This window comes from Microbacterium sp. Root166 (assembly GCF_001427145.1).
Classification (GTDB): domain Bacteria; phylum Actinomycetota; class Actinomycetes; order Actinomycetales; family Microbacteriaceae; genus Microbacterium.
On the sequence record NZ_LMGL01000002.1, the window covers coordinates 794,102 to 838,616 of the forward strand.

Annotated in this window: 34 protein-coding genes and 3 rRNA genes (1 of these 37 only partly in view); 16 read left to right on the plus strand and 21 right to left on the minus strand. The window is 69.2% G+C overall.

Annotated elements, in window-relative coordinates:
- The 3 genes in view from ASD56_RS11595 to ASD56_RS11605 are tightly spaced (at most 5 nt apart) and all read left to right on the plus strand, a layout consistent with a single transcriptional unit that may run on beyond the window.
- Nucleotides 1-89, plus strand: the 3' end of a protein-coding gene (locus tag ASD56_RS11595; protein WP_055965730.1) for a lycopene cyclase domain-containing protein. Its footprint begins 262 nt before the window's first position; 89 of the gene's 351 nt are visible here — the last part of the coding sequence; its start codon lies off the left edge, out of view; the stop codon is at nt 87-89.
- Nucleotides 86-391, plus strand: a complete 306-nt coding sequence (locus ASD56_RS11600; RefSeq protein ID WP_055965732.1) for a lycopene cyclase domain-containing protein — start codon at nt 86-88, stop codon at nt 389-391. The genes ASD56_RS11595 and ASD56_RS11600 overlap by 4 nt, the downstream gene beginning before the upstream one ends.
- A 5-nt stretch (nt 392-396) precedes the next feature.
- On the plus strand, nt 397-1,272 hold the full coding sequence (locus ASD56_RS11605) for a prenyltransferase (protein ID WP_055965950.1): 876 nt from the start codon (nt 397-399) through the stop codon (nt 1,270-1,272).
- Nucleotides 1,273-1,321: 49 nt separating this feature from the next.
- Here the strand turns inward: ASD56_RS11605 and ASD56_RS11610 are convergent, their stop codons facing one another.
- Both ASD56_RS11610 and ASD56_RS11615 read right to left on the minus strand, forming a co-directional pair.
- Nucleotides 1,322-4,225, minus strand: a complete 2,904-nt coding sequence (locus tag ASD56_RS11610) for a UPF0182 family membrane protein (RefSeq protein WP_055965734.1) — start codon at nt 4,223-4,225, stop codon at nt 1,322-1,324.
- 78 nt (nt 4,226-4,303) lie between these two features.
- A complete protein-coding gene (locus tag ASD56_RS11615; protein WP_055965736.1) occupies nt 4,304-5,428 on the minus strand; it encodes a YlbL family protein in 1,125 nt (374 codons plus the stop codon).
- A 126-nt stretch (nt 5,429-5,554) separates the two neighbouring features.
- Between ASD56_RS11615 and ASD56_RS11620 the strand changes: the two genes are divergently transcribed.
- Nucleotides 5,555-6,961: a zinc-dependent metalloprotease gene (locus tag ASD56_RS11620; RefSeq protein WP_055965738.1), complete on the plus strand. Its 1,407-nt coding sequence runs from the start codon at nt 5,555-5,557 to the stop codon at nt 6,959-6,961.
- A 776-nt stretch (nt 6,962-7,737) separates the two neighbouring features.
- On the opposite strand, the gene ASD56_RS11625 is transcribed toward ASD56_RS11620, so the two are convergent.
- A complete protein-coding gene (locus tag ASD56_RS11625) occupies nt 7,738-9,504 on the minus strand; it encodes an ATP-dependent helicase (RefSeq protein WP_055965739.1) in 1,767 nt (588 codons plus the stop codon).
- Nucleotides 9,501-10,415 (minus strand): NAD(+) diphosphatase, encoded by a 915-nt coding sequence (gene nudC / locus ASD56_RS11630; protein ID WP_055965741.1) that lies wholly within the window; start codon nt 10,413-10,415, stop codon nt 9,501-9,503. Before nudC ends, ASD56_RS11625 begins: the two co-directional genes overlap by 4 nt.
- Before the next feature lie 98 nt (nt 10,416-10,513).
- Between nudC and ASD56_RS11635 the strand changes: the two genes are divergently transcribed.
- On the plus strand, nt 10,514-11,770 hold the full coding sequence (locus ASD56_RS11635) for a phosphotransferase (RefSeq protein WP_055965743.1): 1,257 nt from the start codon (nt 10,514-10,516) through the stop codon (nt 11,768-11,770).
- Nucleotides 11,771-11,801: 31 nt separating this feature from the next.
- On the opposite strand, the gene ASD56_RS11640 is transcribed toward ASD56_RS11635, so the two are convergent.
- Nucleotides 11,802-15,119 carry an ATP-dependent DNA helicase gene (locus ASD56_RS11640; protein WP_055965745.1) on the minus strand — a complete coding sequence of 1,106 codons (3,318 nt, stop codon included), beginning with the start codon at nt 15,117-15,119 and terminating at the stop codon, nt 11,802-11,804.
- Nucleotides 15,116-18,226, minus strand: coding sequence for an ATP-dependent helicase (locus ASD56_RS11645; RefSeq protein ID WP_055965746.1), 3,111 nt, complete (start codon nt 18,224-18,226; stop codon nt 15,116-15,118). The genes ASD56_RS11640 and ASD56_RS11645 overlap by 4 nt, the downstream gene beginning before the upstream one ends.
- A 138-nt stretch (nt 18,227-18,364) precedes the next feature.
- On the opposite strand from ASD56_RS11645, the gene ASD56_RS11650 reads away from it, so the two are divergent.
- Nucleotides 18,365-18,589: a DUF3107 domain-containing protein gene (locus ASD56_RS11650; RefSeq protein WP_055965748.1), complete on the plus strand. Its 225-nt coding sequence runs from the start codon at nt 18,365-18,367 to the stop codon at nt 18,587-18,589.
- Between the two features lie 7 nt (nt 18,590-18,596).
- A complete protein-coding gene (locus tag ASD56_RS11655; RefSeq protein WP_055965750.1) occupies nt 18,597-18,887 on the plus strand; it encodes a hypothetical protein in 291 nt (96 codons plus the stop codon).
- Nucleotides 18,888-18,909: 22 nt separating this feature from the next.
- Here ASD56_RS11655 and ASD56_RS11660 read toward each other — a convergent pair whose 3' ends face one another.
- Nucleotides 18,910-19,623, minus strand: coding sequence for a ferritin-like fold-containing protein (locus ASD56_RS11660; protein WP_055965752.1), 714 nt, complete (start codon nt 19,621-19,623; stop codon nt 18,910-18,912).
- Nucleotides 19,624-19,825: 202 nt separating this feature from the next.
- Here ASD56_RS11660 and ASD56_RS11665 point away from each other — a divergent pair, with 202 nt between their 5' ends.
- On the plus strand, nt 19,826-21,325 hold the full coding sequence (locus ASD56_RS11665) for a DEAD/DEAH box helicase (RefSeq protein ID WP_055965754.1): 1,500 nt from the start codon (nt 19,826-19,828) through the stop codon (nt 21,323-21,325).
- A 35-nt stretch (nt 21,326-21,360) separates the two neighbouring features.
- Here the strand turns inward: ASD56_RS11665 and ASD56_RS11670 are convergent, their stop codons facing one another.
- Nucleotides 21,361-22,281: a DUF817 domain-containing protein gene (locus ASD56_RS11670; RefSeq protein WP_055965756.1), complete on the minus strand. Its 921-nt coding sequence runs from the start codon at nt 22,279-22,281 to the stop codon at nt 21,361-21,363.
- A 127-nt stretch (nt 22,282-22,408) separates the two neighbouring features.
- Between ASD56_RS11670 and ASD56_RS11675 the strand changes: the two genes are divergently transcribed.
- Nucleotides 22,409-22,837: an SHOCT domain-containing protein gene (locus tag ASD56_RS11675; RefSeq protein WP_082541424.1), complete on the plus strand. Its 429-nt coding sequence runs from the start codon at nt 22,409-22,411 to the stop codon at nt 22,835-22,837.
- A gap of 36 nt (nt 22,838-22,873) precedes the next feature.
- Here ASD56_RS11675 and ASD56_RS11680 read toward each other — a convergent pair whose 3' ends face one another.
- Complete coding sequence (locus tag ASD56_RS11680) at nt 22,874-23,737, minus strand: PHP domain-containing protein (RefSeq protein WP_055965759.1); 864 nt, start codon at nt 23,735-23,737, stop codon at nt 22,874-22,876.
- 75 nt (nt 23,738-23,812) lie between these two features.
- On the opposite strand from ASD56_RS11680, the gene ASD56_RS11685 reads away from it, so the two are divergent.
- From ASD56_RS11685 to ASD56_RS11695, 3 genes are read left to right on the plus strand one after another with little or no spacing between them, the layout of a single operon-like run.
- Nucleotides 23,813-24,835 carry an endonuclease/exonuclease/phosphatase family protein gene (locus ASD56_RS11685; protein ID WP_055965761.1) on the plus strand — a complete coding sequence of 341 codons (1,023 nt, stop codon included), beginning with the start codon at nt 23,813-23,815 and terminating at the stop codon, nt 24,833-24,835.
- Nucleotides 24,836-24,874: 39 nt separating this feature from the next.
- Entirely contained in the window at nt 24,875-26,299 is a 1,425-nt protein-coding gene (locus ASD56_RS11690; protein ID WP_055965762.1) for an aminopeptidase P family protein, read from the plus strand.
- 2 nt (nt 26,300-26,301) lie between these two features.
- A complete protein-coding gene (locus tag ASD56_RS11695) occupies nt 26,302-28,101 on the plus strand; it encodes a gamma-glutamyltransferase family protein (RefSeq protein ID WP_055965765.1) in 1,800 nt (599 codons plus the stop codon).
- Between the two features lie 7 nt (nt 28,102-28,108).
- On the opposite strand, the gene ASD56_RS11700 is transcribed toward ASD56_RS11695, so the two are convergent.
- From ASD56_RS11700 to ASD56_RS11720, 5 genes are read right to left on the minus strand one after another with little or no spacing between them, the layout of a single operon-like run.
- Entirely contained in the window at nt 28,109-28,780 is a 672-nt protein-coding gene (locus ASD56_RS11700) for an alpha/beta hydrolase family protein (protein ID WP_055965954.1), read from the minus strand.
- A 32-nt stretch (nt 28,781-28,812) separates the two neighbouring features.
- Nucleotides 28,813-29,640, minus strand: a complete 828-nt coding sequence (locus tag ASD56_RS11705; protein ID WP_055965767.1) for an ABC transporter permease — start codon at nt 29,638-29,640, stop codon at nt 28,813-28,815.
- Nucleotides 29,627-30,412: an ABC transporter permease gene (locus ASD56_RS11710; RefSeq protein ID WP_082541425.1), complete on the minus strand. Its 786-nt coding sequence runs from the start codon at nt 30,410-30,412 to the stop codon at nt 29,627-29,629. Before ASD56_RS11710 ends, ASD56_RS11705 begins: the two co-directional genes overlap by 14 nt.
- Nucleotides 30,409-31,389 (minus strand): ABC transporter ATP-binding protein, encoded by a 981-nt coding sequence (locus tag ASD56_RS11715; RefSeq protein WP_235565668.1) that lies wholly within the window; start codon nt 31,387-31,389, stop codon nt 30,409-30,411. The genes ASD56_RS11710 and ASD56_RS11715 overlap by 4 nt, the downstream gene beginning before the upstream one ends.
- A complete protein-coding gene (locus tag ASD56_RS11720) occupies nt 31,386-32,018 on the minus strand; it encodes a general stress protein (RefSeq protein WP_055965770.1) in 633 nt (210 codons plus the stop codon). Before ASD56_RS11720 ends, ASD56_RS11715 begins: the two co-directional genes overlap by 4 nt.
- A gap of 40 nt (nt 32,019-32,058) precedes the next feature.
- Between ASD56_RS11720 and ASD56_RS11725 the strand changes: the two genes are divergently transcribed.
- Genes ASD56_RS11725 through ASD56_RS11735 form a run of 3 tightly spaced genes read left to right on the plus strand, consistent with a single transcriptional unit; the run spans nt 32,059 to nt 35,035 of the window.
- The gene (locus ASD56_RS11725) at nt 32,059-33,357 is read left to right on the plus strand and encodes a magnesium transporter MgtE N-terminal domain-containing protein (protein ID WP_055965772.1); all 1,299 of its coding nucleotides are present in this window, start codon (nt 32,059-32,061) and stop codon (nt 33,355-33,357) included.
- Complete coding sequence (locus tag ASD56_RS11730; RefSeq protein WP_055965774.1) at nt 33,357-33,884, plus strand: DUF1003 domain-containing protein; 528 nt, start codon at nt 33,357-33,359, stop codon at nt 33,882-33,884. The genes ASD56_RS11725 and ASD56_RS11730 overlap by 1 nt, the downstream gene beginning before the upstream one ends.
- Nucleotides 33,881-35,035 carry an Mrp/NBP35 family ATP-binding protein gene (locus tag ASD56_RS11735; RefSeq protein ID WP_055965776.1) on the plus strand — a complete coding sequence of 385 codons (1,155 nt, stop codon included), beginning with the start codon at nt 33,881-33,883 and terminating at the stop codon, nt 35,033-35,035. The genes ASD56_RS11730 and ASD56_RS11735 overlap by 4 nt, the downstream gene beginning before the upstream one ends.
- Nucleotides 35,036-35,058: 23 nt before the next feature.
- Here ASD56_RS11735 and ASD56_RS11740 read toward each other — a convergent pair whose 3' ends face one another.
- Nucleotides 35,059-35,448 carry a hypothetical protein gene (locus ASD56_RS11740; protein WP_055965778.1) on the minus strand — a complete coding sequence of 130 codons (390 nt, stop codon included), beginning with the start codon at nt 35,446-35,448 and terminating at the stop codon, nt 35,059-35,061.
- 69 nt (nt 35,449-35,517) lie between these two features.
- On the opposite strand from ASD56_RS11740, the gene ASD56_RS11745 reads away from it, so the two are divergent.
- A complete protein-coding gene (locus ASD56_RS11745) occupies nt 35,518-36,153 on the plus strand; it encodes an O-methyltransferase (protein ID WP_055965780.1) in 636 nt (211 codons plus the stop codon).
- Between the two features lie 72 nt (nt 36,154-36,225).
- Here the strand turns inward: ASD56_RS11745 and ASD56_RS16035 are convergent, their stop codons facing one another.
- The 6 genes from ASD56_RS16035 to ASD56_RS11770 all read right to left on the minus strand — a co-directional run bounded on the left by ASD56_RS16035 (nt 36,226) and on the right by ASD56_RS11770 (nt 44,247).
- Entirely contained in the window at nt 36,226-36,399 is a 174-nt protein-coding gene (locus ASD56_RS16035; protein WP_067875042.1) for a DUF3117 domain-containing protein, read from the minus strand.
- 91 nt (nt 36,400-36,490) lie between these two features.
- Entirely contained in the window at nt 36,491-37,714 is a 1,224-nt protein-coding gene (locus tag ASD56_RS11750) for a hypothetical protein (protein ID WP_055965782.1), read from the minus strand.
- Nucleotides 37,696-38,772 (minus strand): succinyl-diaminopimelate desuccinylase, encoded by a 1,077-nt coding sequence (gene dapE, locus ASD56_RS11755; protein WP_055965785.1) that lies wholly within the window; start codon nt 38,770-38,772, stop codon nt 37,696-37,698. Before dapE ends, ASD56_RS11750 begins: the two co-directional genes overlap by 19 nt.
- A 191-nt stretch (nt 38,773-38,963) precedes the next feature.
- Nucleotides 38,964-39,080: ribosomal RNA gene (rrf, locus tag ASD56_RS11760) — 5S ribosomal RNA — on the minus strand.
- A gap of 100 nt (nt 39,081-39,180) precedes the next feature.
- Nucleotides 39,181-42,285, minus strand: a 23S ribosomal RNA gene (locus ASD56_RS11765).
- Nucleotides 42,286-42,724: 439 nt separating this feature from the next.
- A 16S ribosomal RNA gene (locus ASD56_RS11770) occupies nt 42,725-44,247 on the minus strand.
- Together the 16S, 23S and 5S rRNA genes form the textbook arrangement of a ribosomal RNA operon.
- Nucleotides 44,248-44,515 lie beyond the last annotated feature (268 nt).

The window sequence follows — 44,515 nt, forward strand, 5'->3', positions numbered from 1 at the left end:
ACCTCGGCCTCGTGGTGCACGCCGGCGCGCTGCGTGTGCTCGGCCGGTCGACCGCACCGGATCCTCACGAGACCCGCGAGGCGGCATGACCTACGCGCTCCTCGTCCTGCCGTTCGCCGCGCTCACGCTCGCCGTCGTCCTGGTCACCGTCCGCAGGCCTCGCTTCGGCCGGCGCATGGCCGCGTCCGGCATCGCCGCCGCTGTGCTGGTGGTGCTCACCGCCGTGTTCGACAACCTGATGATCGCAGCGGGACTGTTCACCTATCCCGAGGAGCACCTGAGCGGCGTCCGGATCGGGCTGGCTCCGGTCGAGGACTTCTCGTACGCCGTGTGCGCGGCGTTCCTCGTGCCGGCCGTGTCCGCCCTGCTCACACCGGAGCGCCGGTCGTGACCTCGATGAGCACGTCGGGCGTGCTGCGCGAGCTGTTCGTGGCGTCCCGGCCGGTGAGCTGGATCAACACCGCGTACCCGTTCGCCGCGGCCTACCTGCTCACCACCCGGCAGATCGACCTGACGCTCATCGTGGGCACCCTGTTCTTCCTCATCCCCTACAACCTCGCCATGTACGGGATCAACGACGTCTTCGACTACGAGTCCGACCTCCGCAATCCTCGCAAAGGCGGGGCGCATGGGGCCGTCCTGGACCGCCGCATGCATCCGGTCACGCTGTGGGCGGCGGGGCTCTCCTGTGCCCCGTTCGTGGTGTACCTCGTCGTCGCCGGATCTCCGGCCTCGTGGCTGGTCCTCGCCGCGAGTCTGTTCTTCGTCGTCTTCTACAGCGCGCCGCCGCTCCGGCTGAAGGAGCGGCCGTTCGCCGACTCCGTCACGAGCAGCATCCATTTCTTCTCCCCCGCCGTGTACGGGCTCGTGCTCGCCGGTGCGGCGTGGACCTGGCAGCTCGTGGCCGTGATCGTCGCGTTCGGGCTGTGGGGGGTCGCCTCGCATGCCTTCGGCGCGGTGCAGGACGTCGAGGCCGACCGCGAGGCCGGGATCTCGTCGATCGCCACGGCGCGCGGGGCGCGGTGGACGGTCCGTTTCGCCCTGGCCTGCTACGCGGCGTCCGGTCTGGTCATGCTGTTCACCGCCTGGCCGGGCCCGCTCGCGGCGCTGGTCGCGCTGCCCTACCTCATCGCCGTCTGGCCGTTCCGCAACATCACGGACGAGACCGCGACCGACGCCACCCGCGGCTGGAGCCGTTTCCTGTGGCTCAACCAGCTCGCAGGCTTCCTGGTGACGCTCCTGCTGATCTGGTTCTGGTTCCTCACCGGCTGAGAACGACGAAAGGCCGGTTCCTCACGGAACCGGCCTTTCATCGTGTGTCCTACTCCTGCGCGCCCAGTTCGATGAGCTTCTCGACCGCAGCGGTCAGGCGCTCGTCGGCTTCGGCGAACGCCGTCAGGTCACCGGCCTGGAGCGCGGCATCCCGATCCAGCATGGCCTGCTGCGCATCCGCGAGGGCGGCCTGGTACTCGGTCGACGGCACCTCGGGCTCTACGGGGGCCTCGGGGTCAGCCGGATCCGCGGGATCGGCCGGATCCGTCGGCTCGACGTCATCATCGCCGGCCGCCGCGCCTGAGTCACCTCCGAACAGCGCGTCGAGCGCCTCGTTCAGGGTGTCCTCGAAGGCGACTTCGTTTCCGAACGCCACCAGCACCTTCTGCAGCTGAGGCAGCTGCGTACCGCTCGAGGCCTGCACGAACACCGGCTGGACGTAGAGCAGTCCGCCGCCCACCGGGAGCGTGAGCAGGTTGCCGTTGATCACCTCTGACTGGCCCTGCTTGAGCAGGTTGATCTGCGAGGAGATGACCGGGTCGGAGTTGAACGTGTTCTGCACCTGACCCGGACCCGGAATGGTCGTGTCGGCGTCCACCACCAGCATCCGGAGCTTGCCGTAGTCCTCGCTCTTGACACCCGCCTCATTGCCCGCGTTCGAGTCGACGGCCATGTAGCCCATCAGCACGTTCCGCGACGCGGTGCCTTCGGCGGCCGGGATGAAGCTCGTGAACATCGAGTACGTCGGCTCGTCCTGACCGGGCATCTGCATCGTCAGGTAGTACGGCGGCTGCAGCACGGTGTCCTGCTGCGGATCGTTCGGCGTCTGCCACGCGTTGTCCCGCTGGTAGAACGACTGCGCGTCGTCGACGTGATAGACGCCGAGTGCGTAGCGCTGCACCTTGAACAGGTCGGTCGGGTAGCGGACGTGGCTCATGAGCTCGCCCGACATCTCGCTGATCGGCTTGACCGTCGAGGGGTACACGTTCTGCCAGGCCTGCAGCACCGGGTCCTCGTCGTCCCACGCGTAGAGCGTGACCGATCCGTCGTACGCGTCGACGGTGGCCTTCACCGAGTTGCGGATGTAGTTGATGTCGTCCAGCGCGAAGCGGGGCGCCGTCGTGTTCGAGTCCGAGATCGCCTGCTGCAGGCTCACCGTGGTCGAGTACGGGTAGTTGGCGCTGAGCGTGTAGCCGTCGATGATCCAGACGATGCGTCCGTCCACCACGCTCGGATACGGGTCGCTGTCGAGCGTCAGGTACGGGGCGGCCTTCTGCACGCGCACCGCCGGGTCGCGGTCGTACAGGATCTGCGACTCCTCGTTGACGTTGTCGGAGAACAGGATCTGCTCCGACTGGAACCGCAGCGCGTAGATCAGCCGGTTGAACACGCTGCCGACGCTCGGACCGCCGTCGCCGCTGAACGTCGTCTTGGTCTCGCTCGCGCCGTCGGCGCCGGAGGGATAGTCGAGCTCGACCGGATTGGTGTCCTCAGGCGCGCCGACGATGGAGTAGGTGGGCGAGTACTCGCCGAAGTAGATGCGCGGCTCGAAGTCCTCGCGATCGGACAGGAAGCCGGCGGCCGGGATGCCCCTCTCGAGGAACACCGGGTCGCCATCGGTCGTGCGGTCGTTGCCCTTGGCGGCGACCATCCCGTAGCCGTGCGTGTAGACGAGGGTCGTGTTCTGCCACGACGCGGCCGCGCCGAGCTGGCCCATGTCCAGCTCGCGCACGGACACGACCGTGTCCTGCGACGTCCCGTCGATCTCGTACCGGTCGACGTCCAGCGGATCGGCGAACTGGTAGTAGCCGCGGAACTGCTCGAGCTGGCGGACCGTCGGGCTGATCACGGCGGGGTCCATGATGCGGATCTGGGCCGTCGTGGCGGCGTCCTCGCGCAGCGCGCCGGCCGTGGCATCCGTCGTCGCCTGGAAATCGCTCTTCTCGAGCCCGTCGATCCCGTAGGCGTCCTGCGTCATGTCGATGCCGCGCTGGTAGTACTCGCGCTCGAACTCGAGCTGGTTGGGCTGCACCTGGAAGGTGTTGACCACCCACGGGTAGCCGACGCCGAGCACGATGGCCGAGACGACCAGCAGCGCCGTCGCGATGAGCGGGTAGCGCCAGCGACCGATGATGGCGGTGACGAAGAAGAGGATCGCGACGAGCACGGCGACGATCGCGAGGATGGCCTGACCGGGGATGATCGCGTTGACGCCGGTGTAGCCGGGGCCGGTGATCCGGTCGCCGGGCTCGACGAGCGTCTTGTAGCGATCGAGCCACAGACTGACGGCCTGGACGAGCAGGTACAGGCCGGCGATGATCGCGAGCTGGATGCGGGCAGCCTTCGAGATGCGAAGCTCGCGCTGGCCGATGCGGACCGAGCCGTAGAGGTACGAGACCAGGGCTGTCACGAGGAGGCAGATGAGCAGCACGGCGGAGACGAAGCCCACGAGCGCGCTGTAGAACGGCAGCGCGAACAGGTAGAAGCCGGTGTCCAGCCCGAACTGCGGGTCGGTGGTCGTCGTGGCGACGCCATTCAGCCAAAGCCACGTGGTCTCCCACTGCGCCGAGGCCGCGAAGCCGGCGAAGAAGCCGAAGAAGACCGGGATGCCCCACATCGCGAGGCGACGCAGCGGCTCGACGACCTCCTGATAGCGGTCCAGCTGCGAACTCAGCCGGGCATAAACCGGCCGCAGCCGGTAGGCCAGCTGGATCGCGAGCCAGACCGGCACGGCCATGCCGAGGAAGCCGACGACGAACATCACGACGCGGGCGCCCCACTGCGTGAGCAGCACCGAGTCGAAGCCGAGCTGGTCGTACCAGAGGAAGTCGGCGTAGAGGTTCGCGAACACGAAGAAGGCCACCACGAGGGCGGCGATGATCGCGAGGGAGATCGCGATGACGCGACGTGAGCGGGAGGGTGTGGCCGGGGTCGGCACGGAGGTCGTGGTCACCCTCCCATCCTAGGCGGGCGGGTCTGGGCGGCCGCCGAGTCCGCGCTGGGCGAAATCCGCGAATGCCGAAGCGGCGTCTCAGCCCGCCGAGCAGGTGGGGAGAGCGTCCAGGTCGCCGTCCTCCCGCACCGCGTCCAGCACGGCGAGCGCGTCGTCCAGCGTCTCGACCGAGAACACCCGCAGGCCGTCGGGCACGTGGCCCACGACCTCGTCGCAGTTCGCCTCGGGCGCCAGGAACCATTCGGCCCCGGCATCCTTCGCCCCCCACAGCTTCTGACGGATGCCGCCGATCGGGCCGACATCGCCGGATCCCGTGATCGTGCCGGTGCCGGCGAACTGCTCCCCGCCGTTCAGCTCGCCCGGCGTCAGGGTGTCGATGATCCCGAGGGCGAACATCATGCCCGCGCTCGGACCACCCACGTTGTTGAGCTGGATGGTCACGTCGAAAGGGAAGTCGTACTCGGCCATCAGGTTGACGCCCAGGAGCAGCATCTTCTCGCCGTCGACCTCGGTCTCCTTGGGGGTGACCGACACCGTCTGCTCTTCGCCGTCGCGCTCGATGAGCATCTCGACGGGCTCGCCGTCGCTGTCGGCGACGATCTCGCGCAGCTCCTCGACGTCGTCGATCGGCTCGCCGTCGGCCGCGATGACGATGTCGCCGTCCTCGAGCAGTCCCTCCGCCGCGGATCCCTCGATGATCGAGTGCACCGCGATGCGGGCGCCGACGTCCTCGCCGAGCTCGGTGAGGGCTGCCGCGGTCGCCTCCTGCTGCGAGTCGACCATGAGCGCCGCGCTCTGGGTGTTGCGCTCCTCGTCGCTCTGGCCGTCGGGGAAGACCGTGTCGATCGGCACCACGGCCCGGCTCGGGTCGAACCACGCCGTCGCGAGCTCGAACCACGAAGGCGTCCGCTCGCGGTTGCCGACGACCTGGACGGTCAGCAGGTCGAGCGCACCCTCGGTCGGGAAGGTCTCCGCACCTTCGACGGAGATCAGCGGCACCTCCACGCCGTCGGCAGAGGCCGCAGAGCCCAGGGTGTTGTAGACGGGCCCCGGACGCTGGATGACGTACGACGTCGGCAGGAAGGTGATCACCAGCAGAACGACCAGCGCGACGGCAAGGGCCCATACGCCGACGACCGCCCCACGCGACATGCGCCGTCTCGGCGCGGGCGTGATGGTGACGTTCTCGTCGAACAGGGCCACGGGGACCTCTCTCTGCCTGGTCGTTCGCGACCGGCGTAAGGCGTTCGGGACTCTGCCGGGGAGTGCGATGGATGCTGCGACTAGCGTAGAACGCGGCGCCCATGAACCGGCTGAAAGGCGACTGAAGTGGCAGACGACGACCGCAGTCCCGAAGAAGAGTTCCAAGAGATGATCCGCCAGCTGTTCGGCGGAGGCTCCGGCGAGCTCGATCCCGAGCAGCTCTCCGCCCTGTCGGGGATGAACATCGACCCGGCCATGATGCAGACCGTCATGCAGCACCTGCAGGGCGCGTTCTCCGGCGCCGCATCGGGTGACCAGGGCATCTCATGGGAGCTGGCGCAGCGGCAGGCGCTGCACATCGCGAACCAGGACGGGCTGGGGGTCACCTCCGGTCAGCGCACCGACCTCGACCAGGCGTTCGCGCTGGCGACCCTGTGGCTGAGCGAGGCGACGACGATCTCCGAGCTGGCCGAGCCGCCGCAGACGCTGACCCGCGGCGGGTGGGTCGACGCGACGCTTCCCGTCTGGCAGCAGCTGGCCGAGCCGGTCGCCACCAGCATCGCCGACGCGCTCACCGCACAGCTGAGCGAGCAGGCGCCCGATGACATGCAGAGCCTGGTGCAGGGCGCCGGCCGGCTCATGCGCACGGTCGGCGGATCGCTGTTCGCCTCGCAGCTCGGACAGGTGGTCGGCAACCTCTCCAAGGAGGTCGTCAGCGGCGGCGATGTCGGCATCCCGCTCATGCCCGATGGCCGTGCCGCGATCCTCCCTCAGAACTTCGCCGACTTCGGACAGGGCCTGGAGGTCCCCGAGGACCAGCTCGCGCTGTACGTCGCGACCCGTGAGCTCGCGCATGCGCGCCTCTTCCGCCATGCCCGGTGGCTGCGCCTGCACGTGATCTCGCAGATCACCGACTTCGCGCGCGGCGTCCACGTCGACACGTCGGCGCTCGAGGACCTCGCCTCGCGGTTCGATCCGTCGCGACCCGACGAGCTGCGAGAGGCGCTCGAGAGCGGTGCGCTGCTTCCCGAGCGCTCCGAGGCCCAGAACCTCGCTCTGGCACGACTCGAGAACCTCCTGGCCACGATCGAGGGCTGGGTCGAGGTCGTCACCGAGCAGGCCACGTCGCGCCTGCCCGCGGCCGACCGCATCGCCGAGACCGTGCGCCGCCGCCGTGCGGCCGGCGGGCCGGCGGAGCGGGCTCTCGGGTCCCTCGTCGGTCTCGAGCTGCGGCCTCGCCGCATGCGCGAGGCCGCGGCGATGTGGCGTGCGGTGACGGATGCCGTGGGCCCCGCGGTCCGCGACACGCTGTGGGACTACCCCGACCTCATGCCGGGCGCGGACGACATCGACGATCCCTCGGCACTGGTGGCCCGGCTCGAAGCGCGAGCGCGCGGCGAGGCCCCCGCCCCCGACGAGTTCGACGACGCGCTCGCGGCGTTCCTGGCGGAAGATCCCGCCGCTCCCGCGGATGACGCCTCGGACGACACTCCCGACGACACCGCCTCGCCCAAGGACAGCCCGCCGGTCTAGCGCCGCTCCTCCCCAGGACCGATCCGGGCCCGCGCCCTCGCGGTCAGCCTGTGGAATCGCGCCGCGCTGCCTCGGCGGAGATCATGATCGGAGGATGCTGCGCATCGATCCCGCTCATCCTCCGCTGTGGCGCACGCCGACGACTCTGCAGTTCGGGATGCCGCCGGTCGCGGTCGTGGAGGATCCCACCTCGTGGCAGCAGCGCCTGGTGCGAGACCTCGAGCGCGGCCTGCCCGACGACGCGGTGATCTCCCTCGCCTGCGCCCTGGGGGCGACGGCCCGCGAGGCCGCGGATTTCGTCGAACGCATCGCGCCGGCCATCGCCGCCGACGCACCCCACTCCGGTCGCGTGATCGTGCAGGCCGCGGGAGAGGTCCCGCGCATGCAGCTCGACGCGGTCGCGGCGGGATTCGGGGCGACCGGCGACCTGGTCGACGTCGCGCACCCGTTCGACCCTCCGGGGGCAGGGGCGATCGATGCGGCGGGCCGGGCCGCGGTGATCGTGGTGGTCGCCCACCACGTGGTGGCTCCGGCCTTCGCGGCCGCGCTGATGTCGGACGACCTCCCGCACCTTCCGGTCGTGCTCACCGGCTCGACCGCTCACGTCGGACCGTACGTCGTCCCGGGAACGACGCCGTGCCTGGCGTGCCTCGCGGCCGCCGAGCGTGAGCGCGATCCGGCGTGGCCGGCGATGGCGGCGCAGCTGCTCGGCAGACCGGTCGAGACGGCCGAGACCGCGACGCTGTGGGAGGCGGGCATCGCGGGCGCCCGCCTGATCAGAGAGTCCGAGCGGGACCTTGACCGGCCCTGGACCCGGTCCCTGACCCTGCACTCGGGGTCGCTCCGCCGGAGCGCGCGGAGGCACCGGCCGCACGCAGAGTGCCGCTGCCGATCTCTCGGAGGAACCGTGACGGCTGTCGCTCCCGCACGCCCCGAGCCCACGACACCGACAATGTTCGCGCGGCTCGCGTGATGGCGACGTAGGCGAGCCGCCGCTCCTCGTCGACCTGCTCGAACGTCGTCGCGTACGAGATCGGCAGGAGTCCTTCGGCCAGGCCGGCGAGGTGCACGTGGTCCCACTCGAGGCCCTTGGCGGCGTGGATGGTCGCGAGCGTCACGGTGCGCAGCGCCGGCTCGTCGTGGGTCTTGGCGCGGGCGGAGAGCTCATCGGTGAACTGGCGCAGCGTCGTCCCCTCGGGCGCCTCCTCGGCGAGCCGGAGCAGAGCGGCCCGCAGCTCCCATGCATCCCGGAGCGCGCCGCCGGCGCTCGGGGGCTCGTCGGTCAGGCCGAGCGAGCGCAGCACATCGCGCACCGTGTCGACGAAGCCGGTCTGCAGCGGCGCCACCGAGGCGCCGCGCAGGGCCATGATCCCCTGGCGCACCTCGGGCATGTCGAAGAACCGGCGTCCGCCGAGCACAGTCGTGGCGATGCCGGCGTCCGAGAGCGCCCGGACGACCTCGGCCGACTGCGCGTGAGCGCGGTACAGGACCGCGATGCGGCGGGGGTCGATGCCGCGGGCGATCTGGGCCGCGACTCGTGCGGCGATCCCCCGCGCCTCGGCCTCGTCGTCGGGGTAGGCCTGCACGGTCGGCGGGTCGGCCTCGGCGGGCGCGGGGCGACCGGCGATCAGATGCAGGGCGCCGGGGCGATCGCGCATGAGCTCGTTGGCCACGCCCAGGATCGCGGCATCCGATCGGTAGTTCGTCTCCAGGCGGATGACCTTCGCATCCTCGTGGCGGCTGCCGAACTCGAGCAGATGGCGCGCATCGGCGCCGGCGAACGTGTAGATGGTCTGGCTGGCATCGCCGACGACGCACAGGTCCTTGCGGTCACCGAGCCAGACCTCGAGCAGCCGGTGCTGCAGGGGCGAGACGTCCTGGAACTCGTCGACGGTGAAGTGCCGGTACTGCTCGCGCACGGCCCGCGCCACGTGGGCTTCGGCCTCGAGCATCCCGGCGCACGCGAGGAGGACGTCCTCGAAGTCGAGCTGGCGCCGCTCGTCCTTCAGCTTCTCGTACGACCGCTGCAGGTCGACGACGCGCTCGACGTTGAGGCGTCCGATCCCCCGCGGCCGCGCGGCGGCGTACGCGTCGATCCCGAGCATCGAGACCTTGCGCCACTCGATCTCGCTCGCGACGTCGCGCAGCGTCGCGGTGTCGGGGCTGATCCCGATCGCATCGGCCGCGTGCGCGAGAAGTCGCACCTTGTTGTCGACGATGCCCGGCGCGGTGTCCCCCGCGAGCGTCGGCCAGAAGTAATTGAGCTGCGCGAGCGCCGCCGCGTGGAACGTGCGCGCGGCGACACCCTCCACCCCGAGCGCGCGCAGCCGGCCGCGCATCTCGCCGGCGGCCTTGGCCGTGAAGGTCACCGCCATGACGCGACCGGGCGAATACGCGCCGGTGTCGACGCCGTGGGCGATGCGATGCGTGATGACGCGCGTCTTGCCGGTGCCGGCGCCCGCGAGCACCGCCACCGGACCGCGGAGGGCGCGGACCGCCTCGAGCTGGTGCTCGTCGAGCCCCGACAGGGCGCTGCCGCTCATGCCGCCCCCGCGTGCCAGTCGCTGATCAGGCGATGAGCGATCGAGGCGCGCCCGGGGAGCACGACATCGCCGTCCCCCGCCAGGGCCGCGCCGATCTCGGCTCGGGTGAACCACCGGACCGCCACGATCTCTTCACCGTCGGGCCGTGCGGCTTCGTCGTCGACGGCGGTCGCGAGGAAGCCGACCATCAGCGATCGCGGGTAGGGCCACGCCTGCGACCCGCGGTACTGCACGGAGGCGACCCGGATGCCGGACTCCTCCCAGATCTCGCGACGCACCGTGGCCTCGAGGGACTCCCCCGCCTCGGCGAAACCGGCGAAGCACGAGAACCGGTTCGCGCCCCACATCGCGTTCGAGCCCAGCAGCAGCAGATCGGGGTCGCGGGCGCTGCGGATCGCGACGATCACGGCCGGATCGGTGCGGGGAAAGTGCTGCCTCCCGCACGCCGGGCAGCGGCGCGACCAGCCGGCGTCGGCGAGCATCAGCAGGCTGCCGCACGCCGGGCAGAAGCGTCCGTCCACGAGCCATCGCCCGAGGCTCAGCGCCGTCACGAAGGCGGTCGCATCGTGCTCGCCGAGCCCGCCGCCGATGACCCGCAGCGACCCCCAGCCCGCCGGCGCGTCGAAGGCTCGGTCGTCCGCCTCCGAGAAGGCGGCCAGCAGCAGCGCCACGCCGTCGGGACCGCGGCCGAGGAAGGCCCACTCGCCACCGTCGGGCACCGCCGAAGGAGCGACCCAGTGCAGCGTGTCGGGTGCCGAGAGCGGCGCCGTGTCGCCCACGACGACGAGCACGCGCGCGGCCGGGTCGGCGCGGATGTGGTCCAGCAGCCCGGGTTCCGCGCGCTCGTCCGCAGCGCGATCGATGCCGGCCCCCGCGAGCGGGGCGAGCCGCGAGCTTTCGGGCGCCGTCATCGAGGATCTCCGCTTTGTTCGACCGGCAGTGCCGTCCTGCTCGAGGAGCCAGGGCGTGGCGCCGGGATGGACGAGCGTGGCCGACCTACCCTGGGCTCATGGCACGCTCACCCCTCACTCTAGCCGCGTCCGTGACGTCGGCTCTTCCCCGGGTCGGCGTCGTCGGAGTCGGCGCGCTCACCGAAGGCACCAGCGGCAGGTACGACTCGGCAGTGGCCGAGCTCGACGACGGCCGCCGAGTCGTCGTGCGGGTGCCGGCCGACTCTGCCGTCGACTCCGAACTGGCCGCGCAGGTGCGTGCGCTCCGCGCTCTCACGCCGGGCGTGCGGGGTCTCCTGCCGTTCCGCGCCCCCGAGCTCCTCGGCGAGACCGGACTGGGCGACTCCCGTGCCGTGGTCGTCGACTTCCTGCCGGGATACCGAGTGGATGCCGCGCATCTGCCTCCCGGCAGGGGCGCCGCCACCTCCGTGGGGGCCGCCCTGGCCGCGCTGCACGCGCTGCCGCTGTCGATCGTGCGCACGGAAGGGCTGCCTGTCCGCACGCCCGCGCAGGTGCGCAGCGACACCTCAAGACTGCTCGACCGTGCCGTCGCCACCCGCCGCCTGCCCGTCGGTCTCGCCGATCGCTGGCACCGGGCCCTCGACGCGGACGAGCTGTGGCGCTTCGAATCCGCCGTCGTCCTCGGCGGCGCCGGCGCGGCCTCGTTCCTCTTCGAGGACGTCGACGGCGTTCCCGAGGTGACAGGGCTGCTGGAGTGGCACGGCCTGTCGGTCGGAGACCCCGCGATCGACCTGCAGTGGCTCGCCGCTGCCCCGAACGCCGCGGACGACGTCTACGCCGCGTACGTCGCGCACAGCGGCCGGGCACCGGACTCCCGTGCCCGGGAGCGTTCGCGGCTCTACGCCGAACTCGAGTTCGCCTCCTGGCTGGTGCACGGCCACGAGAACGGGCGCCCGGACGTCGTCGACGACGCCGTTCAGCTACTCGAGACGCTGGCGACGGGCGTCGCGGATGATGAGATCGTGACGGATGCCGCGCTCGGCGTCGATGACGCGATCGCGCTCCTGGACCGCATGCCCGAGGCATCCGTGACCGTCGACACGTCGATGCAGACGGACGCCTACGATCCCGAGGAGCTGTCCTCCTGGGTGCTCGGCGCTGCCGACGGCATGGACGCCGCCGACGCCGAACCCGAGCACACCGGCGAGATCGATCTGGGCCCGGAGGCCGGCCAGGTGGCCTGGGGCGCCGACGACGTCTCGACGTCGCCCATCGACGTGATCACGGACGACACGGCGGTCGCCGAGGCCGAGGCGTCTTCCGAGGCGGCGCTACGGCGCTGGCGCGAGTCCTGACCCGCGGCGCAGCCGCCGGGGCGACCCGGCCTCAGCCGCGCAGCACCAGGTCTGCCGCGACGTAGTAGAGGGCCACGTCGATCTGATCCATGGGCACGCCGTGCTTGGCGTGGTACGCCCGGCGGTAGAGCTCGAGCTGCACCATCCGCTCCTGCTGCTCCTCGGGAGTGCGCGGGGCGGCACCGGTCTTCCAGTCGACGATCTCGATGCGGCCGCCGCGGTCTTCGCGCCGGTAGACCGCGTCGAGCTTGCAGATCACGACGTGCGGACTTCCGTCGAGCCCCGTCACCGTGAAGTCGATCTCGGACTCCACCTCGAGCGGCTTGAGCGACGCCCACTCGGACGCGAGGAACTTCGCCCGCAGCGCCTCGAGGGCGGCGGCATCCTCGAGGGAGGATTTCGTGCCCGGCTCCTCGTCGTCGGACTCCCACAGCGCATCGTCGAGAGAACCGCCCAGTCCGGGACGACCGGAGCGCTGCTCGACCCAGGCGTGGAAGAGCGTGCCGAGCCGCGTCTGCCGGAAGGGGCGCTCGGGCAGGGGCCTCGCGATGGCCGCGACCGCGGCGTCATAGTCGACCAGGAACTCCTTGTACCGCGACGCCGCGATGCGCGTCGGGGCGACGAGCGTCCGCTGCCGACGTCGGGCCTCGCGCTCCGCGAGAAGGAGCGCCACATCGTCGTCGGGGTCCGCGCGGGGCGCCGCGAGTGCGGCCTCGACGGCGGCGGCCGCCTGCTGCACGGCGTCGCGGCGTGCGCCGAGCGGATCGATCGGCCACTGCAGCAGCCGTCGCTCGCCCAGGTAGGGGTCCTCCCCCGCGTCGTCGACCGGCAGGTCGTGACCGAGCGCCTCGGCGATCTCGGCGAAGAACGCGCTGCGGTCCCGCGGCTTCTTCGTGCCCGACCAGCTCGACCCGGTGAGCAGCAGGTGGTCGCGCGCCCGTGTGACCGCGACGTAGGCGAGGCGGCGATCTTCCTCGAGCTGCCGTTCGCGGTTGGCCGCGACGAAGTCGTCCATCGCCGCCTTGAGGTCCTGCTGCGTCTGCGCCGACTGCCAGGCCAGTGTCGGCAGCCATGTCGCGTCGCCCCGGAACGAGTAGGGCAGCACGCCGAACCCGAGCCAGCCCTTGGTGTCGCGGGGGGCGCTGGGCAGCTCGTCCTTGACGAGGCGCACGACCGCGACGGCATCCCATTCCAGCCCCTTCGAGCCGTGGATCGTGAGGAGCTGCACGACGTCGTCCTCGGGCGGCTCGGTGCGCGGCGCGAACTCGTCGAGCTGCTCCGCGTGGTCGAGCCATGCGAGCAGGCTCGACAGCGATCCGGACTCGTCGGCGGCGAGGAAGGCGTGCAGCTCGTCGACGAACGCACGCAGCTGCGCCGACGCGATCCGCGCCGGGCCGCGCACCTCATTGGCCGCGAGCTCGACATCGAGGCGCAGCTCGATCTCGATCAGACGCACGAGCTCGGGGATCGGCATCCCCACCGCCTGCCGAAGCCCTGCGAACACTGCGCCGGCGTCGCGCAGCCGCTCGCGGGCCTCGGGCGTGAACCGGGCCAGCCAGCCGTGGTCGCCCGGATGCCGCAGCACGAAGTCGAGGGCGTCCACGAGCGATCCGTCGTCGTCACCCGCGCTACCCCTGATGCGCTGCACCACCTCAGGCGCCAAGGGCTGCAAGGCCACGTCGTGGCGGGCGATCCGGCGCGCGAGCGCCGCCAGCTCACGCAGGTCCGGCAGCCCGACTGCCCAGCGCGGCCCCGCGAGCAGCCGGATGAGCGCCGATCCCGCGCTCGGGTCGCTGATGACCCGCAGCGCGCTGACGACGTCGACGACCTCGGGCGTGGACAGCAGGCCGCCGAGTCCGAGGATGCGGTGCGGAACACCCCGGCGGCCGAGGGCATCGCCGAAGCGCACCATGTGCTTCTTGCTGCGGAAGAGAATCGCTCCGGTCGTCTTCAGGCCCGCCCGTGCTCGGTCGCCCCGCACCTGCATGAACCACGCGGCGACGCGGTCCGCCTCGGCGTCCAGATCGACGTCGAACGCCATCTCGACGGCGCCCGCGGGAGCGGCGGGCCGGGCTCGGAGCTCGCCGACCGGGACCGCAGCCGAGGCGGCGAGCGGCGCCAGCACCGCGTTGGCCGCCGTCAGCACGGAGGCGCTGTTGCGCCAGCTCGTCAGCAGGGTGAAGTGACGGCACGAGCCGCCGTCCGCGAACGCGAGGGGGAACCCGCCGAGGTTTCCGGCGCTGGCACCGCGCCAGCCGTAGATGGCCTGATGCGGGTCGCCGACGGCCATGACCCCGGTGCCGGCGAACAGCGCGGCGAGCAGGTCGGTCTGCACGACGGAGGTGTCCTGGTACTCGTCCAGCAGCACGACCCGGTAGCGCTCGCGCAGCTCGTCGGCGACCGCATCCGAGCTCGCGATCACCTCGAGCGCTCCCGCCACCTGGTCGGAGAAGTCGATGACGCCGATGCGGCGCTTCTCCGCCGCGTACTCGCGGGCGAGGTCGGCGAGCATCGCGAGCGCCCCGACCTTCTCGTCGGCGCCCAGCACGTCGGCGTAGACCACCGTGCGCGCATTCGTCGACGGCAGAGCGAGCACCGTCCGGAACCGGTCGGGAAAGGCGGCGAGCTCGTCCAGGTCGACGAGGTTGTCGACGCCGTCCCGGGCGATCCGCAGCGCGGCGTCGATGATCGAGCGCACGGCTTCGCCGCGGCTCTCCAGCCGGGGGTCGTCGGATGCGAAGACCACGCGGCGCATCAGCAGCCACGCGGCGGACTCCGAGAGGACGACGGCCTCGGCATCCCGTCCGATCCGGACGGCGTGCTCGCGGACGATCTGGTCGGCGAAGCTGTTGTAGGTCGCGACGGTCGGCCGGTGCAGTAAGGCGTCGTCGTCGGGCTCCTGCGTCTCCGCTCCGACGGCCGCAGCGAGGGCGTCCATCGCCTCGTGCCGCGCGAGCGTCGCACGGACGCCCTCGTCGCCCGCGCGCTCCAGCTCGCCGAACACCGCGAGACGTCCCGCTTCGTGCAGCTCGGACAGGAACGGGAGCAGCCCGCGGGCCTCGAACTCCGCCAGACGCGCGAGGCGGCGCTGGATGCGCTCGGCGAGCTCTCCGGCCGCCTTGCGGGTGAACGTGAGGCCGAGCACCTCGTCGCGACGGACGATCCGGTTCGCGACGAGCCAGACCACGCGCGACGCCATCGTCTCGGTCTTGCCGCTGCCCGCGCCGGCCACGACGAGAGCCGGCTCGCGGGGGGCCTCGATGACGGCCGCTTGCTCGGGAGTCGGCGGGAACTGGCCGAGCGCTGCGGCGATGGCCTCCGCCGACAGCGTCGCGGTCAATGCGGTCATGATGCGCTCACCGCCCCGATCGTGTGGATGCGGCACAGGCCGTAGGAGTGGTCGTCCCGGCAGTGCTCCTCGTACGGCGCAGAGAAGGAGGCGCCGCGCATGACGGCGACGGCCGAGCCGATGCGCGCCACGAACACGCTGCGCCGCTCGTCGTCGAACGGCTGCTGCCACGGTGTCACGAAGTCCTTGCGGGCCGCGGTGGGCCGCAGCACGAGCAGCTTCGCACCGCCCGGCGCATGCCCGGCGGCCGCGGGGATCGCCCCGGCCTCGAAGGCGAGCTGGTACGCGCCGAGCTGAGGGTTGTCGCTGACCGCCGTGTCGGTCTGCGGCTCGCGCTTGCCGGTCTTCAGGTCGATGATCACGACCTCGCCCTCGCGGGTGAGCTCCACGCGGTCGATGTAGCCCGACAGAACCGCGCCGTGCTCGAGGTGCTCCTCGCCGTCCAGCGGGATCGCGACCTCGAAGTGGGGCTCGACGCCGATCACGGATCCGCCGGAGCTCTCGAACTGCCGGAGATAGAGGTGCAGCCGGCGGACGAGGTCGCGCGCGCGGGTCTGCTCGGCCCGCTCACGCCAGGCCGCCTCGAAGCTCAGCTCGCCCCACCGCGACTGCACCTGCGCCCAGAGGCTTTCCTCCGACGAGTCCGTCGCGTGCTCGAGCGCGGCGTGCAGGATGGTGCCGAGCCCCGCGGTGGTGCTGCCCGGATCGCCGCCGAGGTCGCCGATCACCCAGTTCAGCTCGCACTCCTCGAGCGCGTGCAGGCGGGACGGCGAGACCCGCACGTCCTCGACCTCGAGGTCGCGCAGCGGACCGATCGACGACGGTGGCAGCACGCCGTACCACTCGTTCGGGGCCGCACCGGCCACCCCGGCGTCGGCGAGGAGCGCCAGCTGCCCGGCCGACCGCAGCGCGCTCGCGCGGCCCGCGCCGGCGGTGAGGGTCCGGCGATGCTGCGCCACCAGGCCGCGCAGCGACAGCGGGTGGTCCACGGTGTAGCGCTCGGGGTCGGGGAAGAACTCGAAGAACACGCTCGGCCCGGTGTCGTCGTCGTCGACGGCCGTGACGATCACCCGCTCCGTCGCCCGCGAGACTGCGCGTGCCAGCAGGCGGAGCTCGTCGTGCATGGCCGATCGGCGCCGGTCGATCGGCGCCGGGGCGCCGTCGTGCCCGCGGGCGGCCGCGTCGGCGAGCCGCCAGGTGTCGAGGAGGCTGCCGCGCAGTCGGGTGTTGGGCCACACCCCGTCCTGGACCCCGGCGATGATCACGGTGTCGAACTCGAGCCCGAGGGCGCCCGCCGGAGTCAGGAGCTGCACGGTGTCGCCCTGCACCGGGGCGGCCAGGCGGTCCTCGGCGACTCCGGTGTCGAGGATGCCGCGGATGAACACGCGGGGGTCCGCGTCGAGCGAGCGCTCCACGAACCGCTTCGCGACCTGGAACAGGGCGACGAGCGCGTCCAGGTCGCGTCCTGCCTGTTCCGCCAGCGGGCCGTTGCCCCTGGCCAGCTCGGTCCAGGCGCGCTGCAGACCGCTGCGGTCCCACGCCGTCCAGAGCAGCTCGTGCGCGGTCGCACCTCGGTCGAGCTCGGCGCGCAGGAGCGCCAGGGTACGGCCGAGCGCCGCCGCCCGCCGGGCTTCGCGCGTGTCGACGAGATCGAGCTCGAGCGGCTGGAGCATCCCCGACACCAGCAGGTCGCGACCCGACCGCTCCCCTCCCGCGGCGAGCTCGATGTGGCGCAGCGCCGACCGCAGCCGCCGCAGCTCGATGGGGTCGAGGCGGCCGTAGGTGCCCACGAGCGCCGCAGAGACCTCGTCGAAGGTCCAGTCGTCGCGGGCGGCGAGCTCGATGAGCCGCAGCAGGTCGCTCACCGGGCGGAGCGCCCCGAGCGCGCGCCCGGGACCGCTCGAGCGCGCGGGCACTTCGCGCGCCGACAGCTCGGCCTCGAGCGCCCCGACCTGCCGGGTGTCGTGGGCGATCACGGCACAGCGCCCCCAGGCCACGCCGTCGTGCACATGGCGCTCCCGCAGGATGCGCGCGATGGCGTCGTACTCCTCGGCCGGCGAGCGCAAAAGCAGGGCGCGCGCCGAGGCGTCGACCTCGGCGCCGGTGCCGCCGCCGCGGTGCGCGACCACGCCGACCGCGCCGATCCGCTGCGTGACCCGCCGCACGAGCTCGCCCTGCCAGGGCGTCCCCCGGTGCCGCTGGCCGAGCACGGACACCGAGCCCAGCGCGCCGGCGAGACGGGCGAAGTTCTCGGGGGTCGCGCCGCGGAACGTGCCGGAGCCGACGTCGGGATCGCCGAAGGCGAGCACCCGGATGCCGCGGCCCCGCGCCGCCTCCAGCAGCTCCACGCCGCCCAGGGTGAGCTCCTGCGCGTCATCGACGAGGATCACCTGCAGCCGGTCGATGGCCTCGATGCCCTCCTCGGCGCCCCGGAGGATCCCCACCGCCTCGCGCACGAGACCTGCGGCATCGCGGTGGGCGCCGCGCATCCCCGCCCGGACGTCGAGGTACTCGGAGAAGAACGACGCGAGCGACACCCAGGCGGGGCGATCGTCGCGCTCGCCCAGGGCGCGCAGCTGCGCGGGCTCGATGCCGAGCGTCGTGCACTCGGCGAGGAAGGTGCGCACCTCGGTGCGGAAGCCCGCAGTGCCGCGGATGCCGGCACCCAGCCAGTCCGGCCAGCGCGAAGGACCCGTCGCCTCGTCCTCGGCATCCCCTTCGAGCAGGTCGTGGATGAGCTGGTCCTCGTCGCCGCCGGTGAGCAGCTGCGGCGGATCGGCGGATGCCGCGACGGCGGCGGCGCGCACCAGCTGGAACGCGAACGACGCGACCGAGCGGGCGAGCGGGCCCGAGGTCGCCCGGTCGACGGCGAGGGCGAGGCGATCGCGCAGCGCGGTCGCCGTCTGGCGGGACGGGGTGAGCACGAGCACGGCGTCGGGATCTACGCCCGACTCGACCAGCGCCGCGACGCGCGCGACGAGCGCCGTGGTCTTGCCGGTTCCCGGGGCACCGACGACGACGCCGGAGGCCTCGGGCGGCAGCTGCACCACCGACCGCTGCTGAGGATCGAGCGCGGTCGCCGACCGGGATTCCACGCTCAACGCCATGCCTTCGACGCTACCGTCCGGCGCCGACAACCCCGTTCGCCGACAGCGTGCGGCGCGCGACCTGGCCGCCGCCGAGGGTGTCGTAGAGTTGCCATGCGCCCGGGAACCGGCGCGCGAAAGTGCGAGAGAGGCAGTCACGTGGAGATCCGCATCGGCATCGCGAACACCGGACGAGAGCTCAATTTCGAGACGAACGAGTCGTCGGCCGACGTGAAGCAGACGATCGCCGGCGCGCTCGACACCGGCGCCACCCACATCACGCTCGCCGACAACAAGGGGAACAACTACATCGTCCCCACGGCCAGCCTCGCCTACATCGAGCTCGGCACCGAAGAGTCGCGCCGCGTCGGCTTCGTCGCCTGACCCGCCCATGCAGATCATCCTTGCCCTGGTCGTGGGCGCCGCCATCGGACTCGGCCTGCATTTCCTCGTCGAGGGGCGCCCCACGCGCGGCGTCGTCGTCGCGCCGGTGACCGGCGCTCTCGCCGCCGGTCTGGCGTGGACGATCATGACGTGGGCCGGCATCGGCACCGACAGCATCTGGCTGTGGCTGTCGATGCTCGTCGCGCCTGTGATCCTGGTCTACCCGGTGCTCGTCGCGCTCGCCCGTACCCGCGTCGCCCGCGACGCCGCAGAGCGCGCTCGCCTGAAGATCGGCTGAACCGGTCGGCTGAGCCGGACCCTCAGGCCGCGAGGCCCATCGCGTCCATGCGACGCGAGTGCGCGGCCATGAGCTCGGTGAAGACCGGCTCGACCTTCGCCTCGTCGGCCACGCGCAGCGTCGCCGGGCGCAGAGCCGCCCGCGCGATGAGCAGCGTGTCGCCGACCAGGCGGCGACCCCACAGCGCGAGCAGGGACTTCCACTCCGGGTCGCTCGCGATGGTGCGCCCGATGATGTCGACGATCGCCTCGCGGTCGTCGTCGGCCTGCAGGATCACGGCCACCCGCCGCCCGGTCTCGCCGTAGCTCGCGGAGAGGGCGAGGTAGAAGTCGTCGAGCATGCCCGCGGTGATGTGCACCGAGAGCATCGTCTCCTGGGGCCGGACGCCGTGCGTCGCGCGGCGGAACGCGTCCAGCGGCTCGCGGAACGGGAGCATCAGGGCGGTGGGATCGTCGCCGCGCTCGCGGATGAGGGCGACGAGCTCCTCGTGCTTGGTGAGCGCCGCTCCTGCCGCGCGCGAGAGCGACTCCTTGTCGGAGAGCTCGGGGTTCAGCGCGATGAGCTCGCTCAGCGTTTCGAAGTAGCCCAGCTGGAGATACGCGGCCTGGCCGAGGTACGTCGTCAGATCGGGAGCGAGCTCCTCGAAGTCCACGCGCGTGGCGTCGCCGAGATCCTCCCGGGAACGCAGCTGTAGCTTGCGGCCGGTGTCACGGCGTTCCCAGAACCACTTCACCACGGGGTACAGCCTACGGGTCGGCGCGGGGCTCGCCGGTGCTCAGGCTCCTCCGGTATCGTGGATGCGTCCCCGGCGTCGGATCGGGGCTCCCGCGCCTGAGGCTGAGAGAGGGCGTGGACCGCACTTCCGCCCGCGCGACGACGTTTCATCCCGCGCCAGGGCACGGACCAGGCAGCATCTCACTGCCGGACAGGCTCATATCGTGACGACCTTCGCCGAACTCGGCGTCGACCAGGACATCGTCGATGTCCTCGCCTCCAAGGGGATCGTGGATTCCTTCCCCATCCAGGAGCAGACCATCCCCCTCGGCCTCCCGGGCCAGGACATCATCGGCCAGGCCAAGACCGGCACGGGCAAGACCTTCGGCTTCGGCATCCCGGTCGTGCAGCGTCTCGGCCCCAACCCCGAGCCCGGCGTGAAGGCGCTGATCGTCGTGCCCACCCGCGAACTGTGCGTGCAGGTGTACGAAGACATCGACATGCTCACCCAGGGTCGCGCCACCAACGTCGTGGCCATCTACGGCGGCAAGGCGTACGAGGGCCAGATCGAGCAGCTGAAGGCCGGCGCGCAGATCGTGGTCGGCACCCCCGGCCGCCTCATCGACCTCAACAACCAGCGCCTGCTCGACCTGTCGAACGCCACCGAGGTGGTACTCGACGAGGCCGACAAGATGCTCGACCTCGGCTTCCTCGCCGACATCGAGAAGATCTTCCAGAAGGTCTCGCCGGTGCGCCACACCCAGCTGTTCTCGGCCACCATGCCCGGCCCGATCGTCGCGCTCGCGCGCCGGTTCATGACGAACCCGATCCACATCCGCGCGACCGACCCCGACGAGGGCCTCACACAGGCCAACATCAAGCACCTCGTGTACCGCGCCCACTCGCTCGACAAGGACGAGATCATCGCCCGCATCCTGCAGGCCGAGGGCCGCGGCAAGTCCGTGATCTTCACGCGCACCAAGCGCGCCGCCCAGAAGCTCTCCGACGAGCTGAGCGATCGCGGGTTCAACGCGGCCTCGGTGCACGGCGACATGAGCCAGGAGGCGCGCGAGCGCTCGATGGCCGGATTCAAGGCGGGCAAGCGCGACGTGCTCATCGCGACCGACGTCGCAGCCCGCGGCATCGACGTGGACGACGTCACGCACGTCATCAACCACACCATCCCCGACGACGAGAAGACCTACCTGCACCGCGCCGGCCGCACCGGCCGCGCCGGCAAGACCGGCATCGCGGTGACGTTCGTGGACTGGGACGACCTGCACAAGTGGGCGCTCATCAACCGCGCGCTCGAGTTCGGCCAGCCCGAGCCCGTCGAGACGTACTCGTCGAGCCCGCACCTGTTCACCGACCTCGACATCCCCGCCGGCACGAAGGGCCGCATCGCGACGGCTCCGCGCACGCAGACCGTCAAGACGCAGGATGCCGAGCCCTCGCGCAACGGCAGCTCCGGCTCGCGCAACGGCACCTCCGGCACGCGCACCCGCACTCGCCGCCGCGGCGAGAGCACGGGCGACGGCCAGGCCGCCGCTCCCGAGGTGCCCGTGGTGCCCGCAGACCACGGCTCGCGGGACGCGGCCGACGGCGGCGGTACGCACGACGGCGGGGGCAAGGAGCACCACGACGGCAACGCGGCACCGCGCCGTCGTCGCCGTCGCCGCGGCGGCTCACGCGGAGCCTCGGGCTCGGCGCCCGTCGGCGCCTGAGCCGCACCACCAGCAGCAACGCGATCTCCCCGGACTCAGCCGTCCGGGGAGATCGTGCTTTCGTGGGCAGGATCGCGCTCCGCGCCCCTCTGCCCGTCGCGCTCTCGGGCGGTGGGCGGGCGCGGCGGATAGACGAGCGTCACCAGCACCACGGAGATGATCATCAGCAGGAACCACGACACCAGCTTGGTGATCGAGACCGGCTGCCAGCCCTCGAGCTGATCCGGGTACGCCCACGCGCCCGCCCACGTCGCGATGTTCTCCGCGAGGTAGATGAAGAAGGCGACCCCGGCGAAAGCGGCAAGCAGCGGGATCCGCAGCACCGCCCGCCACACCCGTGCGTAGAGCACGGTGCGCCACCACAGCAGCGCGACGGCGGCCAGGAGCACCCACCGGGCGTCCCACCACCAGTGGTGGGTGAAGAAGTTCGCGTAGATGCCCACCGCGACGACGGCGGTGAGCCACCGGCGGGGGTAACGCACGAACCCGAGGTCGAACAGCCGGTACACGCGCACCATGTACGACCCCACCGCGGCGTACATGAACCCGCTGAACAGCGGCACTCCGCCGATGCGCAGCACGCCGTCGGCCGCGTACATCCACGAGCCGACGTCGGTCTTGAACAGCTCCATGGCCGTGCCGGTGAGGTGGAACAGGACGATCACCCAGAGCTCGCGGCCCGTCTCGAGGCGCGTCGCGATCATCGTCACCTGGATGGCGACGGCTGCGATCGTGAGGAAGTCGTTCGGGGCCAGCGCGGCATCGTCGGGGTACCACAGGCGCACTGCCACGATCACGACGAGCAGAGAGGCGCCGAACAGGCACGCCCACGCCTGCTTGAGCAGGAAGACCCCGACCTCGACGAGCCGGGCGCGAGCTCCTGTCGACGGGGCGTCGGCGAGGAAGCGGTGCGCGGCAGCGTCGATGCGCCGTTCGAGGCCGGTCGGCTGCCGCATCCCCCGACGCTAGCCGACGCGCCGCGTCTTCTCGCGCAATCGCGTGAACCGGGACACGTCCAGGCGCTACCCTGAGCGAGCGCCGCACGAACGCGGCGCGACCTCGCATTTCAGAAAGGCACACATCGTGCGATTCATCGAAGCCGTGAACACGGACTACGAATACCAGGGCTTCTGGGGCTCCATCGGAGACATCATCTGGTGGTTCCTCCTGGTCTTCGTGTTCTTCGCGTACCTCTTCGCCCTCTTCGCCGTCATCGGCGACCTGTTCCGCGACCACAAGCTCAACGGCTTCTGGAAGGCGATCTGGATCATCTTCCTGATCTTCGTGCCGTTCCTGACGCTGCTGGTCTACCTGATCGCCCGCGGCAACGGCATGGCCGAGCGCGGCGCTGCTCAGGCCAAGGAGCTGCAGGCCGCTCAGGAGGCCTACATCAAGCAGGTCGCCGTGGGCACCAGCCCGGCCGACGAGATCGCCAAGGCGAAGGCCCTGCTCGACGCAGGCACCATCACCCAGGCCGAGTACGACGCCATCAAGACCAAGGCGCTCGGCTGAGTCTCCGACCGAACGACGGTCGCGCCCTCGTCCCCCTCACGGGTGGACGGGGGCGCTTCCCGTTGCGCGCTCGAAGATGCGCGCCACCATCTCGTCGTCGGTGGTGTTCTCGCCGGGCTGGTTAGGCTTGCCGAGGCCGTGGTAGTCGCTCGAGCCGGTCACGATCAGGTCGCGCTCGGCGCTGAGCCGGCGCAGGACGCGGGTGGCTTCGGGCATGTTCTCGCGGTGCCCCAGCTCGAACCCGGCGAGGCCGGCCTGCAGCATCCGCTCCATCAGCGGCTCCGGAAGCAGCCCGGCGCGGCCGGCGGGATGCGCGATCACCGGGACTCCCCCGGCGCCGACGACGAGCTCCACGGCGGTGACGGGGTCGGGTGCGTACAGCGCGACGTAGTAGTCGCCGCCCGGGCTCAGGATGCTCGAGAACGCCTCTGCGCGATCCCGCACGAGTCCTCTCGCGACGAGCGCGTCGGCAATGTGCGGGCGCCCCACGGTCGCGTCCTGCCCGGTCTGGGCGACGATGTCCTCCCACGCCAGGTCGTAGTCGCGCGAGATGCGGTCGGCCATGACGCGCGCGCGATCCAGCCGCGATGACCGGATGCGATCGGTCATGGCGCGCAGATCGGGGTCGTCGGGGTCGATGAGGTACGCCAGCACGTGGACGCTGCGCCAGTCGTGACGGGCGGACAGCTCCATGCCGGGCACGAAGGTCATGCCGAGCGAGGTGGCAGCCTCGGCCGCCTCGGCCCAGCCCGAGGTGGTGTCGTGGTCGGTCAGCGCGGCGGTCCGCAGCCCGTTCCGGTGCGCGGCCGCCATCACCTGCGCAGGCGACTCGGTGCCGTCGGAGTGCACGGAATGGAGATGCAGATCGCTCGGTCCGTCGAAGCGACGCTCTCCCCTCATCCTCCGAGCGTAGCGTCCGCGACATGCGGGGCCGTGCTGACGGATCTCCCAGACTGCTCGCATAGAGTCGCCGTCGTGCTTCGCCTGACGGGGATCCTCCTGACCGTGCTGTGTGCGATCGCCGCCGCCGTCCTCACCTGGCCCGCGTTCTTCCGCCTCGAGCGGGTCTACCCGATCGCTCAGCTGGTGTCCTTCCGCGGGGTCCTCGCAGCCGCTTTCGCGATCGCCGTCGTCGTCGGACTGCTGCTGGCCCTGATCCGCCCGATCCGGGCGCTCGCGCTGTCGCTGGCGGCCGTCGCCGCCGTCGCCGCCATTGCGAACGGCGCGATCCTGGTGGGCCGCGGGGGCCTCGGAACCGACGCCCTGCCCGCGAAGACCGAGTCGGCCGTGCGCGTGATGACGTGGAACACAGCCGGGCCCGCCACGCCGCCGGAGACGATCGCCAAGATCGCGGTGGCGATGGATGCCGACATCGTGGCCCTCCCCGAGACGACCATCGAGACCGGCGAGCGCGTGGCGATAGCGATGCGCGATCTCGGGCACCGGATGTGGGCCCATCACGCGGAGGATCCATCCACGGAATGGGACGCCGGGTCCACCACTCTCCTGATCTCCCCCGACCTCGGCGATTACGCCGTCATCGAGTCCTCGATCGACGGGACGAGCAACACGTCGACGGTGCCGAGCGCAGTCGCGATGCCGACCGACGGCGACGGCCCGATCGTCGTCGCGGCGCATGCCGTGGCACCTCGGCAGAGCTACATGCAGGAGTGGCGGGACGACCTCAGGTGGCTCGCGGACCAGTGCGCGACGGCGAACGTCATCATGGCGGGCGACTTCAACGCCACGGTCGATCACATGGACGGCCTGGGCGCGGGCGGGGGCACCCTCGGCCTGTGCCGGGACGCCGCCATCGAGAGCGGCAACGGCGCCATCGGCACGTGGTCCGTGGCCTACCCTCCCGTTCTCGGAACTCCCATCGACCACGTCATGGCCACGTCGGGATGGAAGGCGACCGGCTCGCTGGTGCTGCGCTCCCTGGACGACTCGGGGTCCGATCACCGCCCGCTGATCGTGCAGCTGGAGCCTGTGGACTGACCCGGGCATCCGACGCCTCGTGCGTGTCAGACTGGGTGCATGAGCACCACAGGCGACAGCGACACGATCGCGCAGACCGACGCCGAGAAGCCCGTCACGACGAGCACGAACCGTCGTCAGCCCTACGGGCAGGGATTCCTCGACACCATCTCCGAGGGCTGGGCCGAGCGCGCTGAGACCGCGCCCCCGGCGCGTCCCCAGGCCGCCTTCGCGGCTGCGCGCCGCGCCGCCGTGTCGGCGACGTTCCCGGGCCGCCGCCTCCTCATCCCCGCCGGTGAGCTCAAGCAGCGCAGCAACGACACCGACTACCCGTTCCGGGCCCACTCCGCGTTCTCTTACCTGACCGGGTGGGCCAGCGACGCCGAGCCGGGATCCGTGCTCGTGTTCGAGCCGTCGGGCACCGCCGGTCACGATGTGACGCTGTACTTCCGTGAGCGCGCCGACCGGACCACGGCGGAGTTCTACTCGGATGCCTCGATCGGCGAGTTCTGGATCGGACCGCGTCCCGCGCTCGCCGGCGTGGCCGCCGACCTGGGCATCGCCACCGCCCACATCGATGCGCTCGAGCTTCGCGCGGACGACGCCGTGGTCGACGAGGACGAGGATCTCACCCGCTTCGTGTCCGAGCTGCGCCTGGTCAAGGACGAGTACGAGATCGCTCAGATGCAGCTGGCCGTCGACGTGACCGCCCGCGGGTTCGACGACATCGTCGCCAACCTTCCCGGAATCATGGCGCACCCGCGCGGCGAGCGCATCGTCGAAGGCGTGTTCCACAAGCGGGCCCGCAGCGACGGCAATGCGGTCGGCTACGACACCATCGCGGCGTCCGGCCCGCACGCCTGTTACCTGCACTGGACGCGCAACGACGGCGCCGTGGTCCCCGGCGATTTGATCCTCATCGACGCCGGCGCGGAGGTCGACAGCCTCTACACCGCCGACATCACGCGCACCCTCCCCGTCAGCGGCCGGTTCACCGAGATCCAGCGCAAGGTCTACGAAGCGGTCCGCGAGGCCGCGGACGCCGCGTTCGCCGCCGCGCAGCCGGGTGTGAAGTTCCGCCAGGTGCATGAAGCCGCGATGCGGGTGATCGCGGCCCGCGTCGCCGAGTGGGGACTGCTTCCCGTGTCGGCCGAGGAGGCGCTCGACGCCGACAGCGGCGGCCACCACCGCCGCTACATGGTGCACGGCACCAGCCACCACCTCGGCATCGACGTGCACGACTGCGCGCAGGCGCGTCGCGACATGTACTACGACGGGCTGCTCGAGGCGGGCATGGTGTTCACCATCGAGCCCGGCCTCTACTTCCAGATCGACGACCTCACCGTGCCCGAGGAGTACCGCGGCATCGGCGTGCGCATCGAGGACGACATCCTGATGACCGCCGACGGTCCCGTGAACCTCTCGGCGGGGATCCCCCGCACGGCCGACGAGGTCGAGGCCTGGATCGCGCGGCAGTCCGCCTGACCGTGGGCTACACCCCGCCCCCGGCCTTCACGACCCGCCCGACGCTGTCGGGCACGTTCGGCATGTCGGCATCCACTCACTGGCTCGCGACGGCGACGGCGCAGGCCGTGCTGGAACGGGGCGGGAACGCGTTCGATGCGTCGGTGGCCGCGGCGTTCGTCCTCCACGTCGTCGAGCCCCACCTGAACGGGCCGGGCGGCGACCTCGTGGGCATTTTCCAGACAGCGGATGCCGCAGCCCCGACGGTGCTGATGGGTCAGGGTCCCGCACCGGAAGGCGCGACGATCGAGCACTTCCGCGAGGAGGGGCTCGACCTCGTCCCCGGGGCCGGCGGCCTGGCGGCGGCCGTGCCCGGGGCGGTGGACGCGTGGCTGCTCCTGCTGCGCGACCACGGCACGTGGGAGGTCGGCGACGTGCTGGCCTACGCGATCGACTACGCCCGGTCGGGGCATCCGCTCGTCGCCCAGGCCGCGGCGACGATCGCACGCGTCGCCGACCTGTTCGAGTCGGACTGGACGAGCTCGCGCGACCTGTGGATGCCGGAGGGCCGGCTGCCGGTCGCGGGCGAGATCGTGCGGAATCCTGCGTACGCGGCCGTGCTCGACGGGCTCGTGCACGCGTCGTGCTCGGTGCGCGACGACGGGCCCGTGGGCAGAGCCGCACGGATCGACGCCGCACGGCGGGAGTGGCGGACCGGACAGGTGGCGCACGAGGCGGCGGACTTCCTTTCGCGGCCGCATCGCCACGCGACCGGCGGCTCGCACGCCGGGGTGATCACCGCCGAGGACTTCGCCGCGTTCGAAGCCGGGTACGAGCCGGCCGTCACGCGGGATTTCCGTGGCCACTCGATCTCGAAGGCCGGCGCCTGGACACAGGGACCGGCGCTGCTGCAGACGCTAGCGCTGCTGGAGCCGCTGGACGGTGACCTCCTCGATCCGTCCCAGGAGGTCGGCGCCCACACGATCCTCGAGGCGCAGAAGCTCGCGCTCGCCGACCGCGATGCCTGGTTCGGTGACGACGACGTCGACCTGGACGCCCTCCTGGACGCCGACTACCTCGCCCAGCGGCGGACCCTGATCGGCGACGAGGCGTCACGGGAGTTCCGTCCGGGTGCGATCCGGGGCCGGACGCCCTTCATCCCGCCGCTGCGCACCGACGCCGGGCCGGCCTCCGCTGCCAGCGGCGAGCCGACCGTCGACCGGTCCGGCCAGACGCGCGGCGACACCTGCCACCTCGACGTCATCGACCGCTGGGGCAACATCGTCTCGGCGACACCGTCCGGGGGCTGGCTGCAGTCCTCGCCGACGATCCCCGCCCTCGGGTTCTGCCTCGGCACGCGCCTGCAGATGACGTGGCTCGAGCCGGGGCATCCGTCGTCGCTGACGCCGGGCCGGAGGCCCCGTACCACGCTCACCCCGACGCTGGTCTCGCGCGACGGTGTGCCCGAGTTCGCGATCGGCTCCCCCGGCGGCGACCAGCAGGATCAATGGCAGCTGCTGGCGCTGCTGCGCATGATCGTGGGCGGCTACAGCCCGCAGGAGGCCATCGACGCCCCCGCCCTGCACACCACGGCGATGCCCGAGTCGTTCTGGCCGCGCACGTGGACGCCGGCCGGCGCCGTCGTCGAGAACCGGCTCGGCGATGCGCTCATCGACGGCCTGGCGGCGCGCGGGCACGCGGTCACCCGGGCCGGCGACTGGTCGCTGGGCAGAGTGTCCGCCGTCGGACGCCGGGGCGATGACGGCGTCCTCTGGGCGGCCGCCAACGCCCGGGGCATGCAGGGCTACGCCGCCGGGCGCTGACCGGCCGCTAGGACCTGCGTCGCATCCATGCGGCCACGAGCGGTGCCAGTTCGGCGCCGATCTCGTCGGCAGGGCGCTTGCGACCCTTCACCTCGAAGGAGTGGCCGCCGCCGTCGATCCACAGGATCTCGGCATCCCGGCAGGCGGCGACCGCCGCCTCGAGCTGCTCGATCGGCTGGATGAACGGGTCGTTGCTGCCCTCGACGAACAGCTGGGGCGGCGCGACGTCCGGCAGGTGGGCCGTGCGCGCCTTCGCGGGATCCCCGGGCGGATGCAGCGGATATCCCAGGTAGATCAGCCCCGCCGGCGCGATGCGTCCCTCGGCTGCTGCCATCGAGGCCATGCGTCCGCCATAGGACTTGCCCGCTGCCCAGACCGGCAGGCCGTGCTGAGCCGCCGCGGCCTCGGCCGCCGCCCAGGTCGCGACGGCGTGGGCCGCGGGTCCGGGCATCCGTCGTCCTGCCTCGAGGTAGGGGAAGTTGAAGCGCAGCGTCGCCACGCCCTCGTCGGCCAGCCCACGGGAGAAGCCGGTGAGGAACGGATGCCGGTACCCCGCGCCGGCGCCGTGCGCGATGGCCAGAGCGGCCCAGGCATCGGACCGGTGCACGAGGTCCGCCGACACCTCCACCGACCCTGAGTGCAGCTCCACGGCGAAGTTCGTCGGTCTGCTGTCGTCCATTCCGTCCATCCCGTTCATCATGCCCGCCCCGCTCATGTGTCGATGTCGATCGTTCCCTGGCGTGCGGCCTCCGCGAACCGCTCCAGCAGCCACGCACCCAAGAGGAACCACGCCAGTCCGAGCCCCACCGCGAGGGCGAGCGAAGCCGAAAGCAGTCCCCAGTCGCCGGGGTCGCCGTCGAGCACCGCGCGCAGGCCGCGCAGCGAGTGCGTCACCGGGAACAGCTGCGCGAACCACTGGACCGGCCACGGCCAGAACGCGACCGGGACGAGTGCTCCGCACACGAGGACCATCACGTTGTGGGCCACGTTCGATGCCGCATTCCGCCAGGAGGGGCGTCTCAGGACGAGCGCCGCCAGCGGCAGGGCGAAGCCATAGCTGGCGGCGATGGTGACGGGCACCACGAGAGCGACGGCGGCCAGCTGCAGTGGCGTGAGGACGAAGCCGAAGAGAGGCGGCAGGGTCAGCAGCGACACCAGCGAGGTCGCGGTCGCACTGCCCAGCCACTGCGTGCTCCGTCCGGCGAAGACCGGCCACGCGCGACCGGGCGCGGCGACCAGCAGCGGCAGAGTGCCGGATCCGCGTTCCCACGCCGTGGACTGGATCACCCACATCACCTCGGCGACCCCGACGAAGAGGCCACGGCCGATCAGCAGGAAGAACGTGGCCTGCGGGCTCTGGAGCAGCAGTCCGATGAGACCGAAGAAGGCGACCTCCATGAGGCATCGCAGGAGCCACCCTGAGGTCCACGACCACCAGGTGTAGTTCGTGCGGAGATCGCCCAGTCCGGTGCGCATGGCGAGGGCGAAGATCGTGGCGCTGGACGGTCTGCGCCGCACGTCGATGTCACGTGAGCCCAAGCTTGCCCTCCCTTCGAGCATTGCGAAGGGTGGCAGCGAGCAGCGCCCGCGCGGCGAGGTAGGTGACGAGGCCGAGCGCGAGGATGACGGCGATGCGCCACGGCCAGGCCTCAAGACCGCGGCCCGCTGCGGCGTCCCGCAGGAGGTCGGCGGACCACGAGAGGTAGACCACTCGAGACAGCGACTGAACCCACTCCGGGTACAGGGCGACGGGCACCAGGACGCCGCCCAGGACGTAGAACGGGTAGCTCAGACTGTTCTGGAAGATCCGCGGAGAGCGTGAGTTGACGAAGAACACCGCGAACAGCAGTGCCGTCGCCACGGTCGCGAGGGACATCGCGACGTAGGTGATCGCGAAGACCGCCGGCGCGGCCGGCAGCGGCGGGACGCCGAAGAAGAGCCAGCCGGTGAGCGCCGAGAGCGGAAGGGCGAGCCACGATGCGACGGTGATGACCGCGACGCGTCCGATCACGACCAGTTCCAGCCGCGCCGGAGCCGCGGCGATCGCCTCGAGCGATTGATTGTCCCTCTCGCTCGCGATCACCTCGCCCGACAGCATGAGCGCCAGTGCCCACAGCGCGATCACGGCAGGAGCGATCACCGCGTACACATCGAGATCCGTACGTCCGTTGAACCGGAAGATCGCGAGATACCCCATCGTCTGCAGCGGAACGAGCCAGACCGCGAACATCGACAACGGCTGACGGACCAGCATCTGCCACTCCAGCCGGGCGGACGCGGCCAGGACGGCGAGCGGGCGAACCCGTCTCATCGCACGTCCATGCCACGCTCCCCGATCATGTGGACGTAGACCTCTTCCAAGCTCGGCGAGGTCACCGACACCTGTGTGAGGCCACGAGCGAGGAGCATCGCGAGAACAGCCGAGACGGCATCCCGGCCACGCGTCTCCACCCGCATGACTCTGTCCTCGCCGACATTCGTCGACACCACATCCGCGTGGCGCTCGAGTTCGGCGCGGAGCTCGGCAACGGAGCCGGCGGTGCCCAGACGCACGTCGACGCGCTCGTGTGTCGACAGCAGCTCACCGAGCGCCCGCGGCGAGCTGGTGGCGAGGAGACGTCCACCGTCGATCATCGACACCTCGTCGCATAGCGCTTCGGCCTCGCCCATGTCGTGCGTCGCCAGCAGGGTCGTGGTGCCCGCGGCCACCACCTCTCGGACGAGGTCGCGGAACGCTCGAGCCGACACCGGATCCATGCCGGTCGTGGGCTCGTCCAAGATGAGCACCTGCGGTCGCGGCAGAAGCCCCCGTGCCAGGTGCAGTCGCTGCTTCATCCCGCGGCTGTACCGCTCGACATGAAGGTCGACGTCCGTCAACCCGACGCGTTCGATGACCGCGTCGATCCGGGCCGCTGCTTCAGCGCCCGGCATCCCGTACATCGCCGCCCAGAACCGCAGGTTCTCGCGCGCACTGAGCTTCGCGTACAGACCCCGGTCGCCGCCGAGGACGAGCCCGATCTGTCGGCGCACGTCCTCGGCATCGCGGACGACGTCGAAGCCCGCGACGGACGCGGAGCCGGACGTCGGAAGCAGGACGGTCGCGAGGATCTTGCACAGCGTGGTCTTGCCCGCGCCATTGGGTCCGAGGAGTCCGTGAACCCCGCCTGCGCGGACCCGCAGCGAGAGTCCGTCGAGGGCCAGCACAGTCGGCTTCCCGCGCCCGAGGGCATACTCCCGCCTCAGATCCACGACCTCGATCACGGCGTCGGAGGCGGGGACGACGGTCACGCCCGGCCGTCTCCCCGGTCCGGGCCGCCGGAGCCCGGGTCCTCGGGCGTGGGGGCGGACGTCGAATCGTCGGGGGTCACCCGCTCGCCGTACCTGGGCGGCTCGGCAGCGTTCTCCTGTGCCGGCGTCGGAGCGGCCGGCGCGGTCGCCGACTGCGCACCGACCGGACCGAGGACCTGACGTGCGCGATGGATGCTCTTCGCGGTGACCGTCACCTCGTAGTGATCGGCGACGACCTGCATGACCGAGGCATAGTCGCGACGGCGGCGGACGAACGAGTAGGTCACGATGCTCAGCAGCATCCCGATCGCGATGCCGACGAACAGCACCCCGACGAAGGCCTGGATCGGGACCGTGGGCGAGCCGATCACGAGGATCGCGGAGAACAGCAGGCCCAGGAGCAGTCCGTTGATGGCGCCCGATCGGGCGGCCGCGGCGTAGCCGAGCCGGCCGGTCACGCGCTCGATCGAGCGCAGGCCCTGTCCGACGATGGCGATGTCGCGCGCGGGCACGTCGCCGGCGATGAGCGAGGAGACCGCCTTCTGCGCGGCCTCGTACGTCGGGAAGCTGGCGACGGTCTCACCGACCCCGTCGGCGCCCTGCGGCAAGCGGCCTCCGAACATGCTCATCTCCCCATCCTCCCACGGTGTCCGCACTACGCTGGAACGCGTGAGCACGCAGAGGGTATTCGTCGCGCGCCTGTCAGGGTGCTCGGTCTTCGACCCCGCCGGAGACCGGCTGGGCAAGGTTCGCGATGTCGTGGTCATCTATCGCAAGGACGATCCGCCGAGGGTGATCGGCCTGGTCGTCGAGATCCCCGGCCGCCGCCATGTGTTCGTCTCCATCGGGCGCGTGACATCGATCGCGACCGGCCAGGTCATCACGACGGGCCTCATCAACGTCCGCCGGTTCCAGCAGCGCGGCGGCGAGGTCCGCGTGATGGCGGAGCTCCTCGGCCGCAGGGTCTATCTGCAGGACGGATCGGGCACCGCCGTCATCGAGGACGTCGCGATCGAGCGCAACCGCCTCGGCGAGTGGGACGTGGGCCAGCTGTTCCTCCGCCGTCCGCGCACGAGCGCGTCGCCGTTCGCCAAGGGAGCCACGACGTTCGCCGCCTGGCAGGAGGTGCGCGAGCAGCAGAACCCGGGCGAGGCGCAGTCCGCCGAGCAGCTCGTCGCGACCTACTCCGACCTCAAGCCCGCCGACCTCGCGAACACCCTGCTCGACCTCCCGGAAGATCGCCTCATCGAGGTCGCCGAGGAGCTCCCCGACGACCGCCTCGCCGACGCGCTCGAAGAGATGCCCGAAGAGGACCAGGTCCACATCCTCGACGCGCTCGGTGACGAGCGCGCGGCCGATATCCTCGACGCGATGGAGCCCGACGACGCGGCGGACCTGCTCGGCCAGCTTCCCGAGGAGCGCTCCGAGGAGCTGCTCGACCTCATGGAGCCCGAAGAGGCCGAAGACGTCCGCGCGCTGCTGAAGTACGGTCCCGACACCGCGGGCGGTCTCATGACGAGCGAGCCCATCGTGCTGTCCGCCGATGCGACGGTCGCCGAGGCGCTCGCCCTGATCCGGCGCCACGAGCTGCACCCGGCGCTCGCAGCCGCGGTCTTCGTGACCCTTCCGCCGTACGAGACCCCCACGGGCCGGCTCCTGGGGACCGTGCACTTCCAGCGGATGCTGCGCTACCCGCCCCACGAGCGCCTCGGTGCGATCATCGACGACACGCTCGATCCCATGCCGGCCGCGGCATCCGCGGCAGAGGTGGCACGACTGCTGGCCAGTTACAACCTCGTGTCCGTGCCCGTCGTCGACCAGGCGCACCGGCTCGTCGGCGCCGTCAGCATCGACGACGTCCTGGACTACCTGCTGCCCGACGACTGGCGCTCCCACGGCGAAGCCCCTCGGCCGGCCAAGACCGCGGTCCCCGGCAAGAGCGCGACGATGCTGCCGAGGCGGCGCTGATGGCCCGCCAGACGCGCCAGTCGGCGCTGGACGCCCCGCGCGGCCGCTCGGGCATGCTGCAGCGCACGCCGCAGCCGTCGCGCGACCGCTTCGGCCGGTTCTCCGAAGCATTCGCCCGCGGGATGGGGACCTCGGGGTTCCTCATCGGCATGACCGTCTTCGTCGTGCTGTGGCTCGCGTGGAACACCTTCGCCCCGCGCGAGCTCCAGTTCGATCCGCGCGAGTACAACTACACGCTGCTGACGCTCATCCTCTCGCTCCAGGCGTCGTACGCGGCCCCGCTGATCCTCCTCGCGCAGAACCGGCAGGACGACCGCGACCGCGTGCAGATCGAGCAGGACCGCCAGCGCGCCGAGCGCAACCTCGCCGACACCGAGTACCTGGCCCGCGAGGTCGTCGCGCTGCGCATGGCGGTGACCGACTTCTCCGACGAGACCGTCACGCGCGACGTCCTGCGCGCCGAGCTGCGGGTGCTGCTCGACAAGCTCGACGCGCGCGAGGATCGCGCCGACTGTTCGTCGCAATGACCGCCGCACAGGCCGAATCGGTGCGCAGCGCCGTCGGCGCGGTGTCGGACCCCGAACTGCGCCGGCCCATCGGCGAGCTCGACATGGTGCGGGACATCAGCGTCGACGGCGCGGTCGCGCACGTCGCGATCGCCCTGACCATCGTGGGCTGCCCTGCCGCGGAGCGGATCACCTCCGACGTCCGTGCGGCCGCCGCATCCGTGCCCGGCATCTCCGACGTCGTCCTCGAGGTGGGTGTCATGTCGCCCGCCGAGCGCAACGCTCTCACCGAGCGGCTCCGCGGGGGCAAGGGTCCCCGGGAGATGCCGTTCGGACCGGGCACGCTCACGCGCATCGTCGCGGTCACCAGCGGAAAGGGCGGCGTGGGCAAGTCCACGGTCACCGCCAACCTCGCTGCCTCACTCGCGGCTCGAGGCCTCTCCGTCGGCCTCATCGACGCCGACGTGCACGGCTTCTCGATCCCCGGCCAGCTCGGCATGGTCGATGCCGACGGTGCGCCGCCGCAGCCCACCCGCATCGACGATCTGATGCTTCCGCCGGTGGCCCACGGGGTGAAGGTCATCTCGATCGGCATGTTCCTGCGGCGCGGCGGCGGCCAGGGACCCCTGGGCGCCGTCGCCTGGCGGGGACCCATGCTGCATCGCACCGTGCAGCAGTTCCTCACCGACGTCTACTTCGGCGATCTCGACGTGCTGCTGCTGGACATGCCGCCGGGCACCGGCGACATCGCGATCTCGGTGGGTCAGCTGCTCCCCCACGCCGATGTCCTGGTCGTCACGACGCCTCAGACGGCCGCGTCGGACGTGGCGGTGCGCAGCGGGCTGGTCGCCCGGCAGACCGGACAGCGGGTCATCGGCGTGATCGAGAACATGGCCGCGATGACCCTTCCCGATGGAACGACCTTCGAGCTGTTCGGCTCGGGCGGCGGTGCGGCGGTGGCCGAGGCACTGTCCGGACCGGATGCCGCGGTGCCGCTGCTGGCCTCGGTGCCGCTCAGCCCCACCCTTCGGGCGGACGCGGATGCCGGCATCCCGGCCGTTCTCGCCCATCCGCAGGACCCGGCGGCGATCGCGATCGAGCGTGCGGCCGCGGCGATCATGTCGGAGCCGCGCGGTCTAGCGGGCCGGTCCCTGCCGCTGCGGACCCGCTGATCCGTCGTCCGAGTCGTCCCGGCTCAGGTCGCTTCGAGATCGTGCGGCGGCACTTCGCCCGCCGCGCGGAACGGCGAGCGGACCGGGGGCGGCGGTGGCGTCGCGGTCGATGCGACCGCGGCCCCTGCCTGAGCGGCGCGGACGGTCGGCACGGGTGCATCATCGAGGAGCGCCTCGCGGATGATGCGGCGCGGGTCGTACTGGCGGGGGTCGAGCGTGCGCCAATCGACGTCGTCGAACTCCTCGCCCATCTCGTCCCGCACCCTCGTCCGCGCCGACGAGACCCAGTCCCGCGCCCTGCGCGTGAAACCGGCCAACGCCTCGGCGTAGCGGGGCAGGCGTTCGGGGCCGACGATGAGCGCCGCGATGAGGCCGATCAGCAGCAGCTTCTCGATCGTGAGGCCGAAGAACATGAGATCAGGTTACCGCCGCGCCTCAGGCTCGAGGTCACTTCCGCCGCGTAGGCTTCACGCGGAGGATCCATGGCCGAGCAGTATGACAATCAGCGGTTCGCCGCCGAGGCGACGGTCGAACCCGAGCACATCGCCCGCGCCCGCGCGCACGCGCTGGAGCTCGGCGCCGCGCCGGTGAGCGCGCCGGTGGGTGCGCAGTGCGCCGTTCTGGCCGCGGCATCCCAGGCCCTCAACATCGTCGAGATCGGCACCGGGGCGGGCGTGTCCGGGCTCTGGCTCCTCCACGGCTCTCCGCGGGCGACCCTCACGACCATCGACAAAGAGCCCGAGCACCTCGGCGCCGCGCGTCAGGCCTTCGCTGACGCGCGCATCCCGGCCGCTCGCGCCCGTTTCATCACCGGACGCGCCTCCGAGGTGCTGCCCCGCATGAACGAGGCCTCCTACGACATCGTGCTCGTCGACGCGGATCCCGAGGGCGTCATCGAATACGTCGAGCACGGCCTTCGCCTGGTGCGGGCGGGCGGCACCGTGCTGGTCCCGCGCGTCATGGCCGGCGGCGCGGTCGCCGATCCCGTCCGCCGCGATGCGGTGACCACCGCGTATCGCTCGCTCATCCAAGAGACCCAGGCCTCGTCCGCTGTCATCGGCGCCCTGTCGATCGTGGGCGAGGGGCTCCTGCAGCTGACGACGATCCCCGCGGACTGATCGCACCGCGACCTGCCGCTCCCACGCAGAACGGCCGGTCCGAGGACCGGCCGCTGCGCGGAACGAAGTGATTCAGGCGGGGTTCACGACTCCACCCAGAACGTCGTAGAGCTCCTTGGCCTCAGCGTCGTTGACAGAGACGACGAGACGACCGCCACCTTCGAGCGGTACCCGCACGATGATGAGGCGCCCCTCCTTCACGGCCTCCATCGGCCCGTCTCCGGTTCTCGGCTTCATGGCTGCCATTGCGGCTCCTTTTCATCGATGGTCTGCCAGACAAGTTTATCGTGAGGCCGCGACCACTGGGCACCCGTGGGGATACGGCATCCTCGCGTTTTCACGGGATCTGCCAGATGGCATTCCCCAGGCCGTACATGTTGTAGATCCACCACCACTGCCCCGCCAGACACGCGGCGAGGACACCGGCGCGCCAGAGCATGGACTTCGGCACCGCGAAGGCGCCCCACAGCGGAGAGAGCGGCACGAGCAGCCGGAAGATGCTCGACTGCGCGAAGAAGACGAGCAGCAGGTACACGAGATAGGTCGCACTCCAGAGCCGCAGCTCCACGCCGAGTCGCCGCACCTGGGGAAGCAGGAACAGGGCCGCTGCGATCGCGACGACGGCGGCCGCGAGCACGACATACCCGACCTCGGCGGTCATGCCCCAGACAGAATCGAACCAGAACGCCGCCGCGCTGATGAATCCCTCGAGCGGAAAGAACTCCGCGTCTCCCGGAATCCAGTTGCGGCGCCAGGCGAGTTCGGTCGCCAGGTACGCGTCGCTGCGCCCCGTGACCCATCCCGCGATCAGCTGCCAGGAGAACCCCACCACGACCGCGAGCATCCCGAGCGCGACGATGTGGACGCCCTCTGTGACCGTCAGCGGCTCGCGCCGACGGGTGGACCAGCGCCACAGTCCGAACAGCGCGAGGAACAGAGCGAAGGCCAGGACGCCGGGGCGGGTGAATCCCATCAGCGGAATCAAGGCGTAGAGCCATCCGTAGCGACGCCGGAGCACGCACCAGAGCGCCAGGAACAGCCACAGCAGGGAGAGGGTCTCCGCATACCCGACCTGGAACAGCGCCGCGAGCGGGCCCGCGGCGAAGAAGACGACGGCCCAGGTCGCCGCGGTGTCGTCGATCTTCTCTCGCAGGAGATGGAAGAGAACGAGGGATGCCGCGTACCCCGCGATCAGCGAGACCAGCAGAGCGCCGATCGCCCAGTGCCCGAAGGGAAGCGAGACCGCCTTCGCGAGGAAGGGGAAGACGGGCATGAACGCCCACTGGTTCTCGGCGACGGCGCCGGATTCCGTCAGTGGAAGTTCGGACGGGTACCCCGTCTCCGCCACGATCCAGTACCAGCGCGAATCCCACCCGAGCACGAGGTCGCCGAGCGCCGGCTCCGGGCCGAACCGCGACTCGAAGCCCGAGAGCTGCGCCGCCAGCAGCAGCATGGCGGTGGTGATGAGCCGCGCGACCAGGTAGATGAGCCCGATGCGCAGGGCCGGCCGGAGCCCGCCCAGCAGGGATCGCGCCGGCGTGATCAGCGGCTGGTCAGCCACGTGCGCAGGCCCCGCTCGACCGCCTCGATCTGCGCGACCGGCACCCGCTCCTCGTCGTGGTGCGCGAGATGCGGGTCACCCGGACCGTAGTTCACGGCCGGAACGCCGAGCGCGCTGAAGCGCGCCACGTCGGTCCACCCGTACTTGGGTCGGGGCTCTGCGCCGACCGCGGCCACGAACTCCTGCGCGAGCGGCGCGTCGAGACCGGGGCGCGCGCCCACGGCCAAGTCGACGATCTCGACGTCGAACCCGGCGAACACCTCACGCACGTGGTTCTCCGCCTCGGCGGCGTCGCGACTCGGGGCGAACCGGTAGTTGACCTCGACCTCGCACAGGTCCGGGATCACGTTGCCTGCGACGCCGCCGGTGATCCGCACCGCGTTGAGGCCCTCGCGATAGACGAGCCCTTCGACCGGGATCTCCCTGGGACGGTATTCGGCCAGGCGGGCCAGCACGGGCGCTGCCTTGTGAATGGCGTTCTCGCCGATCCACGCGCGCGCGCTGTGCGAGCGGACGCCGTGGGTGCGCACGATGGCGCGCAGGTTGCCGTTGCAGCCGCCTTCGACTTCGCCGTTGGACGGCTCGCCCAGGATCGCGAAGTCGCCCATGAACAGGTCGGGACGGGTGAGCGCGAGGCGGGTCAGGCCGCTCCGGTCAGCGTCGACCTCCTCGTGGTCATACCACATCCACGTGATGTCGACGCGAGGGGCGACGAGCTCGGCGGCGAGCTTGAGCTGCACGGCGACGCCGGCCTTCATGTCGACGGTGCCGCGACCCCAAATGTAGGGCTCGCCGGCGTCGACGACATCCCGCGTCGGGACATTGCGGTTGATCGGCACCGTGTCGATGTGGCCGGCGATGACCACGCGCTGCGCGCGGCCGAGGTCGGTGCGGGCGACGATGGTGTCGCCGTCCCGGTACACCTCGAGGTGTGCCAGTGCGCTGACCGCGTCGAAGATGGCATCGGCGAGAACGGTCTCGTCGTCCGAGACACTCGGGATGTCGCAGATCGTCCGGGTCAGATCGGCAGAGGTCGCGGTGAGGTCGAGCGCAGGCATCCCCCGAGTCTATCGAGAACGGATGCCGCGCCCCCTGGCGCGTCAACGCGAAATGGCCACCCATCTTTGGGTGGCCATTTCGGTAATGGAAGTCCGGCGGTGTCCTACTCTCCCACAGGGTCCCCCCTGCAGTACCATCGGCGNAACGCGAAATGGCCACCCATCTTTGGGTGGCCATTTCGGTAATGGAAGTCCGGCGGTGTCCTACTCTCCCACAGGGTCCCCCCTGCAGTACCATCGGCGCTGAGAGGCTTAGCTTCCGGGTTCGGAATGTGACCGGGCGTTTCCCTCTCGCTATGGCCGCCGAAACACTATTGATGTTTCAGTCTGCACACAACGATAACGTTGGTGCGGTTCTCGACCGTACATCGAGAACCACTCAGTGGACGCAAGCACCTAGAACGGTGTGTTATCAAGTCATCGGCTTATTAGTACCAGTCAGCTGCACGCATTGCTGCGCTTCCACATCTGGCCTATCAACCCAGTAGTCTGGCTGGGAGCCTCTCGCCCGAAGGCATGGAAGTCTCATCTTGAGGCCGGCTTCCCGCTTAGATGCTTTCAGCGGTTATCCATCCCGAACGTAGCTAATCAGCGGTGCTCCTGGCGGAACAACTGACACACCAGAGGTTCGTCCAACCCGGTCCTCTCGTACTAGGGTCAGATCCTCTCAAACTTCCTGCGCGCGCAGCGGATAGGGACCGAACTGTCTCACGACGTTCTAAACCCAGCTCGCGTACCGCTTTAATGGGCGAACAGCCCAACCCTTGGGACCTACTCCAGCCCCAGGATGCGACGAGCCGACATCGAGGTGCCAAACCATGCCGTCGATATGGACTCTTGGGCAAGATCAGCCTGTTATCCCCGAGGTACCTTTTATCCGTTGAGCGACAGCGCTTCCACAAGCCACTGCCGGATCACTAGTCCCGACTTTCGTCCCTGCTCGACCTGTCAGTCTCACAGTCAAGCTCCCTTGTGCACTTACACTCGCCACCTGATTGCCAACCAGGTTGAGGGAACCTTTGGGCGCCTCCGTTACTTTTTGGGAGGCAACCGCCCCAGTTAAACTACCCACCATGCACTGTCCCTGAACCGGATTACGGTTCGAAGTTAGATATCCAGAGTGACCAGAGTGGTATTTCAACAATGACTCCACAAGAACTAGCGTCCCTGCTTCACAGTCTCCCACCTATCCTACACAAGCCACACCGAACACCAATACAAAGCTATAGTAAAGGTCACGGGGTCTTTCCGTCCTGCTGCGCGTAACGAGCATCTTTACTCGTAATGCAATTTCGCCGAGTTCGCGGTTGAGACAGTTGGGAAGTCGTTACGCCATTCGTGCAGGTCGGAACTTACCCGACAAGGAATTTCGCTACCTTAGGATGGTTATAGTTACCACCGCCGTTTACTGGGGCTTAAATTCTCAGCTTCGCCTTGCGGCTAACCGGTCCTCTTAACCTTCCAGCACCGGGCAGGCGTCAGTCCGTATACATCGTCTTGCGACTTGGCACGGACCTGTGTTTTTAGTAAACAGTCGCTACCCACTAGTCTCTGCGGCCTCCAAACGCTTTCGGGAGTAAATCCCTATACGCCGAAGGCCCCCCTTCTCCCGAAGTTACGGGGGCATTTTGCCGAGTTCCTTAACCACGATTCTCTCGATCTCCTTAGTATTCTCTACCTGACCACCTGAGTCGGTTTGGGGTACGGGCAGCTAGAACCTCGCGTCGATGCTTTTCTTGGCAGCATAGGATCACCCACTTTTTATCCGCATCGTGTCTCAGCCTTGATGAGCGGCGGATTTGCCTACCGCTCGGCCTACGCACTTGCACCAGGACTACCATCGCCTGGCTTGGGCTACCTTCCTGCGTCACACCTGTTAATACGCTAACCGCCTCAGCATAGGGTCGTGTGCTAGGCCCAGAGCGTCACCCCGAAGGGATCAGTCACTGGGATTCAGACACTTAGCATTACTGGATTGGTTTGGGCGGTTCTTCGCCGGTACGGGAATATCAACCCGTTGTCCATCGACTACGCCTGTCGGCCTCGCCTTAGGTCCCGACTTACCCAGGGAAGATTAGCTTGACCCTGGAACCCTTGGTCTTTCGGAGGACGTGTTTCTCACACGTCTTTCGCTACTCATGCCTGCATTCTCACTCGTGTGGCCTCCACGGCTGGTTCACACCGCCGCTTCACTGGCCACACGACGCTCTCCTACCCATCAATACGGCTGGACCACGAAGGCCTACCAATAATATCAATGCCACAGCTTCGGTGGCGTGCTTGAGCCCCGTTACATTGTCGGCGCGGAATCACTTGACCAGTGAGCTATTACGCACTCTTTCAAGGGTGGCTGCTTCTAAGCCAACCTCCTGGTTGTCTAAGCAACTCCACATCCTTTCCCACTTAGCACGCGCTTAGGGACCTTAGATGGTGGTCTGGGTTGTTTCCCTCTCGACTATGAAGCTTATCCCCCACAGTCTCACTGCTGCGCTCTCACTTACCGGCATTCGGAGTTTGGCTGACGTCAGTAACCTTGTAGGGCCCATCGGCCATCCAGTAGCTCTACCTCCGGCAAGAAACACGCAACGCTGCACCTAAATGCATTTCGGAGAGAACCAGCTATCACGAAGTTTGATTGGCCTTTCACCCCTATCCACAGCTCATCCCCTCAGTTTTCAACCTAAGTGGGTTCGGTCCTCCACGACGTCTTACCGTCGCTTCAACCTGGCCATGGATAGATCACTTCGCTTCGGGTCTAGGACATGCGACTGAATCGCCCTATTCAGACTCGCTTTCGCTACGGCTACCCCACTCGGGTTAACCTCGCCACATATCGCTAACTCGCAGGCTCATTCTTCAAAAGGCACGCTGTCACCCCTACTAGGGAGGCTCCAACGGTTTGTAAGCAAACGGTTTCAGGTACTATTTCACTCCCCTCCCGGGGTACTTTTCACCTTTCCCTCACGGTACTTGTCCGCTATCGGTCATCTGGGAGTATTTAGGCTTATCAGGTGGTCCTGACAGATTCACACGGGATTTCTCGGGCCCCGTGCTACTTGGGATACTCTTCGCGCCAAGGGAGGCATTTCGACTACGGGGTTCGCACCCTCTCTGACTGGCCATTCAAAGCCATTCGTCTATACCTTCTTGTAACGCCGGCTGCTCGGCAGAGCAGCCTGAAAAGTCCCACAACCCCGAATACGCAACTCCTGCCGGATATCACACGTACTCGGTTTAGCCTGTTCCGGTTTCGCTCGCCACTACTAACGGAATCGCGGTTGCTTTCTCTTCCTGTGGGTACTGAGATGTTTCACTTCCCCACGTTCCCTCTACCCGCCCTATATATTCAGGCGGGAGTCACTAGGTCGGCACGCCGCCCAGCGGGGTTTCCCCATTCGGACACCCTCGGATCAAAGTGTGCTTATCCACTCCCCGAGGCTTATCGCAGATTGCTACGTCCTTCTTCGGCTCCAGATGCCAAGGCATTCACCGTTTGCTCTTAAAGACTTGAAATCACATGAGTTTCATCAAAGAATCGGTCCGGACTCAAAGAGTCCGACTCGAAATTGACTAATGATCTTTAAGATCATCAATAGAGCTGACAAAGTCAGCTCAAAAGATGCTCGCGTCCACTGTGTAGTTCTCAAAGTACGGGCGGTGCCCTCCCCCCACGCCGGCAACCAAGCCGGCGCAGAAAAGGGCCCAGAGAGTCAGGCGCCACGAATCTTCCGACCCGCGACATCCGGTCCCTCAGGACCCAACAGCGTGCATGTGCCAGGCGTTCAAACCCTCCCCGTTCCCACCGCAAGCGGTGTACTAAGAAAGACTTCGCAGCCCCAGCACCTTGTCTAATGTTCCACCCATGAGCTACCGGTCGAGAACGTGCGTCCCGAATCCGGCGCCTGGACACCACCACACCCCGAAGGACGCGAGAGTGCCAGATGCTCCTTAGAAAGGAGGTGATCCAGCCGCACCTTCCGGTACGGCTACCTTGTTACGACTTAGTCCTAATTACCGATCCCACCTTCGACGGCTCCCTCCACAAGGGTTGGGCCACCGGCTTCAGGTGTTACCGACTTTCATGACTTGACGGGCGGTGTGTACAAGACCCGGGAACGTATTCACCGCAGCGTTGCTGATCTGCGATTACTAGCGACTCCGACTTCATGAGGTCGAGTTGCAGACCTCAATCCGAACTGGGACCGGCTTTTTGGGATTCGCTCCACCTCACGGTATTGCAGCCCTTTGTACCGGCCATTGTAGCATGCGTGAAGCCCAAGACATAAGGGGCATGATGATTTGACGTCATCCCCACCTTCCTCCGAGTTGACCCCGGCAGTATCCCATGAGTTCCCACCATTACGTGCTGGCAACATAGAACGAGGGTTGCGCTCGTTGCGGGACTTAACCCAACATCTCACGACACGAGCTGACGACAACCATGCACCACCTGTTCACGAGTGTCCAAAGAGTTCTACATTTCTGCAGCGTTCTCGTGTATGTCAAGCCTTGGTAAGGTTCTTCGCGTTGCATCGAATTAATCCGCATGCTCCGCCGCTTGTGCGGGTCCCCGTCAATTCCTTTGAGTTTTAGCCTTGCGGCCGTACTCCCCAGGCGGGGAACTTAATGCGTTAGCTGCGTCACGGAATCCGTGGAATGGACCCCACAACTAGTTCCCAACGTTTACGGGGTGGACTACCAGGGTATCTAAGCCTGTTTGCTCCCCACCCTTTCGCTCCTCAGCGTCAGTTACGGCCCAGAGATCTGCCTTCGCCATCGGTGTTCCTCCTGATATCTGCGCATTCCACCGCTACACCAGGAATTCCAATCTCCCCTACCGCACTCTAGTCTGCCCGTACCCACTGCAGACCCGAGGTTGAGCCTCGGGATTTCACAGCAGACGCGACAAACCGCCTACGAGCTCTTTACGCCCAATAATTCCGGATAACGCTTGCGCCCTACGTATTACCGCGGCTGCTGGCACGTAGTTAGCCGGCGCTTTTTCTGCAAGTACCGTCACTTTCGCTTCTTCCTTGCTAAAAGAGGTTTACAACCCGAAGGCCGTCGTCCCTCACGCGGCGTTGCTGCATCAGGCTTTCGCCCATTGTGCAATATTCCCCACTGCTGCCTCCCGTAGGAGTCTGGGCCGTGTCTCAGTCCCAGTGTGGCCGGTCACCCTCTCAGGCCGGCTACCCGTCGACGCCTTGGTGAGCCATTACCTCACCAACAAGCTGATAGGCCGCGAGCCCATCCCCAACCGAAAAATCTTTCCAAACGTTGACCATGCGGTCACGTCTCGTATCCAGTATTAGACGCCGTTTCCAGCGCTTATCCCAGAGTCAGGGGCAGGTTGCTCACGTGTTACTCACCCGTTCGCCACTGATCCACCCAGCAAGCTGGGCTTCACCGTTCGACTTGCATGTGTTAAGCACGCCGCCAGCGTTCATCCTGAGCCAGGATCAAACTCTCCATAAAAGAAATATGCAACGACAAGACCGGAATAGGTCCCATCGAGCGAGTTGATCTGACGATCGGATGTCATTACTGACAAATCCGTTTAATCTCAAAAGAATCTCACCGGCCAGCCCGAAAGCTGACCGCGAGGTATTTTGGCATTTGACAAGTGCACGCTGTTGAGTTCTCAAGGATCGGATGCTCCCACCAACCAGTCTCACGACCAGCCCAGCAGGGCAACTTCACTATCTTATCCATCTCGGTCCGTCTGTCAAACCGACGCGCCGAG

Coding starts and splice junctions, on each gene's coding strand:
- ASD56_RS11680 (WP_055965759.1), bottom strand. CDS start 23,737: ATGAGGGGAGAGCGTCGCTTCGACGGACCGAGCGATCTGCATCTCCAT.
- ASD56_RS11735 (WP_055965776.1), top strand. CDS start 33,881: ATGACCGCCGCACAGGCCGAATCGGTGCGCAGCGCCGTCGGCGCGGTG.
- ASD56_RS11670 (WP_055965756.1), bottom strand. CDS start 22,281: ATGCGGCAGCCGACCGGCCTCGAACGGCGCATCGACGCTGCCGCGCAC.
- ASD56_RS11710 (WP_082541425.1), bottom strand. CDS start 30,412: ATGAGACGGGTTCGCCCGCTCGCCGTCCTGGCCGCGTCCGCCCGGCTG.
- dapE (WP_055965785.1), bottom strand. CDS start 38,772: ATGCCTGCGCTCGACCTCACCGCGACCTCTGCCGATCTGACCCGGACG.
- ASD56_RS11625 (WP_055965739.1), bottom strand. CDS start 9,504: ATGAGCGGCAGCGCCCTGTCGGGGCTCGACGAGCACCAGCTCGAGGCG.
- ASD56_RS11635 (WP_055965743.1), top strand. CDS start 10,514: ATGGCACGCTCACCCCTCACTCTAGCCGCGTCCGTGACGTCGGCTCTT.
- ASD56_RS11720 (WP_055965770.1), bottom strand. CDS start 32,018: ATGAGCATGTTCGGAGGCCGCTTGCCGCAGGGCGCCGACGGGGTCGGT.
- ASD56_RS11640 (WP_055965745.1), bottom strand. CDS start 15,119: ATGACCGCATTGACCGCGACGCTGTCGGCGGAGGCCATCGCCGCAGCG.
- ASD56_RS16035 (WP_067875042.1), bottom strand. CDS start 36,399: ATGGCAGCCATGAAGCCGAGAACCGGAGACGGGCCGATGGAGGCCGTG.
- ASD56_RS11700 (WP_055965954.1), bottom strand. CDS start 28,780: ATGGACGACAGCAGACCGACGAACTTCGCCGTGGAGCTGCACTCAGGG.
- ASD56_RS11730 (WP_055965774.1), top strand. CDS start 33,357: ATGGCCCGCCAGACGCGCCAGTCGGCGCTGGACGCCCCGCGCGGCCGC.
- ASD56_RS11600 (WP_055965732.1), top strand. CDS start 86: ATGACCTACGCGCTCCTCGTCCTGCCGTTCGCCGCGCTCACGCTCGCC.
- ASD56_RS11745 (WP_055965780.1), top strand. CDS start 35,518: ATGGCCGAGCAGTATGACAATCAGCGGTTCGCCGCCGAGGCGACGGTC.
- nudC (WP_055965741.1), bottom strand. CDS start 10,415: ATGACGGCGCCCGAAAGCTCGCGGCTCGCCCCGCTCGCGGGGGCCGGC.
- ASD56_RS11690 (WP_055965762.1), top strand. CDS start 24,875: ATGAGCACCACAGGCGACAGCGACACGATCGCGCAGACCGACGCCGAG.
- ASD56_RS11645 (WP_055965746.1), bottom strand. CDS start 18,226: ATGGCGTTGAGCGTGGAATCCCGGTCGGCGACCGCGCTCGATCCTCAG.
- ASD56_RS11605 (WP_055965950.1), top strand. CDS start 397: ATGAGCACGTCGGGCGTGCTGCGCGAGCTGTTCGTGGCGTCCCGGCCG.
- ASD56_RS11655 (WP_055965750.1), top strand. CDS start 18,597: ATGCAGATCATCCTTGCCCTGGTCGTGGGCGCCGCCATCGGACTCGGC.
- ASD56_RS11740 (WP_055965778.1), bottom strand. CDS start 35,448: ATGTTCTTCGGCCTCACGATCGAGAAGCTGCTGCTGATCGGCCTCATC.